Annotated in this window: 52 protein-coding genes and 1 tRNA gene; 37 read left to right on the forward strand and 16 right to left on the reverse strand. The window is 55.5% G+C overall.

Features of this window, described 5'->3' with window-relative positions:
• Positions 1 to 74 precede the first annotated feature (74 nt).
• Together EQV90_RS18695 and EQV90_RS18700 are read left to right on the forward strand one after the other, a co-directional pair.
• Positions 75 to 569, forward strand: a complete 495-nt coding sequence (locus EQV90_RS18695; protein WP_240878537.1) for a hypothetical protein — start codon at positions 75 to 77, stop codon at positions 567 to 569.
• 496 nt (positions 570 to 1,065) lie between these two features.
• Positions 1,066 to 1,521, forward strand: a complete 456-nt coding sequence (locus tag EQV90_RS18700; RefSeq protein ID WP_153377153.1) for a hypothetical protein — start codon at positions 1,066 to 1,068, stop codon at positions 1,519 to 1,521.
• Positions 1,522 to 1,594: 73 nt separating this feature from the next.
• On the opposite strand, the gene EQV90_RS18705 is transcribed toward EQV90_RS18700, so the two are convergent.
• The 4 genes from EQV90_RS18705 to EQV90_RS18720 all read right to left on the reverse strand — a co-directional run bounded on the left by EQV90_RS18705 (position 1,595) and on the right by EQV90_RS18720 (position 4,437).
• Positions 1,595 to 1,873, reverse strand: a complete 279-nt coding sequence (locus EQV90_RS18705) for a hypothetical protein (RefSeq protein ID WP_240878538.1) — start codon at positions 1,871 to 1,873, stop codon at positions 1,595 to 1,597.
• Between the two features lie 272 nt (positions 1,874 to 2,145).
• The gene (locus tag EQV90_RS18710) at positions 2,146 to 2,577 is read right to left on the reverse strand and encodes a hypothetical protein (RefSeq protein WP_240878539.1); all 432 of its coding nucleotides are present in this window, start codon (positions 2,575 to 2,577) and stop codon (positions 2,146 to 2,148) included.
• 15 nt (positions 2,578 to 2,592) lie between these two features.
• The gene (locus EQV90_RS18715; RefSeq protein WP_240878540.1) at positions 2,593 to 3,615 is read right to left on the reverse strand and encodes a cellulose synthase operon protein YhjQ/BcsQ; all 1,023 of its coding nucleotides are present in this window, start codon (positions 3,613 to 3,615) and stop codon (positions 2,593 to 2,595) included.
• Positions 3,616 to 3,924: 309 nt separating this feature from the next.
• Positions 3,925 to 4,437: a hypothetical protein gene (locus EQV90_RS18720; protein ID WP_131652541.1), complete on the reverse strand. Its 513-nt coding sequence runs from the start codon at positions 4,435 to 4,437 to the stop codon at positions 3,925 to 3,927.
• A gap of 99 nt (positions 4,438 to 4,536) precedes the next feature.
• On the opposite strand from EQV90_RS18720, the gene EQV90_RS18725 reads away from it, so the two are divergent.
• Positions 4,537 to 5,055: a hypothetical protein gene (locus tag EQV90_RS18725; RefSeq protein ID WP_095030189.1), complete on the forward strand. Its 519-nt coding sequence runs from the start codon at positions 4,537 to 4,539 to the stop codon at positions 5,053 to 5,055.
• Between the two features lie 473 nt (positions 5,056 to 5,528).
• Here EQV90_RS18725 and EQV90_RS18730 read toward each other — a convergent pair whose 3' ends face one another.
• Both EQV90_RS18730 and EQV90_RS18735 read right to left on the reverse strand, forming a co-directional pair.
• Positions 5,529 to 6,923, reverse strand: a complete 1,395-nt coding sequence (locus EQV90_RS18730; protein ID WP_240878541.1) for a J domain-containing protein — start codon at positions 6,921 to 6,923, stop codon at positions 5,529 to 5,531.
• A 778-nt stretch (positions 6,924 to 7,701) separates the two neighbouring features.
• Positions 7,702 to 7,786: transfer RNA gene (locus EQV90_RS18735), tRNA-Leu, on the reverse strand.
• Positions 7,787 to 7,892: 106 nt separating this feature from the next.
• On the opposite strand from EQV90_RS18735, the gene queA reads away from it, so the two are divergent.
• The 6 genes from queA to EQV90_RS18765 all read left to right on the forward strand — a co-directional run bounded on the left by queA (position 7,893) and on the right by EQV90_RS18765 (position 13,972).
• Entirely contained in the window at positions 7,893 to 8,954 is a 1,062-nt protein-coding gene (queA, locus tag EQV90_RS18740) for a tRNA preQ1(34) S-adenosylmethionine ribosyltransferase-isomerase QueA (RefSeq protein WP_003443400.1), read from the forward strand.
• A gap of 11 nt (positions 8,955 to 8,965) precedes the next feature.
• Positions 8,966 to 10,081, forward strand: a complete 1,116-nt coding sequence (gene tgt, locus EQV90_RS18745; protein ID WP_003443399.1) for a tRNA guanosine(34) transglycosylase Tgt — start codon at positions 8,966 to 8,968, stop codon at positions 10,079 to 10,081.
• Positions 10,082 to 10,123: 42 nt separating this feature from the next.
• The gene (gene yajC / locus EQV90_RS18750) at positions 10,124 to 10,462 is read left to right on the forward strand and encodes a preprotein translocase subunit YajC (RefSeq protein WP_003443398.1); all 339 of its coding nucleotides are present in this window, start codon (positions 10,124 to 10,126) and stop codon (positions 10,460 to 10,462) included.
• Positions 10,463 to 10,529: 67 nt separating this feature from the next.
• Positions 10,530 to 12,398: a protein translocase subunit SecD gene (gene secD, locus EQV90_RS18755; protein WP_003443396.1), complete on the forward strand. Its 1,869-nt coding sequence runs from the start codon at positions 10,530 to 10,532 to the stop codon at positions 12,396 to 12,398.
• Positions 12,399 to 12,407: 9 nt separating this feature from the next.
• The gene (gene secF / locus EQV90_RS18760) at positions 12,408 to 13,322 is read left to right on the forward strand and encodes a protein translocase subunit SecF (protein WP_003443393.1); all 915 of its coding nucleotides are present in this window, start codon (positions 12,408 to 12,410) and stop codon (positions 13,320 to 13,322) included.
• Between the two features lie 122 nt (positions 13,323 to 13,444).
• Positions 13,445 to 13,972: a glycine zipper 2TM domain-containing protein gene (locus tag EQV90_RS18765; RefSeq protein WP_003443390.1), complete on the forward strand. Its 528-nt coding sequence runs from the start codon at positions 13,445 to 13,447 to the stop codon at positions 13,970 to 13,972.
• Between the two features lie 172 nt (positions 13,973 to 14,144).
• On the opposite strand, the gene suhB is transcribed toward EQV90_RS18765, so the two are convergent.
• A complete protein-coding gene (gene suhB, locus EQV90_RS18770; RefSeq protein WP_003443386.1) occupies positions 14,145 to 14,960 on the reverse strand; it encodes an inositol-phosphate phosphatase in 816 nt (271 codons plus the stop codon).
• A 143-nt stretch (positions 14,961 to 15,103) separates the two neighbouring features.
• On the opposite strand from suhB, the gene trmJ reads away from it, so the two are divergent.
• The 21 genes from trmJ (at position 15,104) to EQV90_RS18875 (ending at position 33,860) form a co-directional block, all read left to right on the forward strand.
• The gene (gene trmJ, locus EQV90_RS18775) at positions 15,104 to 15,874 is read left to right on the forward strand and encodes a tRNA (cytosine(32)/uridine(32)-2'-O)-methyltransferase TrmJ (protein WP_003443383.1); all 771 of its coding nucleotides are present in this window, start codon (positions 15,104 to 15,106) and stop codon (positions 15,872 to 15,874) included.
• Positions 15,875 to 15,876: 2 nt separating this feature from the next.
• A complete protein-coding gene (gene cysE / locus EQV90_RS18780; protein WP_003443380.1) occupies positions 15,877 to 16,653 on the forward strand; it encodes a serine O-acetyltransferase in 777 nt (258 codons plus the stop codon).
• Between the two features lie 243 nt (positions 16,654 to 16,896).
• Complete coding sequence (gene iscR, locus EQV90_RS18785; RefSeq protein ID WP_003443378.1) at positions 16,897 to 17,388, forward strand: Fe-S cluster assembly transcriptional regulator IscR; 492 nt, start codon at positions 16,897 to 16,899, stop codon at positions 17,386 to 17,388.
• Positions 17,389 to 17,437: 49 nt separating this feature from the next.
• The gene (locus tag EQV90_RS18790; protein WP_003443375.1) at positions 17,438 to 18,652 is read left to right on the forward strand and encodes an IscS subfamily cysteine desulfurase; all 1,215 of its coding nucleotides are present in this window, start codon (positions 17,438 to 17,440) and stop codon (positions 18,650 to 18,652) included.
• Positions 18,653 to 18,747: 95 nt separating this feature from the next.
• Positions 18,748 to 19,134 (forward strand): Fe-S cluster assembly scaffold IscU, encoded by a 387-nt coding sequence (gene iscU, locus EQV90_RS18795; protein ID WP_003443374.1) that lies wholly within the window; start codon positions 18,748 to 18,750, stop codon positions 19,132 to 19,134.
• 67 nt (positions 19,135 to 19,201) lie between these two features.
• Entirely contained in the window at positions 19,202 to 19,525 is a 324-nt protein-coding gene (gene iscA / locus EQV90_RS18800; protein ID WP_003443371.1) for an iron-sulfur cluster assembly protein IscA, read from the forward strand.
• A gap of 8 nt (positions 19,526 to 19,533) precedes the next feature.
• A complete protein-coding gene (gene hscB, locus EQV90_RS18805; protein ID WP_003443369.1) occupies positions 19,534 to 20,055 on the forward strand; it encodes a co-chaperone HscB in 522 nt (173 codons plus the stop codon).
• A gap of 51 nt (positions 20,056 to 20,106) precedes the next feature.
• Entirely contained in the window at positions 20,107 to 21,969 is a 1,863-nt protein-coding gene (gene hscA / locus EQV90_RS18810) for a Fe-S protein assembly chaperone HscA (RefSeq protein WP_003443367.1), read from the forward strand.
• Between the two features lie 3 nt (positions 21,970 to 21,972).
• Positions 21,973 to 22,314 (forward strand): ISC system 2Fe-2S type ferredoxin, encoded by a 342-nt coding sequence (gene fdx / locus EQV90_RS18815; RefSeq protein WP_003443365.1) that lies wholly within the window; start codon positions 21,973 to 21,975, stop codon positions 22,312 to 22,314.
• Between the two features lie 12 nt (positions 22,315 to 22,326).
• Positions 22,327 to 22,527 (forward strand): Fe-S cluster assembly protein IscX, encoded by a 201-nt coding sequence (gene iscX, locus EQV90_RS18820; protein WP_003443363.1) that lies wholly within the window; start codon positions 22,327 to 22,329, stop codon positions 22,525 to 22,527.
• 94 nt (positions 22,528 to 22,621) lie between these two features.
• Positions 22,622 to 23,047 carry a nucleoside-diphosphate kinase gene (gene ndk / locus EQV90_RS18825; protein ID WP_003443361.1) on the forward strand — a complete coding sequence of 142 codons (426 nt, stop codon included), beginning with the start codon at positions 22,622 to 22,624 and terminating at the stop codon, positions 23,045 to 23,047.
• A gap of 28 nt (positions 23,048 to 23,075) precedes the next feature.
• On the forward strand, positions 23,076 to 24,224 hold the full coding sequence (gene rlmN / locus EQV90_RS18830) for a 23S rRNA (adenine(2503)-C(2))-methyltransferase RlmN (RefSeq protein ID WP_003443359.1): 1,149 nt from the start codon (positions 23,076 to 23,078) through the stop codon (positions 24,222 to 24,224).
• 12 nt (positions 24,225 to 24,236) lie between these two features.
• The gene (pilW, locus tag EQV90_RS18835; RefSeq protein WP_010655613.1) at positions 24,237 to 24,995 is read left to right on the forward strand and encodes a type IV pilus biogenesis/stability protein PilW; all 759 of its coding nucleotides are present in this window, start codon (positions 24,237 to 24,239) and stop codon (positions 24,993 to 24,995) included.
• Positions 24,995 to 25,951: a RodZ family helix-turn-helix domain-containing protein gene (locus EQV90_RS18840; RefSeq protein ID WP_240878542.1), complete on the forward strand. Its 957-nt coding sequence runs from the start codon at positions 24,995 to 24,997 to the stop codon at positions 25,949 to 25,951. The genes pilW and EQV90_RS18840 overlap by 1 nt, the downstream gene beginning before the upstream one ends.
• A 3-nt stretch (positions 25,952 to 25,954) precedes the next feature.
• On the forward strand, positions 25,955 to 27,064 hold the full coding sequence (gene ispG / locus EQV90_RS18845) for a flavodoxin-dependent (E)-4-hydroxy-3-methylbut-2-enyl-diphosphate synthase (protein ID WP_003443351.1): 1,110 nt from the start codon (positions 25,955 to 25,957) through the stop codon (positions 27,062 to 27,064).
• A gap of 22 nt (positions 27,065 to 27,086) precedes the next feature.
• Positions 27,087 to 28,376 carry a histidine--tRNA ligase gene (hisS, locus tag EQV90_RS18850; RefSeq protein WP_003443349.1) on the forward strand — a complete coding sequence of 430 codons (1,290 nt, stop codon included), beginning with the start codon at positions 27,087 to 27,089 and terminating at the stop codon, positions 28,374 to 28,376.
• Positions 28,377 to 28,416: 40 nt separating this feature from the next.
• Positions 28,417 to 29,058 (forward strand): tetratricopeptide repeat protein, encoded by a 642-nt coding sequence (locus EQV90_RS18855; protein WP_003443347.1) that lies wholly within the window; start codon positions 28,417 to 28,419, stop codon positions 29,056 to 29,058.
• Positions 29,051 to 30,202, forward strand: a complete 1,152-nt coding sequence (gene bamB / locus EQV90_RS18860) for an outer membrane protein assembly factor BamB (RefSeq protein ID WP_029612229.1) — start codon at positions 29,051 to 29,053, stop codon at positions 30,200 to 30,202. The genes EQV90_RS18855 and bamB overlap by 8 nt, the downstream gene beginning before the upstream one ends.
• Positions 30,203 to 30,340: 138 nt before the next feature.
• Positions 30,341 to 31,810 (forward strand): ribosome biogenesis GTPase Der, encoded by a 1,470-nt coding sequence (gene der, locus EQV90_RS18865; RefSeq protein ID WP_003443342.1) that lies wholly within the window; start codon positions 30,341 to 30,343, stop codon positions 31,808 to 31,810.
• 122 nt (positions 31,811 to 31,932) lie between these two features.
• On the forward strand, positions 31,933 to 33,081 hold the full coding sequence (locus EQV90_RS18870; RefSeq protein ID WP_010655615.1) for a pyridoxal phosphate-dependent aminotransferase: 1,149 nt from the start codon (positions 31,933 to 31,935) through the stop codon (positions 33,079 to 33,081).
• Positions 33,069 to 33,860 carry an amidohydrolase gene (locus EQV90_RS18875; protein WP_003443339.1) on the forward strand — a complete coding sequence of 264 codons (792 nt, stop codon included), beginning with the start codon at positions 33,069 to 33,071 and terminating at the stop codon, positions 33,858 to 33,860. Before EQV90_RS18870 ends, EQV90_RS18875 begins: the two co-directional genes overlap by 13 nt.
• A 126-nt stretch (positions 33,861 to 33,986) precedes the next feature.
• Here EQV90_RS18875 and leuA read toward each other — a convergent pair whose 3' ends face one another.
• From leuA to xseA, 3 genes are all read right to left on the reverse strand, one after another.
• Positions 33,987 to 35,666 carry a 2-isopropylmalate synthase gene (gene leuA, locus EQV90_RS18880; protein ID WP_003443338.1) on the reverse strand — a complete coding sequence of 560 codons (1,680 nt, stop codon included), beginning with the start codon at positions 35,664 to 35,666 and terminating at the stop codon, positions 33,987 to 33,989.
• Positions 35,667 to 36,011: 345 nt separating this feature from the next.
• Entirely contained in the window at positions 36,012 to 36,836 is an 825-nt protein-coding gene (locus EQV90_RS18885) for a peptidoglycan DD-metalloendopeptidase family protein (protein WP_003443337.1), read from the reverse strand.
• Positions 36,837 to 36,839: 3 nt separating this feature from the next.
• On the reverse strand, positions 36,840 to 38,219 hold the full coding sequence (gene xseA, locus EQV90_RS18890; RefSeq protein ID WP_003443336.1) for an exodeoxyribonuclease VII large subunit: 1,380 nt from the start codon (positions 38,217 to 38,219) through the stop codon (positions 36,840 to 36,842).
• Between the two features lie 79 nt (positions 38,220 to 38,298).
• Here xseA and EQV90_RS18895 point away from each other — a divergent pair, with 79 nt between their 5' ends.
• The 5 genes from EQV90_RS18895 to EQV90_RS18915 all read left to right on the forward strand — a co-directional run bounded on the left by EQV90_RS18895 (position 38,299) and on the right by EQV90_RS18915 (position 44,679).
• A complete protein-coding gene (locus EQV90_RS18895) occupies positions 38,299 to 39,045 on the forward strand; it encodes a sulfite exporter TauE/SafE family protein (RefSeq protein ID WP_003443335.1) in 747 nt (248 codons plus the stop codon).
• A gap of 177 nt (positions 39,046 to 39,222) precedes the next feature.
• Positions 39,223 to 39,771 (forward strand): hypothetical protein, encoded by a 549-nt coding sequence (locus EQV90_RS18900; protein WP_003443334.1) that lies wholly within the window; start codon positions 39,223 to 39,225, stop codon positions 39,769 to 39,771.
• 240 nt (positions 39,772 to 40,011) lie between these two features.
• On the forward strand, positions 40,012 to 41,481 hold the full coding sequence (guaB, locus tag EQV90_RS18905; protein WP_003443333.1) for an IMP dehydrogenase: 1,470 nt from the start codon (positions 40,012 to 40,014) through the stop codon (positions 41,479 to 41,481).
• A gap of 103 nt (positions 41,482 to 41,584) precedes the next feature.
• Positions 41,585 to 43,162, forward strand: a complete 1,578-nt coding sequence (gene guaA / locus EQV90_RS18910) for a glutamine-hydrolyzing GMP synthase (RefSeq protein WP_003443331.1) — start codon at positions 41,585 to 41,587, stop codon at positions 43,160 to 43,162.
• A 308-nt stretch (positions 43,163 to 43,470) separates the two neighbouring features.
• Positions 43,471 to 44,679, forward strand: a complete 1,209-nt coding sequence (locus EQV90_RS18915; protein ID WP_010655618.1) for a site-specific integrase — start codon at positions 43,471 to 43,473, stop codon at positions 44,677 to 44,679.
• Positions 44,680 to 44,748: 69 nt separating this feature from the next.
• Here EQV90_RS18915 and EQV90_RS18920 read toward each other — a convergent pair whose 3' ends face one another.
• The gene (locus EQV90_RS18920) at positions 44,749 to 45,492 is read right to left on the reverse strand and encodes a hypothetical protein (protein WP_228389589.1); all 744 of its coding nucleotides are present in this window, start codon (positions 45,490 to 45,492) and stop codon (positions 44,749 to 44,751) included.
• A 353-nt stretch (positions 45,493 to 45,845) separates the two neighbouring features.
• Here EQV90_RS18920 and EQV90_RS18925 point away from each other — a divergent pair, with 353 nt between their 5' ends.
• The gene (locus tag EQV90_RS18925; RefSeq protein WP_010655620.1) at positions 45,846 to 46,067 is read left to right on the forward strand and encodes an AlpA family phage regulatory protein; all 222 of its coding nucleotides are present in this window, start codon (positions 45,846 to 45,848) and stop codon (positions 46,065 to 46,067) included.
• Positions 46,068 to 46,181: 114 nt separating this feature from the next.
• The gene (locus EQV90_RS18930; RefSeq protein WP_010655621.1) at positions 46,182 to 47,504 is read left to right on the forward strand and encodes a hypothetical protein; all 1,323 of its coding nucleotides are present in this window, start codon (positions 46,182 to 46,184) and stop codon (positions 47,502 to 47,504) included.
• Positions 47,505 to 47,730: 226 nt separating this feature from the next.
• On the opposite strand, the gene EQV90_RS18935 is transcribed toward EQV90_RS18930, so the two are convergent.
• From EQV90_RS18935 to trbJ, 5 genes are all read right to left on the reverse strand, one after another.
• Positions 47,731 to 48,513, reverse strand: a complete 783-nt coding sequence (locus tag EQV90_RS18935; protein ID WP_010655622.1) for a hypothetical protein — start codon at positions 48,511 to 48,513, stop codon at positions 47,731 to 47,733.
• A gap of 344 nt (positions 48,514 to 48,857) precedes the next feature.
• Positions 48,858 to 49,178 (reverse strand): hypothetical protein, encoded by a 321-nt coding sequence (locus EQV90_RS18940; protein WP_010655623.1) that lies wholly within the window; start codon positions 49,176 to 49,178, stop codon positions 48,858 to 48,860.
• 2 nt (positions 49,179 to 49,180) lie between these two features.
• Positions 49,181 to 50,794 carry a P-type conjugative transfer protein TrbL gene (gene trbL, locus EQV90_RS18945; protein WP_010655624.1) on the reverse strand — a complete coding sequence of 538 codons (1,614 nt, stop codon included), beginning with the start codon at positions 50,792 to 50,794 and terminating at the stop codon, positions 49,181 to 49,183.
• Between the two features lie 2 nt (positions 50,795 to 50,796).
• Complete coding sequence (locus EQV90_RS18950) at positions 50,797 to 50,982, reverse strand: hypothetical protein (RefSeq protein WP_010655625.1); 186 nt, start codon at positions 50,980 to 50,982, stop codon at positions 50,797 to 50,799.
• 2 nt (positions 50,983 to 50,984) lie between these two features.
• The gene (gene trbJ / locus EQV90_RS18955; protein WP_228389590.1) at positions 50,985 to 51,827 is read right to left on the reverse strand and encodes a P-type conjugative transfer protein TrbJ; all 843 of its coding nucleotides are present in this window, start codon (positions 51,825 to 51,827) and stop codon (positions 50,985 to 50,987) included.
• Positions 51,828 to 52,171: the final 344 nt, after the last annotated feature.

Here is a 52,171-nt window from a genome sequence, read left to right on the forward strand (position 1 = left end):
CTTTTCGGTCACTTGTTTGACCGCCTGGATTTTGAATTCTTCGGGATATCGCTGGTTGCTCATGGCACCTCCTAATGGGCCTCATTTTAAGGCTTGGAGGTGTCTACGAAACTAGGGGCGATTCACTGTTCCCTCCTGCGTGTGCAATTCTTGTCTCAATGCTTGTTAGATTTTTTAAGTATGTCGATAAAGGCATGAGCGTTGGTGACATTGGGAGAACAAACAGAGAAGCGAAAATCCATTCTTACATGGATAAATTCAAATACCTGATGGCGTTCGTATTTTTGATTGCGACATATCAAACAGCCAAAATGAATTTTTTCGGCGTGGATATTTACAGTTTTGCACCAGAGATTAAGTTTTGGTTTAACGACTCGTACAGCTCTAATGCCTATAATTTGGCTAAAAATGTATTCATGGGTAAAGATTTAGATGCGTATTTCACTGTCCTGTACTCATTTGCAGCAGCGTATTTTGTTGTTGGTGCAGTGGGCTATTACGCTATGAAGGTACATGCTGATTTAATCCACAAGGCTTTTTACTACAAGTCAATTCGCCTAGCACATTAATTCTAGCCACTTAAATCAGTGGCTTTTTTTTGCCTGCGATTTGAGAAAGCCAATCCCGCTGAAGCGGGGGAAGGGGTGTTAGTGAGGTTTGGATTCAGCGAGTTTCTTTATCGTGTCTCGGCAGATAGAAGTGCAGAAAAAATCAAGGTAAAGATTAATCGGTTGTTTGTTTTGAATTGGTTTAACTACTGGTACAGGGTTCGTTTGTGCGTTTTTCATGATTAATAATTTGGTTATACCCGAATTATACCAAATTAAAAATTAAATCAAGTCCTTAGTGGCAATTAATTTCAAATATATTACTTTATTCTTACTTGTTTCTGATTAAGTTATTACCTACGTCTTACGAACGTCTGACGTAAATGGGATGGGTTTAGGCGAGCTGTGTTGAATTTCGGTGGGTAAACACTCGCGATTTCTTCTGGATTTCAAGACAAAGCGCCATTTTTTGGTTCTAATAGCGGGTCAAACGTGCCCATGAAGGATTCAGAGCGACATGAAGGACTCATACGAACTCATCACAGACCTTAATAGAAGCCGCTTACGAGCCTTGCTCGATGAAAAGAAAGTGCTTATGTCTGTTCTGTACAGTGATGCACTGATATACAGCATTGAACACTTCATCAAGCATGGCAATAGCACGGTGCTTAGCCCGATGGTGGATGTGTTCACTAATCGAGACTACAAGCTGTTTGTTGCGGCTTGGATTTGTGAACGCCTAGGCTTCAAAAGCAAGATGGGGGAGAAGGGTGCTGTCTTCACGCGAAGCGGTACTGCACCTAACGAACGTATGAGCTTTAAAGTCAGTCTCGAAGAATTTGCTGGCAACAAATTCAAACTGAAAATCCCTGTCAAGCCAGTGGTTGCAGTCAAAAAGAAAAGCCCTAAACGGGTGGATATGCTGGATACATGGGCACGCTTGCCGGGGAGCTATGGAAGCGGCAAGAGGTGAGAATTTCCACACGGCCAGAATAATAGCAGGCACAAAAAAAGCCCTTCAAGGGCTGCTTTGATTCACGGTTGGTTTAAACGAGAAGGGTACATAACTCTGAGAATTTGCTTTGTGAATTTTCTTTCGTTACTTCTTGCTCGTTGAAAATCCCCAAATCTAATTTGAAAGTGATAGATTCCGCAAGGTCGGACTTGCTGTAATTTGAAGACTTGCCTGTTGCTTCGTTTTTCAAAATGACAAATGTGTCATTTACGTCTTGTACTGAAATATTGTTGAATGGTTTTATGTCGTTTTTGAAATTGCCTAAGTCATTTAAGAATTGATTAGCGATTTTTGAATTTGTATTTATCATTTTTAGCTCCGGTTTTTGGTTATTTAGAAAGGTTTTCTCTTCCTATACACAAATTATACCATTCTGAAAACTGCCAATTTGCAGTTAAGCAATTTATTTCTGACTTATTTCTTTTTTAAGTAAGAAATAATTATGACGTAGGTGGGACGAACGTCAGACGTAACGTTTACCGGGGTTTCGTTGGTCATATGAATGTCAGACGTACATAGGACGTTCAAAATTCAGGCAACAAAAAGCCTCGGTTAAGAGGCTGAGGGTTTGAATCTGTTGCTTTAAGTTCTTGCCAACTCTTTGTCAGCAAGGTTCTTGAAAATTCTGTCTTCGTAATCCAAACGTTCTTCCAAGTCGATGAATATCTTTTTGAGGTCAGGGTTATCCAAAGCCAACAAACGCAAGCGGTTGAGGATTTCAATGTCTGCTCCAAGGGCTGCGAATAGAGATGTTTCGTAGCGGTCAGTGTCGAAAATCCCGGCTACCAGCTCTACTGAGCGCGCTGCATGGCTTGTGTAAGAAAGGGTCTTTCTCACGTTCTTGTTGCCACGCTTAACAGCGTTGAGGTCGATGAGAGCCGCCTCTGACTTGGTTCTTATAACTGCTGGGGCCAGTTCCACAACCACGGCTTCTGGCTGGGTTTCTTGTGTTTGTGTGTTCTCTGCTCTTTTTGCTTCTGCGCGTGCTTTAACTGCTTTTATATCGAATGTCATAATAATTCTCCTGTTTTAGTTTGTGATTGTGATTGTTTCAGAAGCCTTAACAGCTTCTGGTTCTTCGTCGAATGCTGAAAGGATTGCATCGACTACTAGATTGAATTCAGCCTGAGCAAGCTTTGCTGATTCGGTTGTAGCGTTGTAGATGGATTGACCTTTGTTGAACTGATTCGGGTAAACCGAGCGGAAAATCAAAGGTGCATTGAGCGGCATTTGATGCTCGCCAAAGAATTCTCCAAACTTTTTAATGTCCGCTATCATCTGGCTATTACGGTCGATTTCTTTCAGGGCTTTACGCTCTGCATTACGTGCGAGCCTTGCAGCCGTAGTGGATGTATCAGTGAGCGTGAGGTTTGCGCTGACTTCTTTCGCATTTGCCTTGATGCGTGCTGGTTCGAACGCTAGAAGTGAACGTACTTTGGTGTTGAATTTTCCGCCAAGACTTACAGCGTCGTACTTCAAATCTTCGATGATGCTGGATACAGTTACAGCCGTTACAGCGTTTTGGTTATCACCTTTATAAGGAGTGATAACGAGGTTACTGAAACTGATTAAGCGCTTGATTTCTTTGATTGGGTTATTTTTTGAGTCAAGAACCTTAGCTGGTACGTCAACAATGATGTAGTCGAAATTAGCGTATTCACGCTTGATAACGTCGAACTGAGCGTCTAATTCGTGAAGGCTGCGTGCAATCACAACAGGACGGTTCTCAATGGCGAATTCGTCATATTCGATTTGGTCTAGCAATGTCTGAGAAACTGCGCGGCCTTTTGCTTGAAGAGCATTTACCTTCGCTTTGTTTTTAGCGATACGATTTTCTGTTTCTTCTTTGTGCTGCTCGAAAAACATCTGGATTGTCGGTACGCCATCTGTGTCTACGATTAAAACGCGCATTCCTTGGAAAACCAAAGCGTGAGTGAGATTCGCTATGGCTGTGGATTTACAAATGCTTTTGTGGCTAATCCAAGCAAGAATTTTTGCAGCTTGCAACGCTGGTATTAGAGGTTTTGTTTCGAAATTTACTGATTGGTTCATTGTGTTTTCTCTATTAATAATTTGGTTATGTTTAAAGTTATATCATTTATTTTTCTAATTTCTTACGTTAGTGAGAAAAAAGTTTAAAATAAATCAGAAATATTTATTACCTACGTCTTATTTGCGTCCTATTCACGTCTGACGTGCGTAAGAACTGAAACGGATCATGGATTAATTCATCGCTTTAGTAAAAGAATAGATCTGTGATTTTTAGACTGAAGGGATATCAAAACCTAATGATTTTGATTTTTTGGATATCAGAAAAGGCTTTTTACTTTAGTCAATAAAAAAGCACCATCAGGTGCAGTTTTAAGGTTTGAGAGTTTTTCGCTTAGGTTTTACATCAGAATCATTTGAAGATAGTGAATCAGAGCGAATCGCTGGGTAGGCTTGAAGAAGCTTGTTTGAAAGCCCGCGCTCTGCTAATGCTAAATAGTTGTTGTCGTACCCGTTCGAAACGCCATTTGCCTGCGCCTGCTTGTTGGCTTCGTGAACGATTCTGCTGAATTTCTTCATTTCATCGTAGAAAACAGGCGCTTCATTTCTTATAGCAACAGCAATCTGCAAAGCGTTCAGGTGAGCCTGTGCATACTGGTCTTTACCCTTTTCTGTCTTTTCAAAGATTGAGTGTGAGTAGCCTTCTGAGAAATATTCTTTCTGTAAAGCCGGGGCTTTCATTGCGTCGATGACTGAATCAGCGTTGACTGACTTCATGGACTGAATAAAGGAGCGAGGGAAAATGCACGAATCACTATCGTTTGGATTGATTAAAGCGTGCAATGCATTATTGATGTGTTGAATTTCTGATTGTTGATTTTTCATGTGGTTGAAGGTTGTTTTTATAATAATAGCATTTGCTGATTGCGTGCCTTTCTAGCTAGAGCTATTTTGATGGCTCATTGAAATCATTGAGTAAGCCACATGAAACGGATTTTGAGCGGTTTGGTGCTGATTGGCTGTGCTATGGGCGCTATGAGTGCGGGTGCTGATGAACGCTTCAAATTTGAGGCTTATCCGGCCTCTGCCGTGTCTACGAAGACCGTGAGCAAGATTGACTGGAAGTCGAACCCTGACCTTGCAGGCTACTGGAAGTCCAAAGAGGCTGTTGAGCGTGCTGTGGGCCAAAAGGCTAATTTTGCTGGGCACTTCGTCGTCACTTCGTTTGGCTGCGGGACTGGCTGCCAATCTACGGCATTTATCGATGTGAACAACGGCAAGGTCTACAAGGCTCCGATGCAGTTCCCTACCGACAAAACTGAACTGCCGAAAGTCAGTGGCGGGAAGGCTCATCAGGCTTCGAGCAACATGATTTTCATGTCCAGCCTCGACTACAAAGGCACTGACATGGTTCAGAGCGACGGGGTTGTTGTCTTCGATGAGAAGTCGAACAAATTTCAGACCGTAGCGAAATCCAAGCCTTACAAGCTCGAGATGGAATGATTTGAGGTGGTGTGGCTTCTGTGAGGGGCAATGCCTTGTAGAAGCCACTCCGCTGCGCGGGAAGGGTAGTGCGTGAGAGGTGATGAGCCGTCGCTTGTGAAAAAGCGGAATAAGGCTATTTAAGCTTCTCCAATTAAGTGCTCCCTGATAGCGGAATTTCTTCTTCGCTGCACGAACAACCTTACTGATTTGACCCTATCTGCGAAATTGCACCCCACTTGACCACCCGTTTGCATTCGACCTGACCACCGATTTGCATTCAACTTGACCAGTCATTTGCAACGGATTTCACCAACACGCTTCCTGCCTACAGGGGGCAAGTCGCCGCCCTCCAGCCTGTCTGCACTGGCAGAAACCGGCCAGAAGCTGACGTCGGTTAAGCGAGATTTTTGTGCGGCCGCACCACATGGATGCACCATTACCTATAGATATTCTTCTTGAATATGTTGGCAATGCGCAAGCCAACCTCTGAGCTAAAACTCATCTTCAGAAAGCGAGTAGGTCGCTGCGTTCCCATTCGCTACTTTATAGAGGGTGAGTGTGATCACGGCGTATTCAGTACCGCGATACGTGGTCTTTTCAGTTAATTGCATGGATTCCGATCGAGATAATCCACCGGAATTGAGATCTCGATATCGAACGTCATAGCGGCCCGACGTGAGGCTTTTCATCGTGAATTGACTGTGCGCTGGGATGAATACCTGCCGTGCCGGTCTAGCCACGGTCCCTTGTAGCGCCACGAGCTTCAAAAAGACATCCGAACTGTTTCGCCCATTGTCGATTGTGATTTCTGAATGACCGGATGTGTGGGTTTGAGGCTCGCCAGCCAGATAACCTGCGTTTTTCGGCCATGGCCTGCCATTCGGAGTTGTTTTAGGCCTGACATAGGCCGGCCTGGCGACTGCCTTCGTTGAAACTGCGGTAGGGCTATTCTGAGCTGTTTTTCCGTTAGGGACGGTTGGTAATTGTGCAGCTACAGGCTGAGCTGAGTAGGGCATTGGTCCTCGCGGCGGGGTGTAATTAGATGCTGGTGCATTGATCACAGCAACGGCAATCCCTAAGCCTACAGCGACGACTGCACCCAAATGGATGAAGAAGCGCTTATGGATCAGCCCCCAGCTGCTTTTTAGCTGCTTGGCCTCGGTGTGGCCTCCTAGCTCCCGCATAAAAAATTCAAGGTTTCCGGTTAGGCTCTCTATCTCTTTTACTGATGCCCCTCCAGAGCTCGATTCGCTTGGTATTTTTTTGCAGTACTTCATCGCGCTTTTAGCAAGTGACTGCGCCAAGTCGGGCCGACCAGTCGCGTAGAAATAGTAAGCCTGGTAGCCCAGCATCCGGGCATTCTCAAGAGGTGGGTGTGTGCCTCCGAACATGTTCGTCACTAGCGCCTGTAGCGTATAGATCGGCCCCCACGGAAAGCCCCACCAACCCAGCAGCCAGGTGATTGCAGACGCTTTCAACGACTGCTTCTGAGCACAGTCACTACAGTAGACACCAGCTATAGGCTTCCGCAGAGTAACCAAAAGGAAGCTTTTCACGGAGCGGAAAACCACTACCCTAGGCTGGGCTGACACCTTCGCGCAGATCGTACAGATTACAGGGTCCGGGATCGCAGGCGCTGTTGGTTTGGCGCGTGTATTTTCGGGCTCCCCTCTATCGTATTCGGCTCTCAATTCCGCGTTTGAGAGCACTGCGTAAGCCTCATTCAAGAATTGAAATAGCTTAGTGGTGTCTTTCGCGGGGTTACGGTCAGGGTGCAGGTCCATCGCACGCCTGCGATATGCTGCCTTGATCTGTTCATCAGTGGCGGCGGGGCTCACGCCCAGGACTGCATAGAAACCATTAGGGTCGGTTTTGTCGCATTGCATGAAAAGATCCTTGTCATGCCAGCTGGCTAGCAGGTACATGTGGCTAAGATCGAATGGGCGCCCTCAATCGCAAACTAGTGGTTTGAGAACACTGGAGTAACGATCCGAAAAATGCCGATTCGCGGGCATCCCCTATGATAGCCAATTGCTATTTGAGCAGTCCATTTTAAACGCTAGGGGCCATGCCTGTGTCGAGGCGTGTATCGACATAAGGTGCACTCTGGAGCTTCTAGGTGAGTACAGGTTTAGCCACGAGACATATGGACTCCAATGGCGTATTCGCTCGTATTGTTATTGATGTCTAATCCAACCTGGCTGCGGGAAGCACTTTTAGCATTTCGCGGCCCGTGGATTGATCGCTGGCAAGCCAAAACTGGCCGCTGCGAGTGTCCGATCTGGGTCGACTGCTGCCGCTCATGGGTAGGAAGCCTGCCGGTCAAATCCGATGCAAATCAGTGGTCAAGTCGAATGCAAACAGGTGGTCAAGTGAATGCAATTACGCACCTATCCAACCATCGTGTCCGATAGCCCTATGGTGGTTTTTTGGTGTGTAGGAGTGGAGTCCCATAGTCTGATTTTCAGTTGTTACTGTGTTCCATTCCATTCAGTAAATCCCACGCTTGAATCGTGATCAACGGATTGGTCAAATTTTAGGCAATAAAAAACCCAGCGATTAGGCTGGGTTTCTTGATTTGGAAGTTACAAAAACACTTCCAAATTTTACTTCCAAAAACATTTCCTTCAAAACCGCTAAGTGCTTGATTTTAAAGGAAAAAGATGGTGCCCCGAGGGAGACTCGAACTCCCACTTCTTGCGAAAACGGATTTTGAATCCGCCGCGTCTACCAATTCCGCCATCAGGGCTCAATGGCGGCGAAGTATAGAGATGAGGTTTAGGTCGGTCAACAACTTATTGGTCTATTTTTACTAAGTCCGTTAAACTTCCCGGCCCTGCTAGACGAAACCTATCATGCGCGTTGCTGACTTTACTTTCGAGCTCCCTGATTCACTCATCGCACGCCATCCTTTGGCGGAGCGCCGCAACAGTCGCCTGCTGACCCTGGATGGGGAGAGCGGGGCACTGGCACATCGTCAATTCACTGATTTGCTTGAGCATTTACGCCCGGGCGATCTGATGGTGTTTAACAATACCCGGGTAATTCCTGCTCGCTTGTTCGGCCAGAAGGCCTCGGGCGGCAAGCTGGAAATTCTGGTTGAACGGGTGCTCGACAGTCATCGGGTACTGGCGCATGTGCGCTCCAGCAAGTCGCCGAAACCAGGGTCGAAAATCCTGATTGATGGCGGCGGCGAAGCCGAGATGCTGGCGCGCCATGATGCGTTGTTCGAGCTGGGCTTTGCCGAGGAGGTTTTGCCTCTGCTGGACCGCGTCGGGCATATGCCGTTGCCACCTTATATCGACCGTCCGGATGAAGGTTCGGACCGCGAGCGCTATCAGACGGTGTACGCCGAGCGCCTCGGTGCGGTCGCGGCACCGACGGCGGGGCTGCACTTCGATGAGCCGTTGATGCAGGCGATTGCCGCCAAGGGCGTCGAGACTGCGTTCGTGACCCTGCACGTAGGTGCCGGTACGTTCCAGCCGGTGCGGGTCGAGCGTCTTGAAGATCACCATATGCACACTGAATGGCTGGAAGTCGGCCAGGATGTGGTGGATGCCGTGGCGGCGTGCCGTGCACGGGGCGGGCGGGTGATTGCGGTAGGTACGACCAGCGTCCGTTCGCTGGAGAGTGCTGCCCGCGATGGCGTGCTCAAGCCGTTCAGTGGCGATACCGATATCTTTATCTTCCCGGGCCGGCCGTTCCATGTGGTCGATGCCCTGGTTACCAATTTCCATTTGCCTGAATCCACGCTGCTGATGCTGGTTTCGGCGTTCGCCGGTTATCCCGAAACCATGGCGGCCTATAAGGCTGCGGTTGAGCATGGGTACCGCTTCTTTAGTTACGGTGATGCAATGTTCATCACCCGCAATCCTGCGCCGACGGCTCCTGCCCCGGCCCCTGAGGATCAAGCATGAGCAACTGTCGTATGTCTTTCGAGCTGCTTGCCACTGATGGCAAGGCTCGTCGCGGTCGTCTGACCTTTCCCCGCGGTGTGGTCGAGACCCCGGCCTTCATGCCGGTCGGTACCTACGGCACGGTCAAGGGGATGCTGCCGCGCGATATCGTCGATACCGGCGCGCAGATGATTCTGGGCAACACCTTTCACCTGTGGTTGCGTCCTGGCACTGAAGTGATCAAGAAGCACGGCGACCTGCACGATTTCATGAAGTGGCAAGGTCCGATCCTGACCGATTCGGGTGGTTTCCAGGTGTTCAGCCTGGGCGCCATGCGCAAGATCAAGGAAGAGGGCGTGACCTTTGCTTCGCCGGTTGATGGCGCCAAGGTGTTCATGGGGCCGGAAGAGTCGATGCAGGTCCAGCGCGATCTGGGCTCCGACGTGGTGATGATTTTTGACGAGTGCACGCCGTACCCGGCCGATGAAGACGTGGCGCGTGTTTCCATGGAGCTGTCGTTGCGCTGGGCCCAGCGTTCCAAGATTGCCCATGGTGACAACACGGCGGCCTTGTTCGGCATCGTTCAGGGCGGCATGCACCAGAACCTGCGCGAGCGTTCGCTCGAAGGCCTGAACAAGATCGGTTTTGATGGCCTGGCCATCGGCGGTCTGTCGGTGGGCGAGCCCAAGCACGAAATGATCAAGGTGCTGGATTACCTGCCCGGGATGATGCCTGCTGACAAACCTCGTTACCTTATGGGAGTTGGCAAGCCGGAAGATCTGGTTGAGGGTGTGCGCCGCGGTGTGGACATGTTCGATTGCGTGATGCCAACCCGCAATGCCCGCAACGGGCATCTGTTTATTGATACCGGTGTAATCAAGATCCGTAACGCGTTTCATCGCCATGATGATTCGCCGCTGGATCCGACCTGTGACTGCTATACGTGCCAGAACTTCTCCCGCGCTTATCTGCATCATCTGGACAAGTGCGGCGAAATGCTGGGGAGCATGCTCAATACCATCCATAATTTGCGGCACTATCAGGTGCTCATGGCTGGTTTGCGCGAGTCTATTCAACAGGGTACATTGGCCACCTTTGTCGACGCCTTCTATGCCAAGCGCGGGCTGCCTGTGCCGCCCTTGGACTGAGTTTCGGACCTTTAAGAAACAACATTGCAACTGGAGTGCTTAATGAGCTTTTTCATCTCTTCCGCTTTCGCGGACGCTGCTGCACCTGCCGCTGCTGGCCCTATGGGTGGCGGTTTTGAATGGATTTTCCTGGTCGGCTTCCTGGTCATCTTCTATCTGATGATCTGGCGTCCACAGGCCAAGCGCGCCAAAGAGCAGAAAGCCCTGTTGGGTAACCTGCAAAAAGGTGACGAGATCGTAACTACTGGCGGCATCGCCGGCAAAATCGTCAAAGTTTCCGATGCGTTCGTTGTGATTGAAGTGTCGGACACTGTTGAACTGAAAATTCAGAAAGGCTCTGTTGCAGCCACGTTGCCTAAAGGCACGCTGAAAGCGATCTAAAGTTTCAACTTTTAACAATCGACGGGGCGCGCAAGGCGCCCCGCGTTTTAAGCGGGCGGCGTGATTGATGCTGAACAAATACCCTCTGTGGAAATACATTCTGATCCTGGCTGTGCTGGCGATCGGTTTTATTTATTCCGCTCCCAATCTGTACCCTGATGACCCGGCAATTCAGATTTCGGGTGCGAGCACGGCTTTGCAGGTCAGCCAGGCTGATCTGGATCGTGCAAGCAAGGCACTGACCGATGCAGGCATTGAAGTCAAGGCAGCCTCTTTGGCCCAGGGCGGCAAAGGTGGTTTGCTGCGTCTGGTCAAGAAAGACGACCAGCTACCCGCCAAGGATGTGGTGCGCAAGGCTTTGGGTGACGACTATGTCGTAGCGCTCAACCTGGCACAGACCACGCCGCAATGGTTGCGTAGTCTGGGTGCTCACCCGATGAAACTGGGTCTGGACTTGTCTGGTGGTGTGCACTTCCTGCTGGAAGTGGACATGGATAAAGCCGTCGATGCACGTATGAAAGTGTACGAAGGCGATGTCAAAAGTCTGCTGCGTAAAGAGAAGGTGCGTTATCGCAGCCTGCCGCAACTCAATGGCGCCATTCAGTTGGGTTTCACTGATGAAGCGGTCCGTGAGCAAGCGCGTAGCCTTATCCGCAAGAACTTCAATGACTTTGACGTAACCACAGCCGATCTCAATGGTCAGCCGGTTCTGCGTCTGGCGATGACCCCGGCCAAGCTGGCGGAAATCCGTGAGTATTCCATCAAGCAAAACCTGACAACGGTCCGTAACCGGGTCAACGAGTTGGGTGTTGCCGAGCCTCTGGTTCAGCGTCAGGGTGCCAACCGCATCGTGGTTGAACTGCCGGGCGTGCAAGACACCGCCGAAGCCAAGCGTATTCTGGGCAAGACGGCCAACCTTGAGTTCCGTCTGGCAGCAGAGCCGGGCGCTTCCAAAGCCACTTCCGAGACGTTCGAATTCCGCGAAGGCAATCGTCCTGGCGCGCAAATCGAGCGCGGTCTGATCATCACCGGTGACCAGGTGACAGACGCTCAGGCAGGCTTTGACGAGCACGGTCGTCCACAGGTGAACATCAAGCTTGATGGTCACGGTGGCGAGCTGATGAGTCGTTCGACCCGCAGCAACGTGGGCCGCAGCATGGCGGTAATCTTCATCGAGCAGCGCCCGGTGACGACTTACACCAAGCAAGTGGTCGACGGTGTCGAGAAGGACGTGCCGACCCAGACGTTCAAGGAAGACAAGAAGATCATCAGCCTGGCGACCATCCAGTCGCCACTGGGCAGCCAGTTCCGGATTACCGGTCTGAATGGCCAGGGTGAGGCTTCCGAGCTTGCCTTGCTGTTGCGTGCCGGTGGTCTGGCAGCGCCAATGTACTTCGCTGAAGAGCGCACCATTGGTCCGAGCCTGGGTGCTGACAACATCACCAAGGGTATCGATGCATCGCTGTGGGGCATGCTGTTCGTGTCGATCTTCATCATTGCCATCTACCGTTTCTTCGGTGTGATTGCGACGGTGGCGCTGGCGGGCAACATGGTCTTGCTGCTGGCTCTGATGTCGGTGCTGGGTGCAACCCTGACCCTGCCGGGGATTGCCGGTATCGTCTTGACCATGGGTATGGCGGTCGATGCCAACGTGCTGATCTTCTCGCGGATTCGTGAAGAGATCGCCAATGGCATGACGGTGCAGCGAGCGATCAATGAAGGCTTCAGTCGTGCATTTACGGCGATTGTCGACTCCAACCTGACAACTCTGCTGGTTGGCGGGATTCTCTTTGCCATGGGTACCGGGCCGGTCAAAGGCTTTGCGGTGACCATGTCCCTCGGGATCTTTACCTCGATGTTCACGGCCATTATGGTGACCCGCGCAATGGTCAACCTTGTGTACGGCGGTCGGGACTTCAAGAAGTTGTGGATTTAAGGGGCTGCCATGTTACGTACAATCAACTTCATGGGCGTTCGCAACGTTGCGTTCGGCGTCACTGTAGTACTCACCGTGCTGGCTTTGTTCAGCATGTTCCACAAGGGCATGAACTACGGCCTGGACTTCACTGGCGGTACGCTCATCGAGCTGACCTACGAGAAGCCGGCAGATCTGACCAAGGTGCGTACCGAGCTTGCCTCGGCAGGCTTCCATGACGCTGTAGTACAGAGCTTTGGTGCTACCACCGACCTGCTGGTGCGTATGCCTGGCGATGATCCGTTGCTGGGCAACAAGGTTGCAGCGGCGCTGGGGCAGGCCGATACGGCTAACCCTGCGGTCATCAAGCGCGTTGAGTTCGTGGGCCCGCAAGTGGGTGAAGAACTGCGCGACCAGGGCGGCCTCGGCATGCTGATGGCGCTGGGCGGCATCATGCTGTACCTGGCCTTCCGCTTTCAGTGGAAGTTCGCGGTGGGCGCGATCGTGTCTCTGGTTCACGACGTGATCGTGACCATGGGCGTGCTGTCGTTCTTCCAGATTACCTTCGACCTGACGGTGCTGGCGGCGGTGCTGGCCATTATTGGCTACTCGCTCAACGACACCATCGTGGTATTCGACCGGGTGCGGGAGAACTTCCGGGTGCTGCGCAAGGCCAGCCTGATCGATAACATCAACATCTCGACCACGCAAACCCTGTTGCGCACCATGGCGACCTCGATCTCCACCCTGTTGGCGATCGCGGCACTGCTGATCTTCGGTGGCGATAACCTGTGGGGCTTCTCGATCGCGCTGTTCGTGGGCGTATTGGCGGGTACTTACTCGTCGATCTACATCGCCAACGTGGTGCTGATCTGGTTGAACCTGAGTGCCGAGGATTTGATTCCTCCTGTTGTGACCGACAAGGAGATCGATGACCGTCCATAACGGTTAATCATCTTCGAGTTGTTACCTAAAAAGGCGCGAGTATTGAACTCGCGCCTTTTTTTGTGCTCCAAGGCTGGGATTAGCGTGGGATTTTTCCCATCTGTGATGGTTTGGAGGTTCAAGTGAACAAGTCTTTGCTGGTAGGTGCTGTTTTAGGTGCGGTGGCTGTGACCGCCGGGGGCGCTTTTGCCACCTACACCCTGGTTAAAGGCCCTGAGTCTGCGCAGGTATTGGCTGTTCAGCCGGTCACGCAACAGATCAAGACACCGCGTGAGGTGTGCAAGGATGTGACTGTGACGCGTCAGGCGCCGGTCAAGGATCAGCATCAGATCGTCGGTAGCGTACTGGGTGCAGTCGCTGGCGGTTTGCTGGGTAATCAGGTGGGTGGTGGTAACGGCAAGAAGATCGCCACGGTGGCCGGTGCGGTCGGTGGTGGCTATGCCGGTAACAAGGTTCAGGAAGGCATGCAGAACCGCGATACCTATACCACGACGCAAACGCGCTGCAACACGGTCAACGACATCAGCGACAAGGTTGTCGGTTATGACGTGCGTTACTCGCTGGATGGCAAGGAAGGCAAGGTGCGGATGGATCATGAGCCGGGCAATGAAATTGCCGTCGACAAGCAGGGCAAGTTGATCCTGAATTAATGCCACTGCCGGGGCGGGCTGTTCAGCGGGGCATTGCGGATATCGAGTCTGCTGGTATGTAGCTCGCTCCTGCAGGTATCCGGAGTCCGGTCAAAGGTTGGCCAGGTCTTTGTTGGAATGGCAGTCAAAAAAAAGCACCCCGAAGGGTGCTTTTTTTATGCGCGGAGTTCGCTTAGCGTTTCAGCGAGGCCGGCAGGTGTGGCTGGATTGCGGTCAGTACAGCTTTGAAGCACTTGGTGTTGCCGGCAACGATGTGGCCTTTTTCAAGGAAATCGTGGCCGCCGGTGAAGTCGCTGACGAGACCGCCGGCTTCCTGGATCAGCAGGGCGCCTGCTGCCATGTCCCACTCGGACAGGCCCGACTCCCAGAATGCGTCATAACGGCCGGCTGCAACGTAAGCCAGGTCCAGGCTGGCAGCACCGGCGCGGCGGATGCCGGCAGTCTGGCCAACCAGGCTGCGGAACATGCCTAGGTAGTTATCCAGGTTGTCCATCTGGTTGTCGCGGAACGGGAAGCCGGTACCCAGCAGGGCGCCATCAAGGCTGGTGCGACCGCTGACACGCAGGCGGCGACCATTGAGCTGGGCGCCACGGCCACGGCTGGCGGTGAATTCTTCCTGGCGAACCGGGTCGAGAACCACTGCGTGCTCAAGGCGGCCACGGTATTTGCAGGCGATGCTTACGGCGAAGTGTGGAACGCCGCGCAGGAAGTTGGTGGTGCCATCCAGCGGATCGATGATCCACAGGTAGTCTTCACCTTCACCGCTGCCTGGGTGCATGCCGGTTTCTTCACCGCGGATGCCGTGTGTCGGGTAGGCCTTGCGCAAGGCGTCGATGATTTTCTGTTCAGCAGCACGATCGACTTCAGAGACGTAATCCTTGGCGTCTTTTTCGTCGACCTTGATGGTATCCAGGCGCTCGATGGAGCGGAAAATCAATTCACTGGCGCTGCGGGCGGCGCGCAGCGCGATATTCAGCATGGGCTGCATGGACGTTTCACCTAGGTCGTTAAAGAAAGCCGAATATTCTATCAGAAAAGTTCAGTAGATGAAGGTTTGCATTAGCTTTCGTAGCTTATGGCGTTTCGCTTAGGTAAGATTTGCTCCCTTTTGTTGGCCTGTGAGCGCTTCCTTTGCTGCCTAATATTCGTGTCGTTCTGGTCAATACCAGTCATCCCGGGAACATCGGCGGTGCTGCGCGTGCCATGAAAAACATGGGATTGTCGCGGCTGGTTCTGGTGGAGCCCAGGTTGTTTCCGCACCATGAGGCTGATGCCCGGGCGTCGGGGGCGGGTGACATTCTTGAGAATGCACAAGTCGTTGCCACCCTGGAAGATGCCCTGGTGGGTTGTAATCTGGTGCTGGGCACCAGTGCCCGTGATCGTCGTATCCCCTGGCCGCTGCTGGACCCGCGCGAGTGCGGGCAGAAAGTGGTGGAAGAGGCGGGGCAGGGGGCTGAAATCGCCCTGGTGTTCGGTCGTGAAGATTCCGGCCTGACCAATGAAGAGCTGCAGCGTTGCCACTTTCATGTGCATATCCCTTCGGACCCCGAATTCAGCTCTCTGAATCTGGGTGCTGCCGTGCAGGTCTTGAGCTACGAGATCCGCATGTCATGGCTGGCGGCTCAGGGTCAGCCGAGCAAAATCGAAAAAGAGGAAGTGGCTTCCACTAAAAGTGGCGAGCTGGCGACCATGGATGAACTGGAGCGCTTCTATGAGCATCTGGAGCAGACCCTGGTGGCCATCGAGTTCATGGATCCGGAAAAGCCGCGTCACCTCATGGCGCGCTTGCGCCGACTGTACGGGCGCAGCTCGGTCAGTCGTGCAGAAATGAACATTTTGCGTGGCATTCTCACCGAAACCCAAAAAGCAGCTCGTGGCGAGTTGCTCAAGCGCAAGGATTAATGATGTTCGAGCGTCTGCGTGAAGATATCCAGAGTGTGTTTCATCGTGATCCTGCTGCGCGTAATGCTTTTGAGGTGTTGACCTGCTACCCGGGCATGCATGCCATCTGGATTCACCGCTTGTCCGCTTTGCTGTGGGGGGCTGGCTGGAAATGGCTGGCTCGGCTGGTGTCGAACTTCGGGCGCTGGCTGACCGGGATCGAGATTCACCCGGGGGCCAAGGTGGGGCGTCGGTTTTTCATCGACCACGGCATGGGTATCGTCATTGGTGAGACGGCTGAAATCGGCGACGACGTGACCCTTTATCAGGGTGTGACGCTGGGCGGCACGAGCTGGAACAAGGGCAAGCGCCATCCGACTCTGGAAAACGGGGTTGTGGTGGGGGCGGGGGCCAAGGTTCTTGGTCCGTTTACCGTGGGTGCCGGAGCCAAGGTTGGCTCCAATGCCGTGGTGACCAAAGAGGTGCCTGCCGGGGCGACGGTTGTCGGGATCCCGGGGCGCATCATCATCAAGAGCGACGATGAGGCACAAGCCAAGCGCAAGGCCATGGCCGAGAAGATTGGCTTTGATGCTTACGGTGTCGGCGAGGACATGCCGGATCCGGTGGCGCGGGCCATTGGTCAGTTGCTGGATCATCTGCAGGCGGTCGACGGCAAGCTTGATGGCATGTGCGGGGCGCTCAAGGATCTGGGCAGCACTTATTGCGCTCAGGACCTGCCGCAGCTGCGCGAAGAGGACTTCGCCTGCGTCAAGGACAAGGATCAAGGCAAGGCGGTCTAGGTCTTGCTTTGACCCTGGGGGAGCTGGTCTGGTGACGCTGCGCTGAGCAGTTGCCGGCCTCTGGGGCCCCCGGGGTCTTGCGCGTCAGGCCTTGATGCCTCATGTGCCATTACGCCGCATACCCTGCTACAATGCGCGCGCTGTTTTGCGGGTAATCCCGACTAAAGTACTAGGTCTAATACTTGACTTAAATAGTCGGGAATAGCATACTCGCCTCCATTCCGAATTCCGTGGTACCTGTCCATGAGACTGACTACAAAAGGCCGTTACGCCGTTACTGCAATGCTTGATTTGGCGTTGCACGCACAGCACGGGCCGGTGTCCCTGGCTGATATTTCCGAACGCCAGGGCATTTCCCTATCCTACCTTGAGCAACTGTTTGCCAAGTTGCGCCGCAGCAGTCTGGTTTCCAGTGTGCGTGGCCCGGGCGGCGGCTATCAGCTGTCGCGCGACATGCAGGGTATTCAGGTAGCCCAGGTTATCGATGCAGTGAACGAGTCCGTCGATGCCACGCGTTGCCAGGGGCTTGGCGATTGCCATGCCGGCGACACGTGCCTGACCCACCATTTGTGGTGCGACCTGAGCCTGCAGATCCACGATTTTCTCAGCGGTATCAGCTTGGCTGATCTTGTCACTCGCCGTGAGGTACAAGAAGTAGCCCAGCGTCAGGATCAACGCCGCTGTAATGGCAAGGCGCCACACCTGGATAAGATCGAAGCGTCCGCCGTCGAGTGATTGCATAAAAACGACGGTGCGCCAGCCAGCCTGATTTAGGAGATAGTCCATGAAATTGCCAATTTACCTCGATTATTCAGCCACTACCCCGGTTGATCCGCGTGTTGCTCAAAAAATGAGCGACTGCCTGCTGGTTGACGGCAACTTCGGTAACCCGGCGTCGCGCTCCCACGTATTTGGCTGGAAGGCTGAAGAAGCGGTGGAGAATGGCCGTCGTCAGGTCGCCGATCTGGTTAACGCCGACCCGCGTGAAATTGTCTGGACCTCCGGTGCAACCGAGGCCAACAACCTGGCGATCAAGGGTGCCGCGCATTTCTATGCCACCAAAGGCAAGCACCTGATCACCGACAAGATTGAACACAAAGCCGTCCTCGACACCATGCGTCAGCTGGAGCGCGAAGGCTTTGAAGTGACCTATATCGAACCGGGTACCGACGGTCTGGTAACGCCGGCCATGGTTGAAGCGGCCATGCGTGATGACACCATCCTGGTTTCGATCATGCACGTGAACAACGAAATCGGCACCGTCAACGATATCGCCGCCATTGGTGAGCTGACTCGCTCGCGCGGCGTGTTGTTCCATGTCGATGCGGCCCAGTCCACCGGCAAGGTTGAAATCGACCTGGCAAAACTGAAAGTCGACATGATGTCCTTCTCGGCTCACAAGACTTACGGTCCTAAAGGTATCGGCGCACTTTATGTAAGCCGCAAGCCTCGCGTACGTATCGAAGCTGCCATGCACGGTGGCGGTCATGAGCGCGGCATGCGTTCGGGCACCCTGGCTACCCACCAGATCGTGGGCATGGGCGAAGCGTTCCAGATCGCCAAAGAAGAAATGGCCGCCGAGAACATCCGGATCAAAGCCCTGAGCGACCGTTTCTTCAAGCAGGTTGAACACCTTGAAGAGCTGTACGTCAACGGCAGCATGACCGCCCGCGTACCGCACAACCTGAACCTGAGCTTCAACTATGTTGAAGGCGAGTCGCTGATCATGGCGCTCAAGGATCTGGCCGTGTCGTCCGGCTCGGCCTGTACCTCTGCTTCCCTTGAGCCGTCCTACGTGTTGCGCGCCCTGGGCCGTAACGACGAACTGGCACACAGCTCGATCCGCTTCACCTTCGGTCGTTTCACCACTGAAGAAGAAATTGATTACGCCGCGCAGAAGGTTTGCGAGGCTGTTACCAAGCTGCGCGCACTGTCGCCGCTGTGGGACATGTACAAAGACGGCATCGACATTTCGAAAATCGAATGGGCGGCGCACTAACAATTTAAGTCGCCACAGGCAGGCGCTGTAAACGCAGCGAACAGCAGCATTGCAGCGTCTCAAGAGCGACTCTCTGATGAGTGAGGATTAGTACCATGGCTTACAGCGAAAAGGTCATCGACCACTACGAAAACCCGCGCAACGTCGGCAAGATGGACGCGGAAGACCCGGATGTCGGCACCGGCATGGTGGGTGCACCGGCGTGCGGCGACGTGATGCGTTTGCAGATCAAGGTCAACGAGCAGGGCATCATTGAAGATGCCAAGTTCAAGACCTATGGTTGCGGTTCGGCAATCGCTTCCAGCTCCCTGGCAACCGAGTGGATGAAGGGCAAGACTCTGGATGAAGCAGAGACCATCAAAAACACTCAGCTGGCTGAAGAGCTGGCCTTGCCACCGGTAAAAATTCACTGCTCGGTACTCGCAGAAGACGCCATCAAGGCAGCTGTTCGCGATTACAAGCAGAAGAAAGGTTTGATCTGATCCGTTTGCCCGCTGCCAGCAATGGCGCGGGCAGGGTGATGATACTGGCGATTCGTAAGGAGTCCTGATGGCTATCAGCATGACAGAAGCGGCGGCCCGGCATATTCGTCGTTCCCTTGACGGGCGCGGCAAGGGTGAGGGGATTCGTCTGGGTGTTCGCACTACGGGCTGTTCCGGTCTCGCCTATGTGATGGAGTTCGTTGATGAGGTCGGCAGTGAGGACCAGGTGTTTGAGAGTCATGGCGAAAAGGTGATCATCGATCCCAAGAGCCTGACCTATCTCGACGGTACCGAACTCGATTTCACCAAGGAAGGGTTGAACGAAGGCTTCAAGTTCAACAATCCCAACGTGCGCGGTGAATGTGGCTGCGGCGAAAGCTTCAACATCTGAGGCTACTCGTGGGCACTCCTTGTCATTTCGCATTATTTGAACTGCAGCCGAGCTTCACGCTGGATCTCGAGCAGTTGGCCACGCGCTACCGTGAGTTGGCGCGTGGTGTGCATCCGGATCGATTTGCTGATGCTTCCGAGCGTGAGCAACGACTGGCGCTGGAGCAATCCGCCAGCCTCAACGAGGCCTACCAGACGCTCAAAAGCCCACCCAAGCGCGCGCGTTACCTGCTTGCGATGAATGGGCGTGAGATGCCGCTGGAAGTCACGGTGCATGATCCCGAGTTTCTGATGCAGCAGATGCATTGGCGCGAAGAGCTTGAAGACTTGCAGGACAGCGCCGATATGGCAGGTATTGCTGCATTCAAGCGTCGGCTCAAAGCCGCTCAGGATCAGTTGAACGACAGCTTCGCTGCTTGCTGGAATGATGCAGCGCAGCGCGAACAGGCCGAGCGCCTGATGCGCCGCATGCAGTTCCTCGACAAGCTCACTTACGAAGTGCGCCAGTTAGAAGAGCGCCTCGACGATTAACCCAGTGCCGCCACGGTTGCACGCCTGATATACAGATAAGTCCTGATTACGATGGCCCTACTGCAGATCGCCGAACCCGGCCAAAGTCCTCAACCGCACCAGCGACGTCTGGCTGTGGGGATCGACTTGGGCACTACCAATTCGCTGGTCGCTGCTTTGCGCAGCGGTCTTTCCGAGCCGCTGGCCGATGCTGACGGCAAAGTCATCCTGCCGTCTGCGGTGCGTTATCACGCCGATCGCATCGAGGTGGGCGAGTCTGCCCGTCTGGCGGCTTCCAGTGATCCTTTCAATACCGTGCTGTCGGTCAAGCGCTTGATGGGTCGTGGTCTGTCCGACGTCAAGCAATTGGGCGAGCAGCTGCCTTATCGCTTTGTGGGCGGTGAGTCGCACATGCCGTTCATTGACACCGTGCAGGGCCCGAAAAGCCCGGTAGAGGTGTCAGCCGACATTTTGAAAGTGCTGCGCGAGCGTGCTGAAAAAACCTTGGGCGGAGAATTGGTAGGGGCGGTGATCACCGTGCCGGCTTATTTCGATGACGCTCAGCGTCAGGCCACCAAGGATGCGGCGCGACTGGCCGGGCTCAATGTCTTGCGCCTGCTCAACGAGCCGACTGCTGCTGCCGTGGCGTACGGTCTTGACCAGCACGCTGAAGGCGTGGTCGCCATCTATGACCTGGGTGGCGGTACTTTCGATATCTCGATCCTGCGTTTGACCGGCGGTGTGTTTGAAGTCCTGGCCACTGGCGGCGACAGCGCCCTGGGCGGCGACGACTTTGACCATGCGATTGCCAGCTGGATTGTCGAGCAGGCAGGTTTGTCGGCGGATCTCGATCCGGGCACCCAGCGCCAATTGCTGCAAATTGCCTGCGCTGCCAAAGAAGGTCTGACCGATGCTTCGTCCGTATCTGTCGCTTATGGCGACTGGCAGGCCGAGCTGACCCGTGAAGCTTTCGATGCCCTGATCGAGCCGATGATTGCCCGCAGTCTGAAGGCTTGTCGCCGTGCTGTACGTGACTCCAATATTGAGCTTGATGAAGTTCAGGCGGTGGTGATGGTCGGTGGTTCGACCCGCGTGCCGCGTGTGCGCGAAGCGGTTGCCGAAATGTTTGGTCGTCAGCCATTGACCGATATCGACCCCGATCAGGTGGTCGCCATTGGTGCTGCGATTCAGGCCGACACCCTGGCCGGTAACAAGCGTGATGGTGGCGAACTGTTATTGCTGGACGTGATTCCGCTGTCGCTCGGTCTTGAGACCATGGGCGGCCTGATGGAGAAGGTCATTCCGCGCAACACCACAATCCCGGTGGCTCGTGCGCAAGACTTCACCACCTATAAAGACGGCCAGACGGCCATGATGATTCATGTGCTGCAGGGCGAGCGCGAGCTGATCAGTGATTGCCGCTCCCTGGCGCGTTTTGAATTGCGTGGCATTCCGCCCATGGTGGCCGGTGCCGCCAAAATCCGCGTCACCTTCCAGGTCGATGCTGATGGTTTGCTCAATGTGACGGCCCGCGAGCTGGGGTCGGGTGTCGAGGCAACCATTCAGGTCAAGCCGTCCTACGGTCTGACCGATGGTGAAATCGCCAAAATGCTCAAGGATTCGTTCCAGTACGCCAGTGACGACAAGGTCGCACGGGTGTTGCGTGAGCAGCAGGTCGATGCTCAGCGTCTGATCGAGGCGGTACAGGCGGCGCTGGATGTTGATGGCGATCGTTTGCTGGACGCCGAAGAGCGGATGGTCATCGAACTGCAAATGCAGGAACTGGCCCAATTGTTGAAAGGCACCGATGGTTATGCCATCGAGCAGCAGACCAAGCGTCTGTCGCAAGTGACCGATGCCTTCGCTGCCCGGCGCATGGACTTGACGGTTAAAGCCGCCCTGTCGGGACGCAACTTGAATGAAATCGAGGAATAACTGATGCCGCAGATCATTTTTCTGCCACACGCCGAGCATTGCCCGGACGGTATGGTTGTTGAGGCTGAGACCGGCAAAACCATTCTCGAAGTGGCCCACGACAATCACATCGAAATCGAAAGCGCTTGCGGCGGTGTTTGCGCCTGCACCACTTGTCACTGTGTGATTCGTGAAGGCTTCGACTCCCTCAATGAGGCTGACGAGCTGGAAGAAGATTACCTCGATCGGGCCTGGGGTCTGGAAGCGACCTCGCGCCTGAGCTGTCAGGCCCGGGTTGGCACTGAAGACATCACGGTCGAAATTCCGAAATACTCGCTCAACCACGCCGCCGAAGCGCCGCACTGATAAGGAATTGTCATGAGCCTTAAATGGGTTGATGTGCAGGAAATCGCGATACAACTGGCCGAAGCCCACCCGGATGTCGATCCGCTGACGGTGAATTTCGTCAAGCTGCGCAACCTGGTCATGGCGTTGCCTGAGTTCGATGACATCCCTGATCGTGGCGGCGAGAAGGTCCTCGAAGCCATTCAGGGCTTGTGGATCGAAGAAGCTGACTAAACTTGCAACGCGCGTAATTATGAAATACCCAAGAACCCGCGTATAATTCGCGGGTTTAATTTTTCGCTTAAATCACTGTTTCTGGAGTTACACCATGGCTGTTCAACGCACTTTCTCCATCATCAAGCCTGACGCTGTTGCAAAAAACGTTATCGGCGAGATCACCACCCGTTTTGAAAAAGCCGGCCTGAAGGTTGTAGCTTCCAAACTGAAGCAACTGTCCAAAGCTGAAGCTGAAGGCTTCTACGCTGAGCACAGCGCTCGTGGCTTCTTCGGCGACCTGGTTGCTTTCATGATCTCCGGTCCGGTTGTTGTTCAGGTTCTGGAAGGCGAAAACGCCATCGCTCTGAACCGCGAACTGATGGGCGCTACCAACCCTAAAGAAGCAGCTGCCGGCACTATCCGTGCTGATTTCGCTGAATCCATCGACGCTAACGCTGTTCACGGTTCCGACTCTGAAGCAGCTGCTGCTCGCGAAATCTCCTACTTTTTCGCAGCTACTGAAGTAACCACTCGCTAAGTATTGGCTCGTGAGTGAGGGTGAAGACATGATTGCAACGACTGGCAAAACAAACCTGCTGGGCCTGACTCAGCCCCAAATGGAGAAATTCTTCGACTCAATCGGGGAGAAGCGTTTCCGTGCCGGTCAGGTCATGAAGTGGATTCACCACTTTGGCGTCGATGATTTCGACGCCATGACTAACGTCAGCAAGGCCTTGCGCGACAAGCTCAAGGCCATTGCTGAGGTTCGTGGACCTGAAGTCGTCAGCGAGGACATCTCCACCGATGGCACCCGTAAATGGGTGGTTCGTGTCGAGTCCGGCAGCTGCGTCGAAACCGTTTACATTCCCCAGGGCAAACGTGGCACTTTGTGCGTTTCGTCCCAGGCAGGCTGTGCCCTGGATTGCAGTTTCTGCTCCACCGGCAAGCAAGGTTTCAATAGCAACCTCACCGCCGCCGAAGTAATCGGTCAGGTGTGGATTGCCAACAAATCCTTTGGCAGCGTCCCGGCAACCGCCGACCGTGCCATCACCAACGTGGTGATGATGGGCATGGGTGAGCCGCTGCTGAACTTTGACAACGTGATTGCCGCCATGCATCTGATGATGGATGACCTGGGCTACGGCATCTCCAAGCGCCGGGTGACACTGTCTACCTCGGGCGTGGTGCCGATGATCGATGAGCTGGCCAAGCACATCGACGTTTCCCTGGCGTTGTCGCTGCATGCACCCAACGATGCATTGCGCAGCCAGTTGGTGCCGATCAACAAAAAGTACCCGCTCAAAATGCTGCTTGAGTCCTGCCGTCGCTATATGTCGACCCTGGGCGAGAAGCGTGTCTTGACCGTTGAGTACACCATGCTCAAAGACATCAACGACCACGTCGAACATGCCGTGGAAATGATCGAGTTGCTCAAGGACACCCCTTGCAAGATCAACCTGATCCCGTTTAACCCGTTCCCGCATTCGGGCTATGAGCGTCCAAGCAATAACGCCATTCGCCGTTTCCAGGATCTGCTGCATCAAGCCGGTTATAACGTGACAGTGCGTACCACTCGCGGTGAAGACATCGACGCTGCTTGCGGCCAGTTGGTCGGTCAGGTCAATGACCGTACCCGTCGTAGCGAGCGCTGGGTTGCCGGGCACGAGCAGAGCGGCGAAGGCGATGTAACGCAAAATGCTTCGCCGGCTCCCTGAGAGAGGACATCCATGATCCTGCGCGCCGCGCTTTCTTTTGGCTTGCTCAGCTTTTTGGCTGGCTGTGTGTCATCGGGCGGCTCAAACCCGATGACCACTGACAAGGGGCGTAACGCGGCGCGCGAGGCATATGTTCAACTGGGTCTGGGTTATCTTCAGCAGGGGATGACCGAGCAGGCCAGGATCCCCTTGAGTAAAGCCCTGGAGCTCGACAAGACTGATCCGGACACCAATGCTGCCCTGGCATTGGTGTTTCAGTCCGAGCAGGAGTTCGAACTGGCCGGGCAGGCCTTTCGCACAGCACTGCGTGCGCGGCCGGACGATGCCCGGATCCTGAATAACTATGGCAGCCTGCTTTTCGGGCAGCAGCGTTATCAGGAGGCCCATGATCAATTCCACAAAGCCCTGGCCGACAACCTTTATCCCGAGCGTTCGCGCATCTACGAGAACCTGGGGGTCGCTTCACTCAGGCTGGGGCAACGGGATGCAGGTCGCCAGCAGCTCGAAAAAGCCTTGCGCCTGAATCGTCAACAACCCCGTGCACTGCTCGAAATGGCTGAGTTGTCTTACGAAGACAGGCATTATGTGCCCGCACGTGACTATTACGATCGTTTTAGCCTGCTTAGCGGGCAAAATGCACGTAGTCTATTGCTCGGTGCGCGACTGGCGAGTGTTTTCGACGAGCGCACCCCAACTGCCAATTATGGCCAGCAACTAAAACGACTCTATCCCGGCACGCCGGAATATCAGCAATACCTGTCGGAGCAATGATGAAAGCGGCGCAACCCGAAGTTCTAGCAGCGACTCGTGTCAATCCCGGTGAGACTCTGCGTCAGGCCCGTGAAAACAATGGATGGACGTTGGCTGAAGTCGCCTTGAAACTCAATCTCACGGCCAGTTCCCTGAGCAACCTTGAGACCGGGGCGTTCGACAAGCTGCCAGGCCATACTTTTGCGCGCGGTTACATCCGTGCCTATGCCAAATTGCTTGGTATGGATCAGACCAGCCTGGTCCATGAGTTTGATTTGTACACAGGGACTGATGCCAATGGCAGCAACGTGCACAGTCTTGGCCGGATTGAAGAGCCTGTGCGGGTTTCCCACACCATTTTGCGTATTGTCAGCCTGCTGTTGCTGATCGCCGTGATAGGTGGCGGTTTCATCTGGTGGCAGGATCAGACGTCCATGCGCGCCAAGGACCTGATCGGTCTGGCTCCGGAACACGTCGAAGTTGAAGGTGCTGACGGCACGACCCGGATCCACCCGCTCGACGAGCCGGAAGACCAGGCAGTGGCAGAAGCCAAGGTCGAAGGCGAGACGCCTCTGGCGACGGATCCTGCTGCGCAGCAGGCCGGGACAGATGCGCCGGCATTGCCGGTTGCGCCTGTAACGCCTGCCGCTACGCCAGCCCCTGTTGCCCCGACCCCGGTTGTGCCGGCACCTGTTGCAGCCCCTGATGCGGCGGCGCCCGCGGCACCGGTTGCAGGCACTGGCAAGGTCAATCTGCAATACACCGCCGATTGCTGGACTCAAGTCACCGATGGCACCGGCAAAGTGCTGTTCGGTGGTCTGAAGCGCAAGGGCGAGAATCTTGAAGTGAGCGGCAAGCCTCCACTGACCCTGCGTCTGGGCTATGCCCGTGGCGCACAGGTGACCTACAACGGTCAGGCTGTGGATGTGGCTCCTTTCACCAGTGGCGAGACTGCTCGCCTGAAGTTAGGTCAATAAGTCATGCACGGCGAATCACCAATCAAACGTCGCGAATCGCGAAAAATCTGGGTTGGCTCGGTGCCAGTAGGTGGCGATGCCCCTATTGCCGTACAGAGCATGACCAACAGTGACACCAATGACGTGGCTGCGACTGTTGCCCAGATCAACCGGCTGGAAGCCGCAGGCGTCGATATCGTGCGCATTTCCGTGCCCGATATGGATGCAGCCGAAGCTTTTGGTCGCATCAAGCAACTGGTCAAGGTGCCCCTGGTTGCCGATATCCACTTCGATTACCGAATCGCCTTGCGCGTGGCCGAACTGGGTGTGGACTGCCTGCGGATCAACCCGGGCAACATCGGTCGCGAAGACCGTGTGCGTGCAGTGGTTGATGCTGCCCGTGATCGCGGTATTCCGATCCGTATCGGGGTCAACGCCGGTTCGCTGGAAAAAGACCTGCAAAAAAAATACGGCGAGCCGACCCCTGCTGCTCTGGTTGAGTCGGCACTGCGTCACGTTGAGCACCTCGAACGCCTGAATTTCAGGGACTTCAAGGTCAGCGTAAAGGCCTCGGACGTATTCATGGCGGTTGAAGCCTATCGTTTGCTGGCCAAGGAAATCGTCCAGCCGCTGCATTTAGGTATCACCGAAGCCGGCGGTTTGCGTTCAGGCACAGTGAAATCTGCCGTGGGCCTAGGTATGCTGCTCGCCGAAGGGATTGGCGATACTATTCGCATCTCTCTGGCGGCAGACCCGGTCGAGGAAGTAAAAGTCGGTTACGACATCCTCAAGTCCCTGCACCTGCGCTCGCGTGGCATCAACTTTATTGCCTGTCCAAGCTGCTCGCGGCAGAATTTCGACGTGGTGAAAACCATGAACGAACTCGAAGTGCGGCTTGAAGACCTGCTGGTACCGCTGGATGTGGCGGTGATCGGTTGTGTGGTCAACGGCCCCGGCGAGGCGAAAGAAGCCCATGTGGGCTTGACCGGCGGTACACCGAACCTGATTTACATCGACGGCAAGCCGTCGCAGAAGTTGACGAATGAAAATCTGGTGGATGAGCTCGAAAGGCTGATCCGGCAGAAAGCGGCCGAAAAGGTCGAAGCTGACGCAGCAGTTATCGCGCGCGGCTAATCAAACGAATAAAGGATTTTCTGTGAGCAAGTCTTTGCAAGCCATTCGTGGCATGAACGACATCCTGCCTGAGCAGACGCCTCTATGGCGCTACTTTGAGAGCACGGTCTCGCGTTTGCTGGATAACTACGGTTACAAGCAAATCCGCATGCCAATCGTTGAATTCACCGAGCTGTTCAAGCGCTCGATCGGTGAAGTGACCGATATCGTCGAAAAAGAGATGTACACCTTCGAAGACCGCAACGGCGATTCGCTGACTTTGCGTCCCGAAGGTACGGCTGCCTGCGTACGTGCGGTGCTGGAACACGGCATTACCGGTGGTGGCCAGGTTCAAAAGCTGTGGTACATCGGCCCCATGTTCCGCCACGAGCGCCCGCAAAAAGGCCGCTATCGCCAGTTCCATCAAATCGGGGTTGAAGTATTCAACCTGGATGGTCCGGACATCGATGCCGAACTGATCGTGCTCACCTGGCGCCTGTGGGGCGAGCTGGGTATCCGCGATGCGGTCACGCTTGAGCTCAACAGCCTGGGCACCAGCGAAGCCCGTGCACGTTATCGTGCCGCGCTGGTCGAATACCTGTCCTCGCGTCTGAGCGAGCTTGACGAAGACAGCCAGCGTCGCTTGAAATCCAACCCGCTGCGGGTGCTCGACAGCAAGAACGCCGATACCCAGGCGGTTCTGGTTGATGCCCCGAAGCTGGTGGATTACCTGGACGAAGAGTCCCGTGTGCACTTTGAGGGCCTCAAGGCGCGCCTGGATGCTGCCGGGATTCCTTACGTGATCAACCCCAAGCTGGTTCGCGGGCTCGATTACTACAGCAAAACCGTATTTGAGTGGGTCACTGACAAACTCGGTGCCCAGGGCACCGTGTGTGCCGGTGGTCGTTATGACGGTCTGGTCGAACAGATGGGTGGCAAGCCCACCACGGGCGTTGGTTTTGCAATGGGTATCGAGCGCTTGATCCTGCTGCTCGAAACCCTTGAGCAAGTCCCGGCAGAAATCGCACGTCAGGTTGATGTTTACCTGTGTGCTTTCGGTGAGGCTGCTGAACTGGCTGCCCTGACGTTGAGCGAAGGTGTTCGTGATCAACTGCCAAACCTGCGCTTGCAGATCAATGCCGGCGCTGGCAGCTTCAAAAGCCAGTTCAAGAAGGCCGACAAGAGCGGTGCGCTGTATGCACTGATCCTGGGTGACGACGAATTGGCCCAGCAAGTAGTAGGCGTCAAACCCCTGCGTGGCCAGGGCGAACAACAAACGATTGCCTGGGATGCTCTTGCCGAGCACTTGGCCACCTGCATCGTGCAGGGTTGAAGCTGTAAAACAGCCGAATTAGCGAATAAGGAGTGTTGGGGTGTCGAGTAACGATGATGATCAGCTGGGCGAGTTGAAAGACTGGTGGCAGCGTAACGGCAAACCCCTGGTTACTGGCGCCCTGCTGGCACTGGTGGTAGTGGCTGGCTGGCAGCTTTGGCACAAATATCAGAGCAATCAGTCGCAAGGCGCGTCGATGCTCTACCAGCAATTGCTTGAGGCCACCCTCACGCCTGACGGTCAGCCCGATGTGGCCCGTGTGGCGGATCTGGCCAGCAAGTTGAAAAACGAATACGCAGGTACGGCCTACGCACAGTTTGGCGGTCTTTTTGTAGCCAAGGTTGCAGTGGACAACGGCAAGCTTGATGACGCCGCCACCGAGCTGAAAATCATTGTCGACAAACCGGCGAATTCGACCCTGGGTGAAGTGGCGCGTCAGCGTCTGGCTCAGGTTCTGGCAGCCCAGGGCAAAGTTGACGATGCCCTGAAGTTGCTCGAAGTCGATTCCGACAAGGCATTCCTGGCCAGCCGTGAAGAGCTGAAGGGCGACTTGCTGGTTCAGCAGGGTCGCACTGACGACGCACGCAGCGCCTACGAAAAAGCCAAAGCAGCGCTCTCCGATGAAGCGGCTGTCGGTGGCTTACAAATCAAGCTCGACGACCTGGCCAAAGGAGATGCGTGAAGTGATGCGTTGGAAACATGCGGCATTGCTGGCTCTGGTCATTTTGGCCGCGGGTTGCAGCAGCAACAGCAAAAAAGAACTTCCGCCAGCCGAGCTGACTGACTTCAAAGAAGAAGTCGTTCTGCAAAAGCAGTGGGATCGCTCGATCGGTGACGGTCAGGGTAAGACCTACAACATGCTGGTTCCGGCTGTTGAAGGTAATACCATCTACGCGGCTGACGTGACCGGTGTAGTGATGTCCTTGGACCGCATGAACGGCGACGTTCAGTGGAAGAAAGACCTCGAACTGCCTGTTTCTGGCGCCGTAGGTGTTGGCTATGGCCTGGTGATGCTCGGTACCTTGCAAGGTGACGTAGTAGCCCTGGACGCCAGCACGGGTGAAGAAAAATGGCGCTCTCGTGTTAACAGCGAAGTGCTTGCTCCACCACAGACCAACGGTGACATCGTCGTGGTGCAAACCCAGGACGACCATCTGGTAGGTCTGGATGCTTCAACCGGTGACCAGCGCTGGATCTACGACAGCACGCCGGGTGTTCTGACCTTGCGTGGTACCGGTGCACCGCTGGTAACCAACCACCTGGCAATTGCCGGTCTTTCGACCGGTAAAATCGTTGCCCTTGATACTCGAAACGGCGTGCCGGTGTGGGAGCAACGTGTTGCCATCCCGCAAGGCCGTTCGGAACTCGAGCGTATCGTCGATATCGACGGTGGTCTGCTGCTGTCCGGTGGCACGCTGTATGTTGCCAGCTACCAGGGCCGCATGGCAGCACTGGAGATGGAATCCGGCCGCGTGCTCTGGCAGCGTGATGCTTCCAGTTATGCAGGTGTCGCACAAGGTTTTGGTAACGTCTACGTCAGTCTGGCGTCCGGTACTGTTGAAGCCATCGATGAACGTTCGACCACTGCACTATGGAGCAACGACGCTCTGGCCCGCCGTCAATTGTCGGCTCCGGAAGTCTTCTCCAGCTATGTGGCAGTCGGTGACATGGAAGGCTATCTGCACCTGCTAAGCCAGGTCGATGGTCGTTTCGTGGGCCGTACCCGCATAGACAGTGATGGTCTTCGGGCGCGTCCGCTGGTGGTCGGTGACATGATTTACGTGTTTGGTAACAGCGGCAAACTGGAAGCCCTGACCATTCGCTAAGGCGTCTATGCTTGAGGCTCTAGGGTCTCAGGCAGCCTTGCCCTGGCAAGGCTTGCGGCACATTTGTGCTGTTCCGAACTCTGGCCGCTGCCTTGCAGCGGCTTTTGTATTTTCTGAAATAACGAAGTGGAGAGCCGCATGGTTCCCGTAATCGCCCTGGTGGGCCGACCTAACGTCGGCAAGTCCACCTTGTTCAACCGCCTGACCAGGACTCGCGACGCCATCGTCGGCGACTTGTCCGGTCTGACCCGTGATCGCCAATACGGTGAGGCCAAGTGGCAAGGGCGTTCCTACATTCTGGTCGACACCGGCGGTATCTCCGGTGACGAGCACGGTATGGACGAAAAGATGGCCGAGCAGTCGCTGCTGGCTATCGAAGAAGCTGACGTCGTTCTGTTCCTGGTAGATGCAAAAGCGGGTTTCACAGCCGCTGACCAGATGATTGGCGAACACCTTCGCAAACGTAACAAACGCTCGTATGTTGTCGCCAACAAGGTCGACAACATCGATCCTGAATTGGCGCGTGCAGAATTTGCCCCCTTGGGTATGGGCCATGCGATTCCGATCGCCGGTGCCCATGGTCGTGGTATCACCCAGATGCTGGAAATCGCCCTGAGCGACTTCCCGAAAGATCCGGAAGAGGAAGAAGAAGGCGAAGCCGAAGTCGTTCTTGAAGGTCAGGAAGCCAAGCGCATCCCGGGCCCGAGCGAAAAAGACGGGATCAAGATCGCCATCATCGGTCGGCCTAACGTTGGTAAATCAACGCTGGTCAACCGCATGCTGGGTGAAGACCGGGTTATCGTTTATGACGAGCCGGGCACCACGCGCGACAGTATCTACATCCCGTTCGAGCGTAACGACGAGAAGTACACGCTGATCGACACCGCGGGTGTGCGCAAGCGCGGCAAGATCCACGAAGAAGTAGAAAAATTCTCCGTGGTCAAAACCCTGCAGGCCATCAAAGACGCCAACGTGGTGATCTTTGTGATGGATGCCCGCGAAGGCGTGGTCGACCACGACCTCAACCTGTTGGGCTTTGCGCTGGAGGCCGGTCGGGCTCTGGTCATCGCGATCAACAAGTGGGACGGCATGACGCCGAGCGAGCGCGAGTTCGTCAAGGTCGAACTGACCCGTCGCCTGTTCTTTGTCGACTTCGCCGACATCCACTTCATCTCGGCGCTGCACGGCACGGGCGTAGGTAACCTGTACCAGTCGGTGCAGAACTCCTTCAAGTCAGCGGTTACACGCTGGCCGACCAACCGTCTGACCCAGATCCTGGAAGACGCAGTTGGCGAGCACGCGCCGCCGATGGTCAACAACCGCCGGATCAAGTTGCGCTATGCCCACCTGGGTGGTGCCAACCCGCCGATTATTGTGATCCACGGTAACCAGGTCGAGAAGGTTCCAAAGTCTTACGTCCGTTATCTCGAAAACACCTACCGTCGTGTCTTGAAGCTGGTCGGTACGCCGATCCGCATCGAGTTCAAAGGTGGCGAGAATCCGTACGAAGCCAACAAGAACTCGCTGACCGACCGTCAGGTCAACAAGAAGCGCCGCATGATGTCGCACCACAAGAAAGCCGAGAAGAAGCGCAAAGACAAGCGCTGATCCGCAACCTCTTGTCGCAACGAAAAAGGGCCTTGATCGGCCCTTTTTCGTGTCTGGGGTTTGGGCTATCCTCGATCGGTCCTGTGCCGTAGTCAGAGCCGGGAACATCACAGGGAACGGCCATGATTACCAGCAAGTTGCCGAATGTCGGCACCACTATTTTCACGCGCATGTCGCAGCTCGCGACTGAAACCGGCGCGCTCAACCTGTCTCAGGGGTTTCCTGACTTCGATGGCCCGCAAGCCTTGCGCGATGCGGTGGGACATCACATCGCCAGTGGCCACAATCAATACTCGCCCATGACCGGCTTGCCTGCCTTGCGGGTGCAGGTCGCGGCGAAAATTGCCCGTAGTTACGCTGTGCAAGTCGATGCCGACAGCGAGGTAACCATCACCCCCGGTGCCACCCAGGCCATCTTCTGTGCGATTCAGGCGGTGATTCACCCCGGTGACGAGGTCATTGTGTTTGACCCGTGCTACGACAGCTACGAGCCTTCTGTCGAGCTGGCCGGTGGCCGTTGTGTGCATGTGCAACTGGGGCTGGCTGATTTCTCCATCGACTGGCAGAAGCTCGAAGACGCACTGACGCCCCGCACTCGCATGATCATCCTCAACAGCCCGCATAATCCTAGCGGCGCCCTGATCAGCCGGGCCGAGCTGGACCAGTTGGCTGCGCTGATTGCGGACCGCGATATCTACATCATCAGCGATGAGGTGTATGAGCATCTGGTGTTCGATGGCGTGCCCCATGTCAGTGTTTTGTCCCATCCCGAGCTGTACCATCGGGCCTTCGTTGTCAGTTCCTTCGGCAAGACCTATCACGTCACCGGCTGGAAAACTGGCTACGTGGTGGCGCCAGCGGCCCTGACGGCAGAGCTGCGCAAGGTCCATCAGTACGTCAGCTTCTGCGGAGTTACCCCTTTGCAGTACGCACTGGCCGACTTCATGGAGGCCCACCCCGAGCATGTTGAAGAGCTGCCGGCGTTTTACCAGGCAAAGCGCGACCTGTTTTGTGATCTGTTAAGCCCGTCGCGCTTTACCTTTAAGCCGGTGGCCGGGACCTATTTCCAGTTGGTGGACTATTCCCTTATTCGTCCGGACCTCAATGACGTCGACATGGCCCTATGGCTGACCCGTGAACACGGGGTGGCGTCAATTCCGGTTTCGGTGTTCTACCAGACCCCGCCCCCAGGGCAGCGTCTGGTCCGCCTGTGTTTTGCCAAACGCGAGGAGACGCTGCGTGCAGCAGCAGAAAAACTATGCGTGATCTAAGTGGGTTACCCGATTTAACCGTTGCCCTGGTGCAGACCACATTGGCCTGGCACGATCGCGAGGCCAATTTTGCGCACTTTGACGAGTTGCTCGAACAGGCGCGGGGGGCAGACCTGGTGGTCTTGCCCGAAATGTTCACAACCGGCTTCAGCATGGAGTCCAAAACCCTGGCGGAGCCCGAGCACGGTCCCACCAGCAAGTGGTTGCAGGCCCGGGCCAAGGATCTCGATGCGGTGGTCACAGGCAGCGTGATTGTGCGGGCCGCTGACGGCAGCCATCGCAATCGGCTGTTGTGGGCACGCCCGGATGGCGAGGTGCTGCACTACGACAAGCGTCACTTGTTTCGCATGGCCGGTGAGCACGAGCACTTCACGCCGGGTGAGCGTCAGGTTCAATTCGAAGTGAAGGGCTGGCGTGTTCGCCCGCTGATTTGTTACGACCTGCGCTTTCCGGTGTGGAGTTGCGACCCCCACGATACCGATCTGCTGCTGTATACAGCCAGTTGGCCGGGTGCGCGACGGCTGCACTGGAACCGGTTACTGCCAGCGCGTGCCATCGAGAACCTGTGTTATGTGGCGGCGGTTAACCGGGTGGGGACAGACGGCAAGGGCATGGTTTATACCGGTGACAGCCATGTCTTTGACTTTCAGGGCGAGTCGCTGCTCAGTGCCGGCGAAGCGGACGGGGTATTTCAGGTATGCCTGACGGCGGGTGAGCTGGCGGCCTACCGCGAGCGCTTCCCGGCCTATCTGGATGCGGATACCTTCGACCTGCACTAAACGGCACCTGCAGGAGCGAGCTCTGCGCATGGAAAAGCTCGCTCCTGTAGAAGGTTGAACATCCGGCACAAAAAAGCCCCCAAGGTCTTTACACCTTGGGGGCTTTTGCGTTTCAGGCCGGCGGCTTTAAGCAGCCTTGGCTTCTGCTTCACTCAGCGAGCGGTTCAGGGCGCTGAACAGGGCCTTGAAGCTGGCGGTGGTGATGTTTTCATCAATGCCCACACCGTGCACGGCACGCTCACCATTGACTCGCAACTCGATATAGGCCGCTGCCTTGGCATTGGTACCAGCGCCGATAGCGTGCTCGTTGTAGTCCATGATCTCGGCTTTCACCGGCAGCCCTGCCACCAGCGCTTCCAGCGCGCCGTTGCCTTTGCCGCTCCAGCGCAGGTTGGTCTCGCCAGCGCCCTTGGCAGAGATTTCAACTTCTACCGCGCTATGGCCGTTCTCTTCCTGCAGCTTGTGGCTGACCAGTGCGTAAGGGGTGTTGGCCTGCAGATATTCGCTGTGCAACAAGCTGTGGATCTGCTGGGCAGTCATCTCCAGACCCAGGCGGTCGGTTTCGCGCTGAACCACCTGGCTGAACTCGATCTGCATCCGGCGCGGCAAGCTGATGCCGTATTCCTGCTCCAGCAGGTAAGCAATACCGCCTTTGCCTGACTGGCTGTTAACCCGGATCACGGCTTCGTAGCTGCGGCCAATGTCAGCCGGATCGATCGGCAGGTATGGAACTTCCCACAAGGCATCCGGTTTTTGCTGAGAGAAGCCTTTGCGAATCGCATCCTGGTGCGAGCCGGAGAACGCGGTGTGCACCAGATCGCCCACATAGGGGTGACGCGGGTGGACCGGGATCTGGTTGCACTCTTCGACGACCTTGCGCACGCCATCGATGTCCGAGAAGTCCAGCCCGGGGTTCAGACCCTGGGTGTACATGTTCAGGGCCACAGTCACCAGGTCGACGTTACCGGTACGTTCGCCATTGCCGAACAGGCAGCCTTCAACCCGATCAGCCCCGGCCATCAAGCCCAGCTCGGTAGCGGCAACGCCGGTGCCGCGGTCATTGTGGGTGTGCAGGCTGATCAGCACGCTGTCACGGCGATTGATATGACGGCCGAACCATTCGATCTGGTCGGCATAGATGTTCGGAGTGGCGCACTCAACGGTGGCAGGCAAGTTGAGGATCATCTTGTGCTCGGGCGTCGGGTTCCAGACCTCGATCACTGCGTCACAGACTTCCTTGGCGAACTCCAGTTCGGTGGCGCTGAAGGTTTCGGGCGAGTACTCGAACGTCCAGTGGGTTTCAGGCTGCTGAGCGGCATATTTGACGAACAGCTTGGCAGCGCTGACGGCGATCTCTTTGATGCCTTCCTTGTCCTGGTTGAACACGATGCGGCGGAACGCCGGGCAAGTCGCGTTGTACAAATGAACGATGGCCTTTTTCGCCCCGCGCAGGGATTCAAAGGTGCGGGCAATCAAGTCTTCACGGCCCTGGGTCAGCACCTGAATAGTGGTGTCGTCCGGGATGTGGCCGTCTTCGATCAAGCTGCGCACGAAGTCGAAGTCGGTCTGGGATGCGGCCGGGAACGAAGCCTCAATCTCTTTAACGCCAACACTGACCAGGGTCTTCCAGAAGCGCAGCTTCTTTACCGCATCCATCGGCTCGATCAGCGACTGGTTGCCGTCGCGCAGGTCGGAGCTGCACCAGATTGGCGCGCTGGTGATGGTTTTCGATGGCCAGGTACGGTCAGGCAAATCAATGACCGGGAAGGCGCGGTACTTGGAAGAAGGGTCTTTGAGCATGGTCATCAGGCAATCCTTATTTTGCTTGCCGACTATCAAGAGGCGGCCAGCCGAAGAAATACAAAGCACAAGGGCGAGGCACCGCGATTAGCTTTGCAGTCGTGCGCTGACGAGGCAAAGGCTGCGGTGTTGACGAAGCAGAATGAGGGTGTGAGAGGTTTTCATGACTTCAACCCTAACCATTGGGCTGGAAGATGGCAAGCGACGAAAAAACATTGAGAGAACTGCTCGAATATGGTCAATATTCGAGCATTTATTGCGGTTACTTATCGCTGTGGTAATTATTATTGCGCGGGTTGGCGACTGTAAGGCGTCTGATGCTGCGAGCAGCCGCCTCTTGCAAGGGCCGGATCAGGGTTGGAACGCACCAATGAAAATCGCCGGATCGACCCGGGCATCGTTCAGGCTGACATTCCAGTGCATGTGCGGACCGGTAGCGCGTCCGGTCGAGCCCACTTTGCCCACCACATCACCCCGTGCCAATTGCTGGCCCACCTTGGTGTCGATCTTCGACATATGGCAGAACATGCTGATAAACCCCTGGCCATGGTCAACAAAGACGGTGTTGCCGTTGAAGAAGTAATTGCCGATCAGAATCACTTTGCCAGCGGCAGGGGTCTTGATCGGGGTGCCTGCGGGCACAGCGAAGTCCAGTCCCGCATGGGGATTGCGTTCTTCGCCGTTGAAGAAGCGACGCACGCCGAACTTGCTCGACAGCGGCCCGTTGACCGGTTTGTCCAGCAACAGGTTGCTCGGAGTATTGGGGCTGAACGTGCGGTACGCCTTGAGCTGCACTGCCAGTTCGTTGTCGATACGCTTGATGTCATCCGGGTTCGGATTGACCTGGCGCTTGTTCTTCAGGGTAATGCGCTGTTCAGGGTATTTCTTGCTGCCGACCGTGAAACTCAGGTCACGTCCGGCGGAGCTGATCTGCTGGGGGCCGGGCTTTACGGTCAAGGGGATACCGACGATCGCTCGCCATGTGTCTTGCTCCTTGACCACCAGCACCGGCTTGCCTTGATAGCTGGCCTTGGGGGGCTGGGCGCCGGTGCCCAGTTCAATGACGGCAACTCCGCCCGGTACCGGCTTGTTCAGCAAGCGGGTGATGTAGCTGTCGGCTGCGTGAGCGTTACAGGTCAGACACAGCAGCAATAGTGCAGAGAGAAAACGCGGCATCGATCAATCCAGTAATGAAAGGGTGACAGGCGTGAGGTGGTTGTCCTCCACGCGTACAAGCAACTGGCCTTCGCCCAGCCTGGCCTGCAAGCGCTGGCCGGGACGGGTTTGTGTGGCGCTGCGGATGGCGTTGCCGCGTTCATCCAGCAAGATGCTGTAACCCCGGCCCAGGGTGGCCAGCGGGCTCACCACATGCAAGGTCTGGATCTGGCTTTGCAGTTGCAGGCGCCGGCTTTTGAGGCCTTCACCCATGGCCCGTTGCAAGCGCTCGGCCAGGCTGTCCAGGCGCTGGCGCAACAGGGCCAGTTGCCGGCCTGGATGCTGCGCTGCCAGCCGCGTTTCGAGCCGGATCAAGCGTTCGCGACGGGTATTGAGGCTGCGCTCAAAGGCGCGGCGCATGCGCATGTCCAGGTCATCCAGGCGCTGGGCCTGCTGGCGCAGCCGCTCGCCCGGGTGGCGCAGGCGGCGGGCCAGACCATCCAGGCGCAGGCGGTCACGCATCAAGCGGTCGCGGATACGCATCACCAGACGTCGATGCAGGCTGTCGATACGCCGTTGCAGGTCGCTGGAGTCCGGGGCCAGCAACTCCGCGGCAGCCGATGGCGTTGGCGCGCGCACGTCGGCGACAAAGTCGCTGATCGAAACATCGGTTTCGTGCCCGATCGCACTGACGATAGGGGTGACACAGGCATCCACGGCGCGGGCCACGGCTTCTTCGTTAAAACACCACAGGTCTTCCAGCGAGCCGCCGCCACGGGCCAGGATCAGCGCGTCGAACCCCCGGGCATCGGCTAACTTGAGTGCCCGGACAATTTGCGCCGTGGCTTCTCGGCCCTGTACCGCGGTGGGAATCAGGGTCAGCTCAACTTGCGGCGCGCGGCGGCGGAACACGCTGATGATGTCGCGAATCACCGCTCCGGTAGGTGAGCTGATAATTCCGATCCGTTGCGGATGAGCCGGCAAGGGCACCTTGCGCTCGGCACTGAACAGGCCTTCGGCGCCGAGTTTTTCTTTCAGTGCATCGAAGGCCAGTCGCAGAGCGCCATCGCCAGCCGGCTCAACCGTATCGAGGATCAACTGGTAATCACCGCGGCCTTCAAACAGCGAGACCTTGCCGCGCACCTTTACTGCCAGGCCATCCTTGAGTGCCTGGCGCACCCGGGCTGCGTTGTTGCGAAACAGTGCACAGCGCACTTGGGCGCCGCTGTCTTTGAGGGTGAAGTAAACATGGCCGGAGGCCGGGCGGGCGAGGTTGGAGATTTCGCCCTCTACCCAGATGTTGCTGAACACGTCTTCGAGCAAGACCCGCGCCCGGCCATTGAGCTGGCTGACAGTCAGGACTTCTCGGTCGAGGTTGAGTCGTGCAAAAGGATCTTTAATCATGCGCGCCATCATAAGGGTGGATTGTTATCACTGCACCTGTCTGGTTAAAGTCGCGCCACTAAAACAAGGATGAAAAGCCATGGACTTGCCTTTTACCGGTGCCGAGTGGGTGTTGATCGAGCTGGGCATTGCTCTGGCCTATATCGTGTTCGGAGTCGCGGGGTTTGGCACGGCGTTGGTGGCCGGACCGATTTTGATCCTGTGCCTGCCGTTATCGAAAATCATCCCGTTGCTGGTACTGCTTGATTTTGTCGCGGCCTTTGGCAACTGGCTACCCGCGCGACGTGATGTAGCCCGCCCCGAATTGTTGCGATTGTTGCCGTGCATGGCGCTGGGCTGCACGGTCGGGGTAGTGTTTTTGCTCAATCTGAAGTCAGATCTGTTGCTGCTGTTGATGGGCATTTTCATTACCGCCTATGCGATTTATAGCCTGGCAGTGACGGTACGCCCGGGTCGGGTAGCTGCAGGCTGGGCGATTCCCACCGGTATTACGGGCGGTCTGTTTGGTGCGTTGTTTGGCAGTGGCGGCTTTCTATACGCGCTGTATCTCAATGCGCGCTTGCCCAAGGATGCTGCGCGGGCAACGCAAAGTGCGTTGATCAGTTGCAGCACAATGGTGCGCCTGGGCCTGTTTGTGATTGCTGGCGTCTATGCCGATGGTGCGCTGCTGTTGCTTGCCGCTTGTCTGTTACCGGCGATGGCGCTGGGCTTGTGGATCGGTCGCCGATTGACCCGCAAATTGTCTCGCGAAGCCTTTGTGCGGCTGGTCACATGGCTGGTACTGGCCAGCGGGATTGCGTTGATTGCGCGTTATCTGAGTGCTTGACCTGCCACGGTGAGGCATTAAGCTGCGCACCAAACGCTATCTCCTGTGGGAGCTGGCTTGCCGGCGATGCAAAAAATTGCCCGGTTTATGGCTTGAGCGCGATGGTGCCATCGCGGGCTAGCCCGGCTCCCGCAGGTTATGTGTGCTGCTTCCATCTCACGTACATGTGCCGTACCCATGAATTCGCAAAGCATCATCGTTCCCAGAATATCCACCTTGCCGGTTCACGAACCCCGGGCCCGGGCCATCGTGCGCTGGCTGGTGCGCAAGAACATCATTGAGCAAGAGCTGAGCACCTGTGGCCGCGGCGGCAGCCGTATGGCCTACGCCATCGCGCCGGGCGCCGCCAGTGTGGTGCTGCACCCTGAAGCGTTGCCGTTCGGTCAGCCGGTCAATGGTCTGGAAATCATCACCAAGCGCTGCATCTACACCCCGGCCAAGGGGTTTCTCGAAGAGGCAGGCTGTGCCGAATGCCGCAAGGAAGTCGGTGAAGCGCTGTTCGAAAGCCTGGAAGAGTGGATGCCGGGCCGAACCGACAACTTCATTTGTCCGCTGTGCGCCCATGAAGATGACATCAACGGTTTTCTGTTCCTGCAGCCGTGCGCATTCTCCAATCTGGGCTTCATTTTCAACAACTGGGCCGAGGCGGGCTTCAAACAGAGCTTCCTCGACGAATTCGCCGACTGGCTCGACCAGCCGGTGGCGTGGGTCAAGGTCGAGCTCTGAAGGTGTGGGAGCTGACTTGCCAGCGATAGCATCGCTGAGCTGGCTCTGCCCGCCGGGCCGTCTGAATCGCCGGCAAGCCGGCTCCTGCAGGAATCAAGGCCGCACTATCATCTGGAATCTGCCCTGGGAGTCAATAAATCATGGCCTTTAGCGCAAAACTCTCTAAAGGTTTCCGTTGAGAGATGAAGGTGTTTTGAGTACAATAACGCGCTTCCATTTTCCCGCTCGGGAGCCCCAGCGATGCTGCGTATCAGCCAAGAAGCACTCACATTCGATGACATCCTTCTCGTCCCCGGTTATTCCGAGGTTCTCCCGAACGAAGTCAGCCTTAAGACTCGTTTGACCCGTGGCATTGAACTGAATATTCCTCTGGTTTCCGCTGCAATGGACACCGTGACTGAAGCCCGTCTGGCAATCGCCATGGCTCAGGAAGGCGGTATCGGCATCATCCACAAGAACATGACCATCGAGCAGCAAGCTCACGAAGTGCGCAAAGTGAAGCGCTACGAAGCCGGTGTGGTTAAAGAACCCATCACTATCGAAGCCGATGCCACTGTTCGCGAACTGTTCGAACTGACCCGCCTGCACAACATCTCCGGCGTTCCTGTACTGCACAATGGCGACCTGGTCGGCATAGTGACGTCCCGTGACGTGCGTTTCGAAAACCGTCTGGAAGCCACCGTTCGTGAAGTGATGACGCCTAAAGAGCGTCTGGTCACGGTCAAGGAAGGCGCCGACAAGAACGAAGCCCGCGAGCTGTTGCACAAGCACCGCATCGAGCGCGTACTGATCGTCGACGACAAATTTGCCCTTAAAGGCATGATGACCGTCAACGACATCGAAAAAGCCAAGGCTTACCCGCTGGCCAGCAAGGACGACCAGGGTCGTCTGCGTGTAGGCGCGGCAGTGGGAACCGGTAAAGACACCGCCGACCGTGTTGCCGCCCTCGTGGCTGCAGGCGTTGACGTAGTGGTTGTCGACACCGCGCACGGCCACTCCAAAGGCGTGATCGACCGTGTTCGCTGGGTCAAGCAAACCTTTCCTGAAGTACAGGTAATTGGCGGCAACATCGCCACTGGCGCTGCTGCCCTGGCCCTGGCTGAAGCCGGTGCCGATGCGGTCAAGGTCGGTATCGGTCCTGGTTCGATCTGCACCACCCGTATCGTTGCCGGTGTCGGCGTGCCGCAAATCAGTGCCATTGCCAATGTAGCCGCAGCCCTTGAAGGCAGCGGTGTACCATTGATCGCCGACGGCGGCATCCGCTTCTCGGGTGACCTGTCCAAGGCCATCGTCGCCGGTGCATCCTGCGTGATGATGGGTTCGATGTTTGCCGGTACTGAAGAAGCACCGGGCGAAATCGAGCTGTACCAGGGCCGTTCGTACAAGGCCTACCGCGGTATGGGTTCGCTGGGTGCGATGTCGCAATCCCAGGGTTCCTCCGACCGTTACTTCCAGGACTCCTCTGCGGGTGCCGAGAAGCTGGTGCCGGAAGGCATCGAAGGTCGCGTGGCGTACAAAGGTTCTTTGACCGCAATTGTACACCAACTGATGGGCGGTCTGCGTTCTTCGATGGGTTACACCGGCTGTGCCGACATCGAACAAATGCGCACCAAGCCCGAGTTTGTACGCATCACCGGCGCCGGTATGGCTGAATCCCACGTCCACGACGTGCAGATCACCAAGGAAGCGCCAAACTATCGCGTAAGTTGATAGTGATCGCATCCGGGTCAAAACCCGGGTGCGATACGAATTAAGTCACCGGGGCTGTTTGATTCAGCCCCGTGTCGTTTCTGAAATTAATCGAGATTTTGTCATGGCCCTCGACATTCACGCTCACCGTATCCTGATTCTGGACTTCGGTTCCCAGTACACCCAGCTGATCGCCCGTCGCGTGCGCGAAATCGGCGTTTACTGCGAACTGCACCCGTTCGACATGGATGACGCAGCGATCCGCGAATTCGCACCTAAAGGCATCATCCTTGCCGGTGGCCCGGAATCCGTGCACGAAGCCGACAGCCCGCGCGCGCCACAAGCCGTGTTTGACCTGGGCGTACCGGTTTTCGGTATCTGCTACGGCATGCAGACCATGGCCGAGCAACTGGGCGGCAAGGTTGAAGGTTCCGAGCTGCGCGAGTTCGGTTACGCCCGCGTAGACGTAGTCGGCAAAAGCCGCCTGCTCGACGGCATTGAAGACCACATCGACGCTGACGGCCTGTTCGGTCTGGATGTGTGGATGAGCCACGGTGACAAGGTCACCAGAATGCCATCCGACTTCCACATTCTGGCCAGCACCCCGAGCTGCCCGATTGCCGGCATGTTCAACGATGCCCGCGGCTACTACGGCGTGCAGTTCCACCCGGAAGTGACCCACACCAAGCAAGGCGGCCGCATCCTGTCGCGCTTTATCCTCGACATCTGCGGCTGCGAAGCCCTGTGGACGCCGTCGAAAATCGCTGAAGACGCAATCGCCAACATCCGCGCCCAGGTCGGCACTGACAACGTATTGCTCGGCCTGTCCGGCGGCGTTGACTCTTCGGTGGTGGCGGCATTGCTGCACAAGGCGATCGGCGATCAGCTGACCTGCGTATTCGTGGACAACGGCTTGCTGCGTTTGCACGAAGGTGAGCAGGTAATGGCCATGTTCGCCGAGAACATGGGCGTTAAAGTGATCCGCGCCAACGCGGCGGACCAGTTCCTGAACAACCTGGCTGGCGAAAGCGATCCGGAGAAAAAGCGCAAGATCATCGGCCGTACCTTCATCGACGTGTTCGATGCCGAATCCTGCAAGCTGGACAACATCAAGTACCTGGCCCAGGGCACCATCTACCCGGACGTGATCGAGTCGGCTGGCGCCAAAAGCGGCAAGGCTCACGTCATCAAGTCGCACCACAACGTGGGCGGCCTGCCGGACGAGATGAACCTCAAACTGGTCGAGCCTCTGCGCGAACTGTTCAAGGACGAAGTCCGCCGTCTGGGTCTGGAACTCGGCCTGCCGTACGACATGGTCTACCGTCACCCGTTCCCGGGCCCGGGTCTGGGCGTGCGCATCCTGGGTGAAGTGAAGAAGGAATACGCCGACATTCTGCGTCGTGCTGACCACATCTTCATCGAAGAGCTGCGCAAGGCCGACTGGTATCACAAAGTCAGCCAGGCATTCGTGGTGTTCCAGCCGGTGAAATCGGTTGGCGTGGTAGGTGATGGCCGTCGTTACGCCTGGGTTGTAGCCCTGCGTGCCGTTGAAACCATCGACTTCATGACCGCGCGTTGGGCACACCTGCCTTACGAGCTGCTTGAAACCGTCAGCGGTCGCATCATCAACGAAATCGAAGGCATCTCCCGCGTTACTTACGACGTGTCGAGCAAGCCGCCGGCAACGATTGAGTGGGAATGATTGGACGTCCGGCACTGACCGGCACCATCTAGCAAGAAATGCCCTGGAGCCCGCGTAATTGCGGGCTTTTGGCTTTTTGGGTCTGGCAAATTCTGGCAGCTTTGTGCATCGCCAAGCACCGTGTTTATGTGGCATTGTACGGGGCATTGACTGAGCTAAATGCCATGCTTAGTGCTCGATACCATGTCGCCTTAGTAGGGAAGGGCATGGTATCAAATTCCTCATCACCCCCGGTTTCATTGGGTTTTAACGTGGTGCATGAGTGTTTTTCTGAGCATGGTATTTTTTCCATGGAATCCATAACTGCTATGTTGACCGATACCAAGCTGCGTAACCTCAAACCGAAAGAAAAACTCTACAAGGTGAACGACCGCGACGGGCTGTACGTGGCCGTCACTGCTGCCGGCTCCATCTCATTTCGCTACAATTACTCAATCAACGGCCGTCAGGAAACCATCACGTTCGGTCGTTATGGCGTGGGTGGCATCACACTTGCGGAAGCCAGAGAGCGCCTGGGCGAGGCAAAAAAGATGGTTTCGGCGGGTAAGTCGCCTGCCAAAGAGAAAGCCCGTGCCAAGGCACGCACCAAAGGAGCAGAGACGTTTGATGCGTGGGCTGAGAAGTGGCTGCGTGGGTATCAGATGGCTGACTCGACCCGTGACATGCGCCGATCTGTTTACGAGCGCGAGCTAAAGCCCCAATTCGGTAATCAGAAACTGGTGGAAATCAATCATGAGGATCTGCGAACGCTGACTGATGCAATCGTGGAGCGTGGAGCTCCAGCTACGGCCGTGCACTCCCGCGAGATTGTGATGCAGGTGTTCCGATGGGCTATTGAGCGTGGCCAGAAGGTCGAGAACCCGGCTGATCTGGTCCGTTCTGCAAGCATCGCTAAATTCGAGCCACGTGACCGCGCTTTAGGGCCTGACGAAATCGCGTTGATGTATCAGTACCTGGACCGCATCGGCACCGCCTCCTCCGTGAGGGTGGCCGCTAAGTTATTGTTGCTGACCATGGTTCGTAAAAGTGAGTTGACCAACGCGACATGGAACGAAATCAATTTCAGCGAAGCCTTGTGGACCATTCCGAAAGAGCGGATGAAGCGCCGCAACCCCCATTTGGTGTTCTTATCTCAGCAGGCTTTGGATTTCTTCATTGCGTTGAAAACCTTTGCCGGTGGTTCAGATTACGTCTTTCCCTCCCGTTACGATTCTGATTTGCCAATGAGCACCGCGACGATCAATCAGGTGCTGACGCTGACCTACCGGCTTGCGCAGAAAGAAGGGCAGCCGCTGAGCAAGTTCGGACCGCACGATTTGAGGCGCACAGCAAGCACACTGCTGCATGAGGCGGGTTACAACTCAGACTGGATTGAGAAGTGCCTTGCACACGAGCAGAAGGGCGTACGCGCCGTTTACAACAAGGCTGAATACCGCGATCAGCGTCGGGCGATGTTGCAGGATTGGGCAGATATGATTGACGAATGGACGCTAAAAAAACCACGGGCGAAGGTTTGATTTAAGAGTCTGGCTCTGCCGCGTGAACTGTTATTGATTGTGTGTTTTGGTTGACAGTAAAACGAACCACTAACGGGATCGTTGTGGCTGATTCAAGCAAAATATTTCTGGAATTGAGGCAATGGCTTTTGATACCGCTTGGCGTTCGACACCCAGTCTGCGGGCAATCTCTGATTGATTGAAACCAAGCCGTAGGAGCATGAGTATTTGTTTTTTTCTGTCGGATAACCTTGAGTCCACCATAAGCCGCGCTAGGTCCCGCAACTCTGCTTCCTCTCCTAGCGTTAACGTTTGGCCAAGCATGTAGTTGTGTATGTAGCTGTCAACCAGCTCGTCACCTGATTTCGCTTGCGGAGTACCTCGCGAGGCGCATTGTCGGCTGACTCTGGCTAATTCGAGGTCGAATTGTGCTATAGATCGTTTCGCCTTTCTGTACGCGGGATTCCACGTTTTATCCGGCAATTTGGGGCGATGGGCCTCGCAGTACAGATTGCTCAGGCGTAACTCTTCATCTATTCCTCGCATTTTGCTCATGCGTAAATCTTCATCCATCCCGCGTTTGCCCTCTGCATTTGCCGATTCGGCGAATGAAGTCAGCTCCGCAAGGGCGCCGCAAAATCTACAAAAACCTCTTGAGCGTTGACCATTCACACCGCCGCCACGAACTTTTCTATTCGCCGGTTGCTTGCGTTTGCATGCCCATACCAGCTCTATCAACGTTTCGAGTGTAGCGGTATATCGTCGGTCTCCTTTGGACTGATTGTCTTCTGTTAAGACAAAAGCTCTCAGCAATTGGCGTTGTACGCGGAGCATGGCCTCAATACCTACCAATCGCATGATTTTGCTGAAGGCTACGCCTGAGCCGGCTCCCGGTATGTGCCCCCGATGAAGCGGGGGGAGCGTTGCCGTATACGTAGCTACGGCTGGGTCGATAAGTTCTTCTACCAGTCGGGCGATAGGGTATCGCTTCGATGCTGCAGAGTACGGCTCCCAGCAATCCCGAAACCGTCGAATAGCATCTGCGACGTTTGGGTCACATCCCTTGCAGATGGCGATTGCTGATCTATTTTTCATGTCAACCATTTTAGCCAATCATCTCGTCGAAGCAAGTGGCACGTCCGGGCACGATCAGGCACACATTCAATGTGACTGATTGAGGCAAGGGTATGCAGGTATCAACCAACAGAACGCTTATCGATAAAAAGACGCTACTAGCGATGATCCCGCTGTGTGAGCGGACGATCTACAACTTTGAAATCAAAGGTAAGTTCCCACGCCGCATTGCGATCAGCAGTCGCAAAGTCGTCTGGGATTTGGCTGAAGTCGAAGAATGGATTGACGCATGTAAAGATTCCGGCCCAGCGCCCAGGCCCGGAGTTGGAGCCTGAGCGGTGCAGATCGGGCCCGACGCAGGGCCCATGTCGCAGCAGCATGCTAGAACTGCTTGCGGTCGACACCAATGTTCACAGCTTGCGCTGTTCAGTTCTCAGGACGAGGCGCAGATGTACCACGACAGCAATAGGAGCGGATTTTTCTCGCTGTTGGTTGACGTACGTGGCGAAAAACGCCAGTCCTCCCACCGGTTAGCGGACATGCCCGCAATTCTCAATTTGGTGGATAAAACCCGCGACACATGGATGTCACAGGCAGAGTTCATCCGGCCCAACCGGCGTGTCGTGAACCTTGCCCGGTTGGGGCTGTTGTTCACCGATCTTGATACCTACCGCGTACCGGCTCTCGCCGGTCGCACGCCTGACCAACTGGCGATGTCGGTGCTGTATTTCTGCACTGAAGAAGGATTGCCAGCACCGTCCGTACTGATTTACAGCGGCCGGGGTATCCAAGCGAAATGGCTACTCGACGGTACTATCCCGCGTCAGGGATTGCCCCGCTGGAATGCGTGCCAACGCTACCTAGTGGATCGCCTCGCACACGTCGGTGCCGATCCGATGGCCAAAGACGCAAGCCGAGTTCTGCGAACCATCCAGACAGTCAACAGCAAGAGTGGCGAAGTCTGTCGCGTTGTTCACGTCACGAACGACACTGATGACCAGCCGGTCCGCTATAACTTCGAGTATCTGGCCGAGGCCCTGCTACCAACTGCCCGCTGGGCAATAGAGCAGCAGCGGCAGGAACAGGCCGAGCGGGTCAAACCCAAGCCTAAGCCCTTCCTTTTGGTGCCTGGCGGTAAAGCTCACAATCTCCGCGGATTTTCCGGCCGCCAGCTTGCGTGGGACCGGCTCGAAGACCTGCGCAAGCTCGCCGAGCTGCGCGGCGGTGTCAACGAAGGCTGCCGGATGCAACACCTGTTTTGGCGCTTGAACTTCCTGCTACTTTCCGGCGCGACCAACAGCAAGCAGATGTATCACGAAGCCTCAGCGCTGGCTCGCGAGCTAGATCCACAATGGAATAGCCGATCTAAAGAGCTGATGACGTTGTTCAGCAAAGCCAAAGCCTACGAGTCGGGGGAAAGGGTCAGTTTCGGAGGTAAGGACTATCCACCGCTATACACCCCCAAGAACGACACCCTCATTAACCTGTTTGGGATCACTACAGATGAGCAATGGCAACTCAAGACTATTATCAGCTCGGAGATGGCCCGAGAGCGTGATAGGAAGCGCCACGAGATCCGTAGGCGCGCTGCCGGCGCCACAGACCGTCAGAGCTATGAAAACGCCTCATTGAGCCGCCGGAAGCCTTGGGAGTTCCTTGGAATGAGCCGTGCGAGCTGGTATCGCGCTGGTAAGCCAGCCGTTCCACCGGTTGAGACAGGTGCATGCGCATTACATTTTAAAGCAACGGGTACCGAGGGGGAAATACAGTGAGACAAGTCCGTCCGTATTACTAATGGCGAAGCCCCAGTGCGGTTGAGGGGAATCCGTCAGCTCTGATCCAGAGGGAATTTAGGCGTCGTAGTGGGGGACTGAAAGGTGTTCAAAGTACGTGCGTATTACTAACGTAGAGGGGCTCCAGGTTTCGCTAGACGCATGTGTAGCTTCGTGCTCCCGCTCAGCACGCCCAGTTCGATAACCCCTTCGTGGTGAAGCTTCGTCAATGCTCCTGTACTGCATTAGCGAGCTTTACGGCCTGTATTTTGCACCCCATGGTTTCGTACGAGTAACCGTTAGCGGCAGGTGTCGCGATCACTGTTCGACCTTCGGCGACAAGGGCAGCCCAGGTGTCTGCTGTTTTACCCTGAACTCCACAGTCTTCAGGATGGAGGTGAAATGAGGCAAAGATCATTACGTCCTGGAGGCCTTCTTCTGCGTGCCCCAGGATAGATACCCAAGAATTCAACAGGATGGCCACAGTAAAAGCTGCCCCGCTCCAAACGGTCACCAGCAGCCTGGAATGTCTTCGTTGCTCCAAACCGGGCTTGTACTGGTCCCAACTTTTGAACTTCAAGTGCTTTTTCTTGGTTTCCAGCATGAAAGCGGGGTGTGTCACGGTCATTGAAAAAGCAACAATCCCTACGCTTAAGCTGATCAGGACGGTCGCGACGTAACCCCATAGCGCTATAAGGATTAAGGCGGATAACGCCTTTTGGGCAAGAGGAAACTGTGCGGCATCGATGCGGGTCCAGTTGACTATCAATGAATCTGCATACGCACTTGCTATGATGCTCAGTGCAACTGTTCCCAAGGCTGCTAGGCCTGTCATCCACCACACGTGAGCCTTAAATCTTTTTATCAACTGAAACTGCTTTATAGAAAGTACAGACGAGCTCATGCAAATCAATAAAAACAGACCTTGCGCTACAAGGGTACCCTTTGCCCCTCCGAGAGCGTTCCAAAACAAGAGGAAGAACAGCCCGGCAATTGATAACTGGATCATTGCCGCACATTACTCTTGGGTTCTCCACCATCTGAAGTTGTAGTTAAGCTTCCATGGCAAATGCTTGAGGTGAGTCCGGATGAACAATGGGCGATCACTGAAACGGTCCAGGACCGCGAGCATGCAGGCGAAAAGCAGGTAAGTGGCAATGTACGAAAGCATTGATCTTGAGCGTCCTTTCACAAAATTCGGTCTACTTATCTCACGAATCGTGCCGAAATTACGATCCGTAAGAGGTTGCTCTACCGCCCTCGACGACAGAAAAAACGCAGACGCTTGCTTAATCTACAGTAAGCAAACAAAACCCCGCACTTGGGCGGGGTTGTCTGTGGGCAGAGTAGTGATTAGCGATTGGCAGGGTGTTCGTGCTGCTGTGATTGCTGCGCGGCCTGGATGGCTATCAAAACTTGCTGGTTCAAGTTCGCGTTAGTCTTGCTGCCCAGCAAAGGTAGGCGATTTAGAGCCTTTGTCCCGACAAACATGCGATATGAAGCGGACATTGCGAGCGGGCTAACGCGAAGCTGCAACGCCGTGTACTGCCGATCCAGCTTATCTAGCTGCGGCCCGTAACCTTTGCGTCGCAGCCACCGGCCTAGTGCCCACATGCCAATGGCGAACGTAAAGGCGAATACTACGAATCCAGCGAACATCAGAAAGCCCATCATGACTATTTCTCCGTTTTTTCGTCGTTTGAGGCCGTACCCGGCACACTCAGCGAGGATAAGCGACCATTAGTAGAGCTTGCGTCTGAGGCAGGACGGATCACGTTGGAATCCCCCAGCTCGGAATCAGCGGCTAACTCTCCGCCGCTGTTTGGAGCGGCCGAATTGGCCTCGCTATTTGAAGGTGGGGTTGATCCAGCACCAAGGGATAGGCCGTGCGCGTTCTCCATGCCCGGTACAGCCAATGAAGCCATCACCCCGAGCACCTTCGCACCTTCATTAGCCGCTTGAAAAAAGGGATTTCCCGACACTTCACTACCCCTTTTTGGAGTCTCTTGTTGTTTGTCTTTGTCGTCGTTGTCTTGCACTACCTTTCCAGCCTGCTTGGCGGCCTGCTGCACGCCGCTGTTAGGTGGCTGGGCAGGGCTGGGCGTCGCTTTAGCTGTACTGCCACCTACGCTCGACCCTGCTGATGTAGAGACTTTGATGGCTGCACCGCCACCAGTGCTGGCACCCACTCCAGAGGACGCGGCGTTGCCCATTGAAGCCGCTGCACCGATGCCGGAGTTTGCCGCACCGGCAAAGCTGGAGTTAATAGAGCCAGCCAATCCTCCGCTACCAGCCGCCCCTGCGGCACTTGCACCACCACCACCGGCAGCGCCAAGCGCACCAGCGGCGGCGGGCGCAGCGGCACCGGCCGTGGCGATGGTGGCAACTGCGGCAGCAGCACCGGCAGCGCCAGCCGCTGCCATTCCACCGATGGCCGAACCTCCACCCATTGACGTGCCGCTGATCATCCCGCCAATCAGTTCGGGAATAGTCTTGGTCAGGTAAGCGCATACCAAAGCCAAACCTGCCAATGTCATCAGAGATGCTTCGTCATTGGTATAAGCCGTTAACCAGGACTTAGCCGACGTGACAATAATTCCTACGATCAAGGTTAAGACGAACAACTTGGCACCTACTGCAACAACGAAGCGGAGTGGTGCAATTGCAAAATCGCGTGTCCATTGCGAACCACCGAAACCGAAGAACAGTACGGAGGCATTAATGATGACGTACGACTCTACAAGCGTCACAAACATGAATGCCGCAATAAAGGCGAAGCACAGTAAAACCAAGCAACCAACAAGCGCGATAAGAATTGCTTTACCCGGAGAGAAAAGTGAAATGCCTTCTACGATGGTGCGTGAGAAGTTGACAGCCACCGCGAACATATCACCTGGCTGAAGCGCACGGCCCAAACCGCTAGCCGTGCCCGCGGCTTCTCGGAAACTGTCCACTACCGCAGTCGCCCATGGCACGGAATGCTCAATGACCGCATAGAAAAAGCCAATGACCATAAAGAAGCGGATCAGCTCGCCGAAAACTTCCCCTAAGTCGGCTTGTTTCATCACTAAAGGCATGAACGTCCAAACCAATTGGATGAGAGCGAGAGATGCCAGTAGTTTGAGTGCATAACCCTGTAGCCGTGCTGACCATTCACTTGCTGCTTGATAGAGCAGCCTCAAAAGCCCGTTCATTTCATTGCTTTGAGTTACGTCTCCTGCTGCCATCGCGCTACTGGCCGAAAGCAAGAGTATTGCACTAGCGAGTGCTATAAATATTGAGCGTTGCATAGTTAGAAATCCTCAGGCGGGCCCCAGTTGTTTTTCCGTGCTTCAAAGTTTTTATCCGTGTGTGATTGCATCGAACGCTCAACAGCCCCGCAATCGGTGTGGATAGAAACAATGAATCCGGACAGAACAGCACCACTAAGAGCAGAGACGATGCATAGCCCAGCGATCAGATTTTTGGATATGAACATGGTTAGAAATCCTCGGAGGGCCCCCAGTTGTTTTTACGAGCCTCAAACTTTTGCTCGGCGGCTTCGCTAGCAGCCTTTCGGTCGCCCTGTTGAGCCATATAGTTGCCTTGCATGTTTATTTGCGTGGCCAGTAGATCGCGCAGTTTTTGCAACTGCTGCACGTTTCGAGAGGCTATCTCGTTGCCAGCCTGAATAGCTTGCATCCGGCCCACGGCCGACTGTGAGCGAGCAACCATGTGATCGAGCTGGGTATCCTCAGACTCGAAAGTGCTGGTGTTTAGGTTGGCCGCTTTTAGGGCCGCTTTTACGCTGTCGTGGTTTTGCTCTGACCACTTCTGATAGCGCTCACGCGCCGGTACTTCCGCCGAGTTTGCAGCTTGATTTAGATAGGACTGAAAACCAGGAAACACGGTGTTGAACTGCGAGTCCATATTCTGGATCTGGCGGCCTAGGGACTGCGAGCGGTTGTAGATGTTTGCAACGTTTTTAAGATCGGCCGCGATGCTGCCGAACATTGAGCTGGGCAAGCCGGTGCCCTGAGTGACCATGTTCTGATACTGCTGAATCTGCGTCTGTAATGTCTCGGCGGTGTTCAAGGCGGTATTAACGGCCTCGACGTACTCGAACATCTGCTGATAGAGCGTCGAGCAGTTCGAGCAATAGATGGCGTAAGCCGGTGGTGGGGCGATGTATATTGCCAATCCGAAAAAGGCGACTACGGCAATTTTGGCACCATAGGCCGCCTGCCGACGGAGTTTTCGAGCGGGTGAAACGGTCGTTCTGTGCAGGGGAGTTGTCGCTAGCGGCGTTTTACCGACGATGGACGTTATGATTTTTTGGTGCATTTTCCGGCCTCTATCAGTCACTTTGATCAGTGCCTGATCGTGCCTGGACATGCCGGTTGCATCGATGGAATGATTGGCTAATTAGGTTGACATGGGGAAGATCGAATCGTGGCGATTATTTGTTCAATCTGGCTTTCTTGGAATGTACCAAGTATTCGGCTGCTACTTGCAGTGCGTGCTTCCGGCCGCTTGAAAGATGTACAGCCGAAAAGGCTTAATGAATCGCCCCTAGTTTCGTAGACACCTCCAAGCCTTAAAATGAGGCCCATTAGGAGGTGCCATGAGCAACCAGCGATATCCCGAAGAATTCAAAATCCAGGCGGTCAAACAAGTGACCGAAAAGA

Source organism: Pseudomonas sp. TMW22089 (genome assembly GCF_022496645.1).
GTDB lineage: Bacteria > Pseudomonadota > Gammaproteobacteria > Pseudomonadales > Pseudomonadaceae > Aquipseudomonas > Aquipseudomonas paraversuta.

Coding starts and splice junctions, on each gene's coding strand:
- EQV90_RS18710 (WP_240878539.1), bottom strand. CDS start 2,577: ATGACATTCGATATAAAAGCAGTTAAAGCACGCGCAGAAGCAAAAAGA.
- EQV90_RS18875 (WP_003443339.1), top strand. CDS start 33,069: ATGCGTGATCTAAGTGGGTTACCCGATTTAACCGTTGCCCTGGTGCAG.
- EQV90_RS18950 (WP_010655625.1), bottom strand. CDS start 50,982: ATGTTCATATCCAAAAATCTGATCGCTGGGCTATGCATCGTCTCTGCT.
- xseA (WP_003443336.1), bottom strand. CDS start 38,219: ATGATTAAAGATCCTTTTGCACGACTCAACCTCGACCGAGAAGTCCTG.
- rlmN (WP_003443359.1), top strand. CDS start 23,076: ATGATTGCAACGACTGGCAAAACAAACCTGCTGGGCCTGACTCAGCCC.
- iscA (WP_003443371.1), top strand. CDS start 19,202: ATGGCTATCAGCATGACAGAAGCGGCGGCCCGGCATATTCGTCGTTCC.
- suhB (WP_003443386.1), bottom strand. CDS start 14,960: ATGCAGCCCATGCTGAATATCGCGCTGCGCGCCGCCCGCAGCGCCAGT.
- EQV90_RS18715 (WP_240878540.1), bottom strand. CDS start 3,615: ATGAACCAATCAGTAAATTTCGAAACAAAACCTCTAATACCAGCGTTG.
- EQV90_RS18930 (WP_010655621.1), top strand. CDS start 46,182: ATGTACCACGACAGCAATAGGAGCGGATTTTTCTCGCTGTTGGTTGAC.
- EQV90_RS18700 (WP_153377153.1), top strand. CDS start 1,066: ATGAAGGACTCATACGAACTCATCACAGACCTTAATAGAAGCCGCTTA.
- EQV90_RS18730 (WP_240878541.1), bottom strand. CDS start 6,923: ATGCAATGCGACAAAACCGACCCTAATGGTTTCTATGCAGTCCTGGGC.
- secF (WP_003443393.1), top strand. CDS start 12,408: ATGTTACGTACAATCAACTTCATGGGCGTTCGCAACGTTGCGTTCGGC.
- pilW (WP_010655613.1), top strand. CDS start 24,237: ATGATCCTGCGCGCCGCGCTTTCTTTTGGCTTGCTCAGCTTTTTGGCT.
- EQV90_RS18900 (WP_003443334.1), top strand. CDS start 39,223: ATGAATTCGCAAAGCATCATCGTTCCCAGAATATCCACCTTGCCGGTT.
- hscA (WP_003443367.1), top strand. CDS start 20,107: ATGGCCCTACTGCAGATCGCCGAACCCGGCCAAAGTCCTCAACCGCAC.
- ndk (WP_003443361.1), top strand. CDS start 22,622: ATGGCTGTTCAACGCACTTTCTCCATCATCAAGCCTGACGCTGTTGCA.
- EQV90_RS18920 (WP_228389589.1), bottom strand. CDS start 45,492: ATGCTCCGCGTACAACGCCAATTGCTGAGAGCTTTTGTCTTAACAGAA.
- EQV90_RS18915 (WP_010655618.1), top strand. CDS start 43,471: ATGTTGACCGATACCAAGCTGCGTAACCTCAAACCGAAAGAAAAACTC.
- iscX (WP_003443363.1), top strand. CDS start 22,327: ATGAGCCTTAAATGGGTTGATGTGCAGGAAATCGCGATACAACTGGCC.
- iscU (WP_003443374.1), top strand. CDS start 18,748: ATGGCTTACAGCGAAAAGGTCATCGACCACTACGAAAACCCGCGCAAC.
- EQV90_RS18870 (WP_010655615.1), top strand. CDS start 31,933: ATGATTACCAGCAAGTTGCCGAATGTCGGCACCACTATTTTCACGCGC.
- EQV90_RS18885 (WP_003443337.1), bottom strand. CDS start 36,836: ATGCCGCGTTTTCTCTCTGCACTATTGCTGCTGTGTCTGACCTGTAAC.
- yajC (WP_003443398.1), top strand. CDS start 10,124: ATGAGCTTTTTCATCTCTTCCGCTTTCGCGGACGCTGCTGCACCTGCC.
- queA (WP_003443400.1), top strand. CDS start 7,893: ATGCGCGTTGCTGACTTTACTTTCGAGCTCCCTGATTCACTCATCGCA.
- guaA (WP_003443331.1), top strand. CDS start 41,585: ATGGCCCTCGACATTCACGCTCACCGTATCCTGATTCTGGACTTCGGT.
- EQV90_RS18695 (WP_240878537.1), top strand. CDS start 75: ATGGGCCTCATTTTAAGGCTTGGAGGTGTCTACGAAACTAGGGGCGAT.
- EQV90_RS18925 (WP_010655620.1), top strand. CDS start 45,846: ATGCAGGTATCAACCAACAGAACGCTTATCGATAAAAAGACGCTACTA.
- cysE (WP_003443380.1), top strand. CDS start 15,877: ATGTTCGAGCGTCTGCGTGAAGATATCCAGAGTGTGTTTCATCGTGAT.
- bamB (WP_029612229.1), top strand. CDS start 29,051: ATGCGTGAAGTGATGCGTTGGAAACATGCGGCATTGCTGGCTCTGGTC.
- ispG (WP_003443351.1), top strand. CDS start 25,955: ATGCACGGCGAATCACCAATCAAACGTCGCGAATCGCGAAAAATCTGG.
- trbJ (WP_228389590.1), bottom strand. CDS start 51,827: ATGCACCAAAAAATCATAACGTCCATCGTCGGTAAAACGCCGCTAGCG.
- EQV90_RS18940 (WP_010655623.1), bottom strand. CDS start 49,178: ATGATGGGCTTTCTGATGTTCGCTGGATTCGTAGTATTCGCCTTTACG.
- leuA (WP_003443338.1), bottom strand. CDS start 35,666: ATGACCATGCTCAAAGACCCTTCTTCCAAGTACCGCGCCTTCCCGGTC.
- fdx (WP_003443365.1), top strand. CDS start 21,973: ATGCCGCAGATCATTTTTCTGCCACACGCCGAGCATTGCCCGGACGGT.
- guaB (WP_003443333.1), top strand. CDS start 40,012: ATGCTGCGTATCAGCCAAGAAGCACTCACATTCGATGACATCCTTCTC.
- tgt (WP_003443399.1), top strand. CDS start 8,966: ATGTCTTTCGAGCTGCTTGCCACTGATGGCAAGGCTCGTCGCGGTCGT.
- EQV90_RS18720 (WP_131652541.1), bottom strand. CDS start 4,437: ATGAAAAATCAACAATCAGAAATTCAACACATCAATAATGCATTGCAC.
- iscR (WP_003443378.1), top strand. CDS start 16,897: ATGAGACTGACTACAAAAGGCCGTTACGCCGTTACTGCAATGCTTGAT.
- EQV90_RS18790 (WP_003443375.1), top strand. CDS start 17,438: ATGAAATTGCCAATTTACCTCGATTATTCAGCCACTACCCCGGTTGAT.
- EQV90_RS18935 (WP_010655622.1), bottom strand. CDS start 48,513: ATGATCCAGTTATCAATTGCCGGGCTGTTCTTCCTCTTGTTTTGGAAC.
- der (WP_003443342.1), top strand. CDS start 30,341: ATGGTTCCCGTAATCGCCCTGGTGGGCCGACCTAACGTCGGCAAGTCC.
- EQV90_RS18725 (WP_095030189.1), top strand. CDS start 4,537: ATGAAACGGATTTTGAGCGGTTTGGTGCTGATTGGCTGTGCTATGGGC.
- secD (WP_003443396.1), top strand. CDS start 10,530: ATGCTGAACAAATACCCTCTGTGGAAATACATTCTGATCCTGGCTGTG.
- EQV90_RS18705 (WP_240878538.1), bottom strand. CDS start 1,873: ATGATAAATACAAATTCAAAAATCGCTAATCAATTCTTAAATGACTTA.
- trbL (WP_010655624.1), bottom strand. CDS start 50,794: ATGCAACGCTCAATATTTATAGCACTCGCTAGTGCAATACTCTTGCTT.
- EQV90_RS18840 (WP_240878542.1), top strand. CDS start 24,995: ATGAAAGCGGCGCAACCCGAAGTTCTAGCAGCGACTCGTGTCAATCCC.
- EQV90_RS18895 (WP_003443335.1), top strand. CDS start 38,299: ATGGACTTGCCTTTTACCGGTGCCGAGTGGGTGTTGATCGAGCTGGGC.